Source organism: Cohnella candidum, from assembly GCF_003713065.1.
Taxonomy (GTDB): domain Bacteria; phylum Bacillota; class Bacilli; order Paenibacillales; family Paenibacillaceae; genus Cohnella; species Cohnella candidum.
Genome location: NZ_CP033433.1, coordinates 399,146 through 456,438, shown reverse-complemented (window position 1 = coordinate 456,438; position 57,293 = coordinate 399,146). Strand labels below are relative to the sequence as shown.

Genomic DNA, 57,293 nt, shown 5'->3' with positions numbered 1-57,293 from the left:
TGTATGACCGCGTTTCCGCGGTGGCGGCCGCGACGTTTTGGAATGACCGATGAATGTGGCCGATCATCTCGTCCGCCCCCCGGACCGTGCGGATCTGCCGCTCCGCCGCTTCCCGCTGCAGCATACGCGACAGATGGAGCAGGTCGCTGACGGTAAGAATTCCGGCGAATTGGCCGCGCTCGGTCATGATCGCGGCATCGTAGAACGTTTCCTCGCTTCTCGACAGCGCGCGGTCGATCAATTCCCGCGCAGGAACGTCGACCTCGGCGGTGAGCGTCCCCGTCTCCATCAGGTGGGAGATTTGTTTGCTCGCGAATAAGGACATGCCGAAAGTGGAGCCCAATGACCGGAAAAACCGGTGTTTCATCATAAGGCCGAGCGGCCGGCGCGCCGGGTCGCATACGACCGCGCATTCCAATTCCGTGTTGCGGCGAAACAGCTCTACCAGCTCCTCGCAGAGCATGTCGGGTTGAACGATGGGACAAGAGCGCAACCAATCCTTTACGGCGGCCGGCTGCACCCATTCGGCGGGTTCCGTTGCGTTAATGACAGGGCGTTCCCTAACAGCGATGCTCATGGGCTTCAACCTCGTTCGAATGAATTTTTAAGTTAGAGACAGCTATCGGCTGGAAAATACAACCTGCCTCCAAGCTACCAAGCCCATGTCAACCGGTGAAATGCGAATTGTTAACGGTCTGTAAAATTTCGGGCAATTTGTTCGCACAACAAAAAAACCGCGTCCTTGGACGCGGTCTCTCGTGCTTCGCTTATTTGGTTGTCGTGTCTTTCGCTTGAATGCCGCGCGGCGCGTTCGCTTCCACCTCGATAAAGCTGGAGGGAACCGCGTCGCCCGGATTCGGCGCGTCTTTCTCGATGAATTTCGTCATGTTCGTCTCCAGGAATGCCGGATGTTGATCCCAGGTTTTCTTCGGCAGCGTCAAAGTAAACCGGCCTTCGGCATCCGGAATGGTTACCGTGTAATCAGTGTTGCCGGTGGGAATGTCTAAACCGACGACCATTCCGGTATATAAGGCGCCCTGGGCGGTTTGGCTGACCAACGTCGGCGGCTTGTCGACGATGACCGTTCCCTCGCGGGGCAGCGTGATGTCGATGTTCAGGCTCGTGTCCTCAGGGAGATGGTAAACCTTCCCTTCCGGCAGCGTGTATTTCACCGAATTGTACCGAACGGACAAATTCGTTTCTTCGTCTTCTTCCGGTAAATAGAACATTTCGTAATGGCCGTTCTCGTCCGTGCCGACGGATTTGGCGAAGCCTTCGCCATCGTCGCGGTCGATCCATACGGTTGCTCCCTTGACCGGTTTGCCTTCCGCGTCCTTCACGGTGCCGGCGATCCGGTATTTATCGAGCTGGAAGTAAGCCACCGAAGCCGTTTTATCGGCCAGCAGCCGGCCTTTGACGACGGTGTTATCCCCTGAAGCGGTCACCGATTCGATCGTGATGGGGTGATAAATCTGCATGTTCGCGGAAGCGGTAAGACCTTGTTGCTGTTCTTCTTTGCTCAGCGGCTTTCCGTCCACCTTTGCTTGGTCCAACGACACGACCTTCACGGCCGCGGTACCGAGCAGGCTTTGGTCCAGCAGGATTTCGAATTTTCCTTTCGCGTCCGTCTCGATGTCGCGTTTCATCTCCCCTGCGTGAAGCACGGCGCTTTCCACCGGTTTTTCCCCGATCGTGACCGTGCCCCCCACGCTGGAGCGATGGGAGCCGTCCATCTTCCACTGTTTTAGGGTAAATGCCGTCTGATCGAGACGGATTTGCAAGTCTTGGGCGTCCTTCCCCCCCGAACTCCAGGTTCCCGAGCACCCTGCGGCCAAGGCTGCCAATAAAACGAGAACGAACGCTTTGGACATGAATTTCATGGGGCGTTTCCTCCTTGCGAAATGAAAAGCGGGTCCCGAAGAACCCGCTTGAGATTTGCCGATGAAAATTTTTCGGATTACTTGCCGCTCTCAGCATGCGCATTGCCGTTGTTTGCCTGGCCCGCAGCTCCTTGCGTCTTGTCTCCGCCCAGCGCGAACACGTGGATTTTCGGCTTCGTGCCGCCCGACGTGAAGGTCAGGTATTGCTTTCCGTCCACCGTGAAGAATGCAGGCGCCGCTTGGATGTTATCGCCGGAAGTCTGGAACGTCCAGAGGACTTTGCCCGTCTTCACGTCCATGGCGTTGATTTTGCCGTCCAGCTCGCCGTAGAACGCCAAGCCGGTGTCGGTGCTGGTCAAGCCGCCGCGCATCATGTCTTTCGTTTTGTTTTGGTAAACCTGTTTACCCGTGTTCACGTCGATCGCCGTAACCGTGCCGTAAGGAACGATGTCGGCAGGCGTTTCGCCCATCGCGGTACCGAACGCCCAAGCGCCCGGGAACGATTTGTCGAACGCATGGTCTTGATCTTTGGCTTTCTTGATGAGCGCCGGATATTCGATGCCCGGAATCAGGACATAGTTGGTTGCCGGATCATACGTTTCCGGAGCGTAGTTCTCGCCGCCGAGCACGCCCGGATACACCAGCACGCCTTTTTCCGTCGGTTCCGGGTGATCGATTTTCGCGAACGGAACGCCGTCCCAGATTACTTTGCCGGTCGCTGCGTCCCATGCCCACCATTGGCCGGATTTGCCGCCTTCGACGACGACTTTTTGCTGTTTGCCGTTGACCGTGGCATTCAGGATCATCGGGGATGCCGCAGCGTCATAGTCCCACTGGTCGTGGCTGATTTCCTGCTTCGCCCAGATCAGCTTGCCTGTCGCCGCTTCGACCGCGACGACCGAGTCGGTGTACGGGTTCGCGCCGGGACGGTCTTTCGCATAGAAGTCGGGAGCCGGGTTGCCGACGGAGAAGTACATGATGCCGGTCTCCTGGTCGATGGCGACCGGATTCCATACGGCGCCGCCGCCATGGTATTTGCTGTTTTTCAGCCAATCTTGGCCTTTCGGCGGAACCGTCCAGAACGGAGCGTCCCAAGCCGGGGACAGGTCGCTGGCTTTGTAAGCCATGACGAAACCGCGAACGCCGTTGTCGCCGCCGCTGCTTCCGATGTAGATGTTGCCGTTGTAGTAGATCGGCGCGGTCGTTTCGTAGTAGCCGTTTTCCAGCGTGACGCCTTCAACCGCGTCGGAGATCGCGACCGTTTTGACGAGCGCGCCCGTTTTTTGGTCGAGCGCCACGACTTGGTTATCGGTCGTCAGCATGAAGACTTTGCCTTCTCCGACCGCGACGCCGCGGTTCGCCACGATGCCGCCTTTGCTGATTTTCTCGAGCATGGCGGCGTCCGGCTTCCAATGCCACAGCTGCTTGCCTGTCGCGCCTTCGAACGCGAAGACTTGGTTGCCGCCCGTGGTGATATAGATGACGCCGTCCACGACGACCGGATAGGACTGGTTGCCGTTTTTCACGTCTTTGTCGATCGATTTGAAATCAGCGGACCACACGACGCCGAGGTCATTGACGTTATCCGCGGTGATTTCTTTAAACGGAACGTGGCGCGTGTTGCCCAGATCGAATCCGTACGTCGGGAAGTTCTCGAAAGAAGCCGCCGAGGCGGATGGGGATGCCGACGCGGATGCGGATGCGGACGCGGATGCGGACGGAGATACCGACGCGGAAGGCGACGAGGATGCATCCGAACCATTGTTGTTGCTGCTGCACGCGGACAGCGCAAGCACCGTCGCCATGATGGCGCCGGACAGAGCCAATTTCTTATTCAAGGTGTTTTCCTCCTTATGGTGTCCTATGCTCTTACAACCAACTACCAATCAATAAACGAAATCGTCCCTCACGAAAATCGGCCGCGGCATGAAGAACCGCCTCCGGTCTGTGGCCGACTGGCGGTACGCGGCTTTTTCGTATGAAAGACCCCTCTCTTTCGCAAAATGATGACGGTTTATCTTACTAATAAGATTTTATTTTCAGTTGCATCTTACGCCTGATTCGCGGAGTCGTCAATCATTATCCTCAAATGATTCAAAAAGAATCGTTTCGGTTAAGTTTTATGTTGACGAATTCATCCGGAGAAGCGTATACTTTCTCGTTGACGGAAAACTTATTAGTAAGATTTTATGGACATCAGGGCTTCAAGACATCCAGACTTCCATAAAAGAAGAATCATACACACGGGGGGATTACCATGATGAAAATGAACAAAAAAGCGTCCAAACTCTCTCTTGCGCTTGCGGCTCTTGTGGCGGTATTCGCCTTGAGCGCTTGCGGAAGCAACAATAACGATGCAGCTTCCAGCCCATCGGCATCGGCTTCTTCGCCAGCCGCTTCATCTTCCGCAGCTGCTTCTCCTTCGGCTTCCGCACCGGCAGCCGGCGGAGAAACGAAAGAGATCACCGTCACCGCGACCAACTTCCAATTCGACCAAACGGAAATCCATGCCAAAGTCGGCGACACGCTCAAAATCACGCTTAAAAACGACAGCGGCAATCACGGCTTGGAAATCAAGGATCTGAACGTCACCCTCAAAAACGGCGAAACCGCCACGGTCGTCCTGGACAAAGCCGGCACCTACGATTACAACTGCTCCATCATGTGCGGCAGCGGACACGACAACATGACCGGCGAGCTGATCGTCGAATAACGCGAATAAACTTCCCGATTGGGGAAGCCCGGAAACGAAAAAAAACCTTGGCGCTAAGCCAAGGTTTTTTTCATTTTCTCCGTATGAGCCGAATCGCGAGCTTGAACAACGGAGGCACCGCGAAAAAAATGAAAAAGGTGCGGAACAATTGGTACCCCGCCACCATGGAAAGATCCGCATTCACCTCGTGTGCCATGACGCCCATCTGGTCCATGCCGCCAGGCGCCAAGCTCAGCAAGGCGGTCGACATCGACACGGGCTCCAGTCGGGTCAAAAGCAAGCTCAATCCCAAAGCCCCAAGGACGAGCAATAGACCGCTCATGAGCGCCAGCGTCAGCAGGCGTAACTTACGGGGCAATTCTCCCGGTTTGAGCAACAGGCCTACATACGTGCCGATCATGAATTGGGCCGCATTGATCGCGATGGAAGGAAGCGGCGGACCTTGAAATCCGACGGCCTGCAGCACAGCCGTTCCGATCGCGGGCCCCAGCAAATAGGCGGTCGGAAAGCGGATCCGATTACCGACGATGGCGCAGACGACGCAGACGCCAGCGAAAAGCGCCAAGCGGGCAATGTCGCCGCTCCCTAAGGTAACGCCGGGATGGCTGATCTCCGGGGCGCTGCCACCGTGCTGCGGCAGACCCAGGAGCGGGCTGAAAACCAACACAGGCACGCAGATCACGATCATCATCAGCCGAACGACCTGCATCACGGTAACGACCGTCAGGTTCACTCCTTCGGTTTCCTCCGCGAGAGTAATCACCTGAGTCAACCCGCCCGGTATGCTTCCCATTAACATCGTTAAGTAGGGATTTCCCGAAAGTCTGGTTACGATAAACGCCATGAACGCGCAGAAGAGCAGAAGAAGCACGGTCATCAGCAACATCGTCGGTAACTGCCGTACCATTTCGTGAAGCGCAGCGGACGTCATCGATAACCCGATCGTGTAGCCGACGACGATCATTCCCGCGTTACGGATCGGTCCCGGCCAGCGAAACAGGTTTTTCCGCACGCTGGAGCCCGCTAAGACGGCCAGCATCGGGCCCAGCAGCCAAGGAACCGGGATATGGAGAAGCTTGAAAACGACGCCGCCGATCAAAGCGGTCAGGAAAGTCACCGGTAATGCGTGCCTAGGATTGGGCATCGACCAATTTCCCGAACAATTGGGCCAGCATGGCGACTTCCGCATCCGTCAACGGAGAGAAGATGGTGTCCATGACCTGCACCCAATCTTGGCGCAAATGGGGGATCTTCTCTCTCCCCCGCTCCGTGATTTCCAAATTCACGGCCCGGCGATCCCGGTCGTCCTTCGTTTTGCGGATGAATCCCAGCTCCGCCAGCTTATCCGAAATGACGGTAACGCCGCCGGACGATAAGCCGAGTACCCCCATGAAATCTTTCGCTTGGAGGGGACCCTTTTCGTTTAAGATCATGAGCATGATCGCCTGGTTGCTCGACAAGCCGTTATCCTGAGTTTTCGCCCACTCCGCTTCCCACATTTTACGATGAAGGAAAAACTTCTCCACGTATAAATCCAAATATTTCGTTCGATCCAAAATGAAACTCTCCTCACGATAAGGCGCCTTTTTCACGATTCATCCCTTACCATTATAGCGAACAAAAGCGATTTACCAAAAGAGGAGCCGGTTTCGTCAGGAAGCGAGCACGCGGTTACGGCCTGTCGTCTTCGCTTCATAGAGGGCGCCGTCGGCGCGGGCGATCAACTGCTCCGGCGTATCTTCCGCATTCGGGAGGAAGGTTGCCGCACCGATACTTAACGTGACTACGCCGCTGACCTTCGATCCGGCATGGGGAATCGCTTCCCGCTCCATCGCGGCCCGGAGCTTCTCGCCCACTTTCTGCGCGCCGGCGGAATCCGTATCGGGCAAGATCAGCGCGAACTCTTCGCCGCCGTATCGGGCGACGAGGTCCGTCGAACGGCCGACCACGGCTTGCAGCAGACTCGCCACCTTCCGCAAGCATTCGTCTCCCATCTGATGTCCGTAAGTGTCGTTGTATTTTTTGAAGTAATCGATATCGAGCAGCAGAAGGGAAAGAGGAGAATCGCAGCTGCCCCGCTGCGCCCTTCCCCATTCTTTGGAGAGGACCTCATCGAAGTGCCGCCGGTTCGAAATTCCCGTTAATCCGTCCATGAAGGAGAGCTCGTGCAGGATTTCGTTCGCTTGGCGGAGCGTTTCCTCCGCCCGCTTCCGCTCGGTGACGTCCGTCGCCGTGCTCATGTAACCGATCGTCTCTCCGTCCAAGAATACGGGGGAGATCATGAGCACGACCGTTAACCGGCTTCCGTCTTTGCGGATATAAGTCCATTCCCGATCCTGAAAGTCGTCGGATTGCGAAGAATACAACAGGACGTCGATAAGAGCGATGTCCCCGCCGAATTCGGCGGCATACTTGTTTTTGCGGCATTCCAGCTCGGAAGGATCGAAAATGGAAATCGATCTTTTGCCGATCATCTCTCTCTCCGCGTAGCCCAGCATCAACTCAGCTCCGTGGTTGAAGCGCGTGATGAAGCCGTTCAGGTCGGTGACCACGATCGAAATGCCGGATGCCGATTGAAAAATCGATTCTTGCAGCGAATTCAACTCGCGGTACTTTCTCTCGCTGACCCGGATCTGGCTCGCCAGCCGGATGGACATGGAGAAATAGGCGACCAATGCCGCGGTGAAACTGCCGCCGGCGCCTAACGTCACGAGCATGACGGGCATGACGGACAAGCTCCGGGAGCCTATTAAGATATACATTGTCGTGCTTAGAAGCAGCATGCCAATTAGGAGGGAATACCCCCACTTTCGCCAATAAGAACCGGCATACCGCATGACCCATCCGCTGCCCGTCGCCAGTACGAAAATCGAAATGCTCGCGGCGAGCGACGAGTCGTTGAACCCTCCGAAGAAGGCGATGCGGCCGAACGCCACGAAGGCGGCCGTGACGAAGGAAGAAACGAAACCTCCATAGAAAGCCGAAGAAATGACCATGATTTGGCGCATGTCGAGAATCGTCGTCGGAGAAACGGATACGCTGAAGAACATCAGCAGGATCCCGCACGCGCCGTGAAGAGAACCGATGAGGTATGGGGATTCAGCATTGCGCAAGGCGCGGGCCGCGTCTCCCTTGCACAGCTGATTATAGAAAAAGAGGAATACCGTAATGAGGGTAAAATTCGCGATTAAACTGATCCACATGAGGTCTCACCTAAGATGATTTTCGCATCACTGATTATACTCTCTTTATCGGCGGATCGGCGCGAGGGTACGATCAGAATACAAAGCCGCGAATTGTTCTTGCAATTCGCGGCTTTGTATGGTATTCCGCTATATTCGATTAAACTTCGCTGATGTTCACCCAAGTTCCGCGCTCGATCGAAAGATCGACCGCTTCGAGCACCTCTTGGCAGCGCACGCCGTCCAGGAAGGTCGGAGCGAACGGCGTACCGGCCGCGATGTGCTGCACGAATTCGTATACGATGTGCACGAAACCGTGCTCGTAGCCGATAATGTGGCCCGTCGGCCACCAATTGCCCGCGTATTTATGCGTGCTTTCGGTGACGAGAATCCGGCGGAAACCGGCTTCGTTCGGTTCGTCATCGCGGAAGTAAACTTCGAGCTCGTTCAACCGTTCCAGATCCCAGCGGATGGTGCCTTTGCTGCCGTGGATTTCGAACGTGTTGCCGTTTTTGCGTCCGGTGGCGAAACGGGTCGCGATGAACGATCCCATGGCGCCGTTTTTGAAATCCGCCAGGAAGCCCGTTGCGTCGTCTACCGTGACCTCGCCCTTCTCGGACGTGCCGGTGCCGCTGAGTCCCGAAGTGGAAGCCGGGATCGGGCGTTCCTTGACGAACGTGCGGTTATGGCCGATGACGCGGTCGAATTCGCCGATCAGGAAACGCGCCAGGTCGATGCAGTGGGCGTTCAGGTCGCCGTGTGCGCCGGAACCGGCTACTTCCTTCTTCAAACGCCAAGCCAGCGGCGCATTCGGATCGACCAGCCAATCCTGCAGGTAGGTCGCGCGGTAATGGTGGATGTCGCCCAGCTTGCCTTCGTCGATCAGCTTCTTGGCCAGCTGAACGGCGGGCAGGAACCGGTAATTGAAGCAGACCGCGTGCTTGACGCCTGCCTTCTCCGCGGCCTCCAGCATCTCGCGGCCGTCCGCCAGGTTGAGCGCGAGCGGCTTTTCGCAGAACACGTGCTTGCCGTTCGCGATGGCAGCCAGTGCGATTTCTTTGTGCGCGTCGCTCGGCGCGTTGATGTCGATGAAGTCGATATCGTCGCGCTCGACCAGCTTCCGCCAGTCCGTTTCGTAGCCTTCCCAGCCGAATTTGTCGGCCGCTTCTTTGACGCCTTGCTCATCGCGTCCGCAGATGGCCTTCATGACCACGTCCGCGTCCATGTCGAAGAACATGCCGACGTCTTTATAGGCATGGCTGTGGGCTTTGCCCATGAATTTATAGCCGACCATGCCGACGTTCATTTTGCGATTGTTTACGCCCACCACATTTCACCCGCCGATTCTTTCAGGATGAGGCCGTTCAGGAAGCCGGCCGCTTTCGTGAACCCTTCGTTCACGCTCATGATGCCGTCTTCGTGTTCGATGCTGATCGTGCCGTCATAGCCGACCAGGCGAAGCGTGCTGACGAGGTTCTTCCAGAACTCGTCGTCATGGCCGTATCCAACCGTGCGGAACACGAAGGAACGGTTCAGGATATCGCCGTAGTGTTTCGTATCGAGAACGCCGTTAAGCGCCGTGTTGCGGGCATCGATCTTCGTGTCTTTCGCATGCACGTGGTAAATCGAATCTCCGAGGGCCTTGACGCATTCGATCGGGTCCATGCCCTGCCAGAACAGGTGGGAAGGGTCGAAATTGACGCCGATGTTGTCGCCGGCCTCGCGGCGAAGGCGAAGCGCCGTCTCGGTATTGTAAACGAGGAAGCCCGGGTGGGATTCGATCGCGACTTTAACGCCGTGCTGGCGGCAGAAGGCCGACTGTTCCTTCCAATACGGAATGGCGACTTCGTTCCATTGCCATTCGAGCACGGTCAGGAAATCCGGCGGCCAAGGGCAGGTTACCCAGGACGGGTACTTGGAGTTTTCGGATTCGCCGGGCAAACCGGAGAATGTAATGACCGTATCCACGCCGAGTTTCTCCGCCAGGAGAACGGTCGCGACGAAGTCTTCATGATGTGCCTGCGCTTGCTCCTTGTTCGGATGCAGCGGGTTGCCGTGCGTGCTGAGCGCGCTGATGGTAAGCCCGCGGGAATCGACGGCCTCGCGGATGCGGCGGATGGCGGCGTCGTCATCCAGAATGGCCTTCGCATTGACGTGGGCCGTTCCCGGATAAGCGCCCGTGCCGATCTCGACCGATTGGCAGCCGGCCGCTTTCGCGGTGTCCAATGCTTGTTCGAACGATTGCTGTCCGAATAGAACGATGAATACTCCAAGCTTCACTTTGTGCCACCTGACCTTTCATTTTCGAATCTTCTTCGCGAAATGAGGATGGATTATGTACGCGTGTACATTCCCCATCCTCATATCATTCTACATGAAAACGCAGACAATTACTATACAGGTTCATTACGTGAAGCTGACGGCCTCGCCTTTGCGCGCGGATTCATAGACCGCTTCGAGAATCTGCTGCACGACCAGGCCTTGTTTCGCCGTGACGACCGGTTCGCGGTCAAACAGGATCGCGTCGATCCATGCGCGGGCTTCCTTCTCCGGGGAGTCGTTGGGAACCGAGTTGTCCCACACGGAGCCGAGCTGGATTTCCTTCGTGTACAAGCGGCCGTGCTCTTCGCCGTTGACGCGGAGTCCGCCTTTCATGTCGGCGCCGGCTTTGGTGCCGTGCAGCGTAACCTTCGCTTCGTCGACTTCCAGCGTGTTCAGCGCCCAGCTGGATTCCAGCCAGACGGTGGCGCCGTTCTTCATCGTGATCATGGCGAACGCGGAGTCTTCCACGGTGAATTTGTCCGGATCCCACGGACCCCACTCGTTTGCCAAGCTGCCGCGTTCGGCAAGCTTGCGGTAGGTCGTTCCAAGCACCGTGCGGGGCTCATAGTTGTTCATCATCCACAGCGCGAGGTCCAGCGCGTGCGTGCCGATATCGATCAGCGGGCCTCCGCCCTGCTTCTCCACGTCGAGGAAAACGCCCCAAGTCGGCACGGCGCGGCGGCGGATCGCATGGGCTTTCGCCAAATAGATTTCTCCGAACATGTCCGCGCGGGCCGCTTCGTTCATCCACAGAGAGTCGCGGCGGAAACGGTTCTGATAGGCAATGCTGAGCTTTTTGCCGGTGCGCTCGGCCGTCTCCAGCATGCGCTGGGCGTCCGCGGCCGTCTTGGCCATCGGCTTCTCGCACAGGACGTGTTTGCCGGCCTCGAGGGCGGCGATGGAGATTTCGGCGTGCGTGTCGTTCGGCGTGCAGACGTGGACGACTTGAACGTCCGGATCGTTCAGCAGCGCGTGTACGTTGTCGTAAATTCTCGCGTCCGGCGTGCCGTATTTGGCTTTCGCCTCGTTCGCACGGTCGTAGGCTACGTCAAAGAACGCGACGATGCGGGCTTCCGGGATTTTGGCAAGCGACGGGAGATGTTTCCCCATGGCGATTCCGCCGCAGCCGATCATTCCAATGTTTACGGTCGACAAAATACTTGTCCTCCTTGCGAATAAACTGCTTGATTACTACAATTAAGTGTATCACCGTTTGAATGAAATCACATCCGCTCAAATGGGAGTCTTCTATGCTTTTTTGCTATTCGGGAGGTCGGTCGGTTGCAGCCCGTCAAGGAAGAAATCGAATACGAAAATCCGTTGCTTTCGCTGAGAATATGGCAGTCCATTCGAAACGACAAGATGACGTATAACTGGCATTACCATCCGGAATGCGAGCTCCTGCTCGTGCAAAGCGGCAGGCTCGACATCGACGTGGACGGCGAGACTTACCCGATGGGCGCGGGAGACGTGGTGATCCTCGGCAGTCTGCAGCTGCACAGCGACCGGAGCCACGGGGAACCTCTCGACTATATCGTGCTCCAGTTCGATCTGCAGAGCTTCTTTGACCAAAGTACGATTCCCTACTTGCAATATTTTAATGAGACTAAAGTGCCGCTCAGTGCCATGAACTACATTTTCCGGGAAAATCCCGATGCGAGGGACGAGGCGGCCGATTGCATCCGCCAGATCCACGAGGAAGCCCAGCGCAAGGACATCGGATACGAGCTCGCCGTCAACATGCTGATCAAAAAGCTGCTGCTCATCCTCATCCGCAACGACGAGCGCGGCCTGCTCGCCGGTCAAGACCGCGTGGAGCGGATCCGGCTCAAACCCGTGCTCGATTTCGTGGAGTCGCGGATCGACGACCGCATTCCGGTGGAGGAAGCCTGCCGGCTCGCCAACATGAGCTATTATTATTTCGTGAAATTTTTCAAGAAAGTGATGGGCATGTCGTTCACGGAGTACGTCAACTTCCGCAAAATCAAACGCGCCGAGCAGCTGCTCCTCACCCGCGATCTGAGCGTTAGCGAGGTGGGCGACCAGATCGGGATGGCCAACATGGCCCATTTCTACAAAATGTTCAAACGCTTCAACGGCTTCTCGCCCAAAGAGTTCCAACGCAAAATGCTCGCCTGGGGGCGGAGTTGATAGAGGCTTGAAGGATTGTTTCAGGCAAGTTATGATGTAATCAATTATATAAATGGTCGCGAAGCACGCGCCGCCTGTTCCGGTTCCTCCGGCATAGGCGGCTTTTTGTTTGCTTCGAAGTTAAGAAAAGGATGGAGGACATCTCGATGGATTATGATGCCTGGATGGAGTATCACCGCAAATCAGCGAAAGGCGAAAGGCTTCGCAGGCTAACGGAACAGGCTTTTCACGCCGAGAGAACGTTCGCGACGAAGATTTGGCAGCCCGCGCTGGGCAGCTTTGAGTTTCTTTACCCAGAGTACGAAATCAGGGATTACCGCGACGGGATCCGGTTCTTGGACTTTGCTTATATCGGGAGAGGATTGAAAATCTGCATCGAGATCGACGGCTTCGGCCCGCACTGGCGCGACATCAGCCGAAGGGATTTTGGAGCTCAATTGATGCGCCAAAACCATCTGGTGATCGACGGGTGGATGGTACTGCGGTTCTCATACGACGATATCGCGGAAAGGCCGCGGCAATGCCAGCAAATCCTTCAACAGCTGATCGGCAAATGGGCAGACGCGGATAAGAAGGTAAAGTTATCGCCAATGGAGACCGCATTAATGCGTTTAGCTTCGGGCTCAGCCGGAATGCTGACGCCGGCGATGGCTTCTGCGGAGTTGGGTTTGCATCGCACGACGGTTGTACGGCACCTTCAATCGCTGGTGGAGAAGGGGCTCGTGGCACCGGTTGATCCTTTATCGAAGAGAGTTGCACGATACCGGGTCGTTGAAGAGAAAATTCCTTACGGCGGGTGGTAGCGAGAGGACTGGATCTCGTGAATCGTCGCAATTTGCGACTATTTTGGCTCGTAGAGGCTGCTTGGGCGGGTTATCGTAGCATTTTGCGACTAAAGCTCCCCCCGCCACCAACTTAAAACCACTTTCCGCGCTGGGCGCGGTGGCGTTCGGCTCGCGAAGGGATGGCTGCGGGCTCTCCCTTCTCCACCTTCGGCGCTTCTGCGCTCGCACCAGCATCAAAATCTTCCTTACCCGCCGCGCCCGCGCGCTCCAGTTTCTCGAGGCGCCGGCGCAGGTCCGCCACCTCGCCAAGCAGCTCTTGAACCGTCTGCTGCAAGTAGCGGATCGCCATCTCTTTATGGTCCTCTCCGCGGATCTCTTCCTGAGCGGAGCTTGTTTCGCGGCCTTCGCTTTCCTCGGAGAGAGCCGGCGAAGGCTCCTGATCGCCGCTGTACAACAACTCTTCGATCTCTTGCTGGCTGAGCAGGTGTTTGTGCATGGCTGACCACTCCGATTCCGTCGCTCGATCCTCTGCGGCGCTGCGCAATACCGGTCACTACTGTTTCGACGGGGTCCGCCCGTTTCCTTCCTTTACCCAAAAGAAAACACCGGAACGTCAGCGTCCCGGTGCGCTTGCCTTGCGATTGACGATCAGCTTGTAGCCGACGCCGCGGATCGATTCGATTTGCACCGACTGCTGGTTCAGCTCCAGCTTCTTCCGAAGCGAGCTGACGTGGACGTCTACCGTCCGCTGCCCGCCGACGTAATCGAATCCCCAGACGACGTTCATGAGGTCGTCGCGCGTAATGACGATCCCCGGCCTTTCCGCCAAATAAAGCAGAACCTCGAACTCCTTCGGACGGAGCGAGATCCACTCCCCGTTCAGGAAAACCTCATACTTTTCGGGAAAGATCTGCAGGTCGCCGAGGGCGATGACTTTCTCTCCCCCCGAAGGGACCACGGGTTTACCCTCTTCATTGCGGGATCGGCGAAGCACTGCGGACGTGCGGGCCAGCAGCTCGGCGACCCCGAACGGCTTCGTGATGTAATCGTCGGCCCCCAGCCGCAAACCTTGCACGACTTCCTCTTCGGCGTTCCGTGCCGTAAGAATGATAACGGGCGTTTTCACGCCATGCTGCCTGAGCTTCTGCAAAACCTCGAAGCCATTCATTCCGGGCAGCATCAAATCCAGGAAAATGACGGCATAGCTGTCATGGATCGCGCGGTGCAGCCCTTCCGCCCCGTTGCCGACGACTTCCGTTTCGTAACCTTCCTGGGATAGGTTATACGTCACGAGGCGGGCGAGCGTGGGTTCGTCTTCGATGATCAGCACCTTGTCCGACATACAGACCTCCGGTCCGGCAGCATACTGCCGTGTTGTGCTCACAATCCCTTTTTATCATGCCCGTGTAAAGAGAAAGACAATGATTTGTTAACGCGGTGTTAAAAGAATGTTTGCCGATTCTTGCCTCTTCATTAAGGCTGGAGAAGCGGAAGCTCGATGATGAAGCTCGTTCCGACGCCGACCGAGCTTTCCACGCGGATACTGCCGTGATGCAGCTCGACCAAGTGTTTGACGATGGACAGCCCGAGACCGGTTCCTCCCGAGCTTCTCGAACGCGCTTTATCGACCCGGTAAAACCGTTCGAAAATGCGGGGGATGTCCTTCTTGGGGATTCCGATGCCGGTGTCCGTAACGGTGATCCGCACTTGTTCCTCGCCCTCTTCGGGGAAAAACGTTTCCGCCCACACTTTGACGCGGCCGCCTTCGGGCGTATAGTTGATCCCGTTCTGCAACAGGTTCAGCATGATCTGCCCCAATCGGTCCTCATCGGCTTCGAAGAACAAGCCTTCCTCCGCTTGCAAATCCAGCGAAATCCGTTTCTTGGCCGCTTCCGGCGTCAGCATCTCGCTCAGTCTCGCCAGATACGCCCCGAAATCGACGGGCGAATACTGCAGCGGAGAGCGCCTCGATTCGATTTTGGACAACTCGAGAATGTCCCCGATCAACCGGTTCAGCCGGTCGCTTTCTTCATGGATGATCGTCAGGAACGACCTCGCGGTTTCCCGGTCGTCCATGGCTCCCGAGAGCAGCGTTTCGGCGAACCCTTTGACCGCCGCCACCGGCGTCTTCAATTCATGGGACACGTTGGCCACGAACTCGCTTCTCATGTTCTCGAGCCGCCGGATCGCCGTCACGTCCTGAAGGACGAGCAGCAGTCCGGGGAGCCCGTCGGTGCTTTGGGTCATCGGAACGAGGCTGATTTCGAGCAGTCGCTCTTCCGGATAGTAAACGTGAAGCTCGCGGCGATATTGCGGTTCCCGGCCGTCCAAGCCTTCGCGGATCAGTGAAGTCAATTCGAAATGCTGCTTGATTTCGGTATAAGGGCGCCCCACCCGATCGCGCGTCGTACTGCCAAGCAGCGTCTCCGCTTGTCGGTTGTACAGCGTGACGCGGCCGTCGCTCGAGACCATGATGACTCCGCTCGTCATGTTATCGAGCACGTCCTGCAGGCGTTCCCCGTTCTCCCGGATGAGCTTGAGCTGCTCCTGCAGGTTGTCCGCCATGAGGTTCAGCGCCTTGGCCAGGGCACCGATCTCATCCCGCCCGCCTGCTGGAACGCGGATCGCGTAATCCATGTTCGCCATGCGCTGCGCCGCGGAAGTCATTTTCTCGAGCGGACGCGTCACGCTAAGGGCCACACGGTAGCTGACGATCGCCGCAAGCGCGAACAGCAGGAACAAGCTGAAGAATAACGCCAGCCACATGTCGTGCAATCCGCTGCTGACTTCGCTCAAGCTCATCGCCAGCCGGATGAATCCCTGAAGCTGGCCGTCTTTCTTGACGGCCATCGCGACGTACATCATTTTCTCGTGAAGGGTGTCGCTTTCGCGGATGCTGCTTCCGAAGCCTTTCTGGCGCGCTTGTACGATCTCCGCCCGCTGCGAATGGTTGTCCATCGTCGCTTCGTCATGGTCGGAATCCCCGGCCACCGTTCCGTCCGGCAGCACGTAAGTGACCCGCATTTCGGCAATGTCTTTAAAATCCTTCGCTCGTTCGTGGAACAGGGCTTTCGCCGCTTCGGGATCACTCTCGTCCGGCCAAGGGGTCGTGGCGTTGATGACCTTCAATTCCCGCACCATATTGGCGCGAAGGGCGTCCTGATGGTTCTGCCGGTAAGTATGACCGGACAGCAGCCCCGCCGCCAGAACGGAAAGCCCGATCAGCAGCATGAACAGCAGGGACAGCTTCACTCTGAATTTATTCATCCGCGTCCGCCGGCGCTCCTTCCAAATCCCGCTATTTTAGGCGAAAACCGGATCCTTGAACTGCGCGAGCTTCGCCTTGGAATCCTGTTCGACGTCGGCGTGCAGGCTGTTCCCGTGAGCATCCATCGTCACGATGGCCGCAAAACCTTCGACCTGCAGGTGCCACATCGCTTCCGGAATCCCGAACTCCATGAAATCGACGCCGTTCACATTCTTGATGCATTCCGCGTAGTACTGCGCCGCGCCGCCGACCGCATTCAAGTACACGGCTCCATGCTCCTTCAAAGCCGCCAGCGTTTTCTGGCCCATGCCGCCTTTGCCGATGACGGCGCGAATGCCGAATTTGCGGATGATTTCACCTTGGTAGGGCTCCTCGCGGGCGCTCGTCGTCGGACCTGCCGCTTTGACGTGCCAGCCTTCCTCGTCCTTCAGCATGACGGGGCCGCAGTGGTAGATGACGCCGCCGTTCAGGTCGACCGGGGAATCGTGGTCCATCAAATGCTTATGCAGCGCATCGCGGCCGGTGTGCATCTCTCCGTTCAGGATGACGACGTCTCCGACGCGGAGCTGACGGACGTCCTCTTCCGACAGGGGTGCGCGCAGCACGACTTCCCGGCGTTTTTCCGGGGCCGCTTCTTCCTTCTTCGCGAAAGCGTTCATCGGGACGGCGGAACCGCCTTCGTACGCCCATTCTTTGATTTCGTGCGTCGAGCCGTCGAGGATAACGCCTTGGCGCCGGAACGCCCAGCAGTTGTAGGCGACCGAGACGAAGAAACTCGCCGGCAGCCGGTTGTTGACGCCGATTTTGCAGCCCAGCAGCGTGACGTTGCCGCCGAAGCCCATCGTACCGATGCCGAGCTGGTTGGCCTTGTCCATCACATATTCTTCCAGCTGCTGAAGCTCCGGAATCGGGTTGACGTCATCGACCGGACGGAACAGTTGGTGCTTCGCGAGCTCGTAACCCGTCGTGCGGTCGCCGCCGATGCCGACGCCGATGAATCCGGCGCTGCAGCCTTGGCCTTGTGCCTGGTAAACGGCATGGAGAATGCATTTGCGGATGCCGTCCAGGTCGCGGCCGGCTTTGCCCAACCCTTCGAGCTCGGTCGGCAGGCTGTATTGGATGTTTTTGTTCTCGCAGCCTCCCCCTTTGAGGATCAGCTTCACTTCGATTTCGTCGCGCTCCCACTGCTCAAAATGGATGACCGGCGTGCCCGGGCCCAAGTTGTCGCCCGTGTTGGAGCCCGTCAGCGAATCTACGGAGTTGGTGCGGAGCTTGCCGTCTTTCGTGGCGCGCGCGACGGCTTCGCGGATCTCGCGTTTCATGACGATTTGGTTCGCCCCTACCGGAGTATGAACGATGAAAGTAGGCATGCCCGTATCCTGGCAGATAGGGGAAACGTTGCACTCCGCCATCTCGATATTTTGAGCGATCGTGGCGAGGGACAAGCCCGCGCGGGTCGCTTGATCCTCCGCCTCTTTCGCGGCTGCGACGGCACGGCGGACGTCGGCCGGCAGGTTCGTGGACGTTTCGACGATCAATTTGTAGACGCTTTGTTCAAAAGTGGACATACTGCGGTTTTCCCCTCTCTGATCGGTATAGCTCATCACTCATATAATAGCACACCGCACGACGGAGAGGGCATGTATAACCTGCATAGATGACCGGTTCTAGAAGCATGCTACTTGGTAACCACCGCATTTTGCAGAAAGGATAACCGCAGATGGAAATCCACGAAGCCGATCCTAGTCCGGAAACGGCATCCCTTGAACCGGAAGAGCTGCCGGAATCCGAAACCAACGAAGACAGAGATCATCTCCATATCGAGTGGGCCGGTTATATTTAATCTGTCGCACTCTTTGGGGATCAGGTAGAATGGTCATGATATCTCACGAAAAGGGTTGATAGATTCGCCCGAACCAAAGGAGTCGTGACCGTTGGCGCACCATTTTCTCGCCTATCTCTATCGATTGAAAAACATCGGCCGCTGGAGCCTGATGAGAAATACGACGACCGAAAACGTCGCCGAGCATTCCTATCACGTGGCGCTGCTCACCCATCTGCTGGGGACGGTCGCGAGAGACGTTTTCCATCAAAACGTGGACCCGGACCGTGCAGCCTCATACGCTTTGTTCCATGATGCGACCGAGGTGTTCACCGGCGATATCCCCACTCCCGTCAAACATCATAATTCCCGCATCCTGGCCAATTTCCGGGAGATTGAGTCGCTCGCGGCAGACCGGCTGCTGGGCACGGTGCCCGACGCACTGCGCGAAGCTTATAGGCCGTTCGTGACCGGAACGGGCGCGGACCCGGAGCTCGTAAAATACGTGAAAGCGGCCGACGTGCTGGACGCCTACCTCAAATGCTTGAGCGAAACGTCGGGAGGTAACCGCGAATTCGAAACCGCCCGTCGCCAAAGCGAAGAGAAGCTGCGGGCGCTCGGCATGCCCGAGGTCGACTGGGTGCTGGAGAGGCTGGCCCCCGCCTTCGAGAAGACGATCGACGAGCTGTCGGAGGACGAGAAAGCGGAGAGTTGACGGGGGTCCAGTTACTGGAGCGTCGAAAATAATGGGAAAACCTCCTACTATTTCGCCTTCCACTTCTTAAATCTCCCGATTAGTGGGAAAAATGCCCACTAAATCGGACGTTTCTTTGGTTCAAATAACGAACGCGCGGATTTAATTGGAGCTTTTCCCACTATTTTCGGCCTGGAGGCCATTTTGTAAAATTTAGTAGGAACTTTTCCCGTTAATTTCGCAATCCCGTTTTCTCCGGGCAAAACCGCTCTAACGTAAAAAACGGCCCCACCATCTTCAAGACGGTTGGGGCCGTTTTCGTTTTACATGACTCTTAAACGCTCAAGCCCGACGACGATCCCGCATCGGCACCGAGACGCGTCTGTTCTACCCTTCTCATGACGCGGAACTGCGCGAATCCCGCCGCGGCGAGAAGGACGGCGAGAAGCGTGAACAGCACTTCGCCGTTCGTCCAGGCCAGCGTCAAGCCGCCCAGGATCGGTCCGAGCCCTTGACCGAGCAGCCGGCTGGCTCCGAATACCGCGAAATAGTAGCCGCGTTTCTCTTCGGCCGCCATCAGCGAGATTTCCTTCTGCATATGCGGCCCGTTGATCATCTCTCCGATGGTGAAAACGAACTCGGCGGCGAACAGCGCGACGAGCGTCGTGGAATAGCCGTATCCCAAAGCGACGACGGCGAAAAAGGCATACGAGGCGCCCACGACGGCGTACGAGCGGAACGCTTCGGTTTTGCGGGCGATCCAGATTTGCAAGGCGATCACCATCGTGCCGTTAAACGTCATCATCGCCGGAAATATATTTTTCGGATGGGCGAAATGGGTGCCCAAATGGATGGGCAGCGCCGTCTCCGCCAAGGAATACAGGAAGGCGATCGGCATCGTCAGCAGCGTCACGAGCAGCAGCGTACGCTCGCTCGTAAACAGCATCCGAAGGCCGCCGTGGCGTTTAATGCCAGCCGCAGCCGGGCTCGCCTTCGCCTCTCCCTTCCGCCGAGCCAGCAGGAGAGGAGCCGTCTCCGGCAGTTTGAACAAGACGAGGGACGCGTTGATCAGGAATGTGCAAGCCGCGATCACGAACACGACCGAGGGGTTCCAGCGGAACATCAGCAAGCCGAGCAGCGGCCCGACGGCAGCCCCGACGTTAAACCCGGTATGCATCAGGGCGAACACTTCCGCCCGGCGCTGCGCCGGCACCATGTCGGTCATCTGAGCGTTGGCCGCGGGCATGAACAACGCGGAGCCCGCACCAGTCACGATCGAGACGGCGGCATATTGCCAAACTTCTGATGATAACGCGTAACCGATCATGCACAGCATTTGCAGCAGGAGCGAGACGACCATGACGGGCTTGCGTCCCATCCGGTCGCTGATGCCGCCCCCGAACCAGCTGACGACCATGCCGCACAACGGCGACAATCCGACGACGAGCATCGGGAGCAGCACGGACCCGTCCAATTTTTCGTACAGATAGAGAACGAGAAACGGTCGGATCATGAAACCGGTGACGGTGGACAAAGCCGACCCGATCACGCGGATCCAGATCCCTCCGTCATATTGATGGATTAAGCGTTGTAGACGTTGCATACGGATAAGTCCTTTTCATTTACTTATGAGTCACAGTCATAGGCGTCAACGGGACAAAACGAGATCCCGCAAACCGTTCCAAAACAGATTGGCGGCAAATGCAAGAAACAACAGCGCGGAGATCAGGGACATCGTGCGGAGGACGCCTTTGCCGAGCCGGGCGGATTGGCTTCCGAGCCATGCCAGCAGCACCGACCAGAGCAGCCCGGCCGTAACGAAACCGACGACGAACGCCGTCAGCACCATGCCGTCGCGGATATCCAGATCCGCCACCACGGGCCCGGCGATCGCGGCGAAAGACAGGATCAGCGTCGGAGACGAGAGGGCAAGACCCGCCCCGACGAGGATGTCTCCCCATCCGCCTCGGCTTTTGACCGCATCTCCGCTCCCGTTAAGCACCTTAGGCCGAATGGTGTCGCGGATCATGTTGCGCGTCAGCCACAGCAGCACCAACGTACCCCCGATCCACAAAATCCAGCGGACGGCGGGATAATGGAACACGGCGGTCCAACCCAGCAAAGCCAGAGCCATATAGAAAGCGTCCCCGAAGCAGGAGCCGAACCCAATTCGGAACGAAGCCCCGAACCCCCGGTCGAGCCCCGTCTTCATAATGGCGATATTCACGACGCCGAGATCCAGGCACAGCGCCAGACTGAACAAAAAACCTTTCGCGAATGCGTAAAACACCGACTCCAACCCGCCAACCTCCGAAACTTGCGACAAAGTGCTCCCATTCTAACATAAAAACCGGCTTAAGCCCGGTCCTTTATCAAAATTTAAAGCGAGCGTGCCCTGCGGCCGTGTATGCCCGAAATCCTTCCAGGTTGAGGAGGTCTTCCTTCACCCGAAGCCCGCCCGCGAATCCGGTGAGAGACGCGTTTTTGCCGATGACGCGGTGGCACGGAATGACGATAGGAACGGGATTGGCGCCGTTCGCCATCCCGACGGCCCGGACGGCGGCGGGGCGGCCGACGGCTTCGGCAATGTCGGAGTAGCTGCGGGTTTCCCCGCAAGGGATCCGGGCCAGCGCTTGCCAAACGGAGACTTGAAACGGCGTTCCCCGCAAATCGACCGGCAGCTCGAAAACCTTCCGTTTCCCGTCCAAATACTGCTGCAGCTGTTCGATATAAGGCGTTACGCGTTCCTGGTCCTCCAGCAGCGCCGCGCCGGGTATCCTCTTCTCCACCCAGTCATTCAGCAGCTCACGCGTTTCGTGCGGCCAAGTGATTCGGCACAATCCTTCCGATGTGACGGCTACCAAAATGGGGCGATTTTGAAAAACGGGGTGGATCAGCTTGCCCCAATAAACTTCAGTTGAAACTGCGGTGTTCAAGCTTTGTTCTCCTCCTCTGCGGCGGAAACGGGTCGGTTATTTCCCCGGTAATCGTTCGGCGGGCAGCCGACGGCTTTGCGGAACGCATACGAGAAATGCGACGCGCTCCGGAACCCGACGGCGGCCGCAATGTCGGTCACGGACCGGCTCGGATCGGCGAGTTGGCGTTTGGCTTCCTCCAGTCTCGTCTGCAACAGCCATTGCGCCGGAGTCGATCCCGTCGTTTTTTTGTACACCCTTTGCAAATGGAACGGGCTCACGTTCAGCCTGGCGGCCAGATCGCCCAAGGTCAAATTTTCCGCGTAGTGCTTCCGGATCAGGTCGGTGACGGCGCTCGCCATCGCGGCATCCGGACCTTCCTTCCCGGGAGTCTCGGGGCGGCATCTTTTGCATGCACGGAATCCCGCCTGCCGGGCTTCCTCTATGCTTTCGTAGACCCGGACGTTTTCGGGTTTCGGCGTTCTGGACCGGCAGGAAGGTCTGCAGAAAATGCCCGTGCTGACGATCCCCACATAATAGCGCCCGTCCAGCGACGCGTCCCGGCGCAAGATCGTCTCATATACCCGATCGAAAACCTCATCTGTAACCGTTGGTTTCATCGCCTTCACTCCTTCCGGCTTTCCCTATTATAGACCGCTTGAAGGCCGTTCGATAGGGTTAGACAATAGGACAGCAAGAATTCGAAACCATAGAAAAACCCCGCGCCCTCTTCCTTAAGGAAGCCGCGCGGGGTTCGCCGCCGAACTTGGCCGGTTATGCCCAAGGATTCGTCATGATCCACAGCATGACAAGGAACAACACGAGAATAATCACGCTGAACGTCCGGACTTTGCCGATGAAAGAGCTGGCGTCCCGTCCTTCCTTGGCCGCTGCCGCGATCTTGCGGATCGGTCCCTGCACGATGCCCGTCAGCGCGCCGATCGCGACGAAAATCACGAGGATGACGATCATCCAGCTGGTCGCGTAATCCGTGTCTCCTTGGGAGATCAAGTAACCGCCGGTCAGCAGTTGGATCACCAAAGCAAACTGGCCGATCCGGCCGCCCGTGACCAAGCCGCTCGCCAAACCTTCCTGCGCGGCTCCGGACAATTTGCGGAATTGTCCCGCCATGAAAGGCAAGATGGCGTAAATGCCCATGCCGACCGCTCCGACTACGTGCAAAAACAGCATAATGTCATACAACATTTCCATAAACCTCCATCGCTCATCATACAAGGCCAAAACCAGTATACACGATCGTTACCCGTTGTTCCAAATCGGTTGACGTACGGGGCGGGTCATGCCGTCGGATCCGTCTCCGATATTCCGAAAAGAAGACCTTGATCGTCCGTGCAGTAAGCGAAATACCCCATGCCCGGCACGGTCGTCTTCGGAACGACGATGTTTCCTCCGCTCTCCACCACCTGAGCGAGAGAACGATCGATCGATCGGACCTCGATCGAATTGGTCGTCCGCGTCTCTCCGTCGGGAGAGCGCATCAATCCCCCATCGATGCCGGGTTCTTCCGATTCCCCCGTGCGGATGAACCAATAATCGTGAGCCCCCGGCATTCGCACGAACTGCCAGCCGAATATCCGAGAATAAAACTGCACCGCATGCTCGGGATCCGGAACCTGCAGTTCAAAACGAAGCACTTTCCCCATTATCGTCCCTCCTGCCACTCCGTGCCTATGCCTACCATTTTAACCGATCCCCGGAAATCTTAACACGCGAAAACGCCCCCGCCCGCGGAAGATCGGAACGGAGGCGGCAGTGCCCGTCGTTTACGCGTTTTCGACGATTCGGATGACGTTGCGGACCGATTGTGCCGATTTCTCCAGCGCCGCCTTCTCCTCCGCGGTCAGCTCGATTTCGATGATTTTCTCGATGCCGTCGCCGCCGAGTACGGCCAGAACGCCCATGAACAGATTGTCATAGCCGTATTCGCCTTCCAGCAGGGCGATGACCGGAAGAATGCGCTTCTTGTCCTTCAGGATGGCTTCCGTCATTTGAACGAGCGAAGCGGCCGGCGCGTAATAGGCGCTGCCGTTGCCGAGCAGATTGACGATTTCGCCGCCGCCCACGCGGGTGCGCTGAACGATGGCGTCGATCTGCTCCTTCGGAAGCAGTTTCTCGACCGGAATGCCGCCGATCGTCGTATAGCGGACGAGCGGCACCATGTCGTCGCCGTGGCCGCCGAGGACGACGCCGCGCACGTCTTCGACGGAAACGCCCAGCGCTTCCGCTAGGAACGTGTTGTAGCGGGCCGTGTCGAGAACGCCGGATTGGCCGATGATCCGGTTTTTCGGAAAGCCGAGCGCCTTATTCGCGGCGTAAGTCATCGCGTCAACCGGGTTGGACAGGATGATGACGTAGGCGTTCGGGCTGGTCGCTTTCACTTGCTCGCACACCGATTTCACGATGCCCGCGTTCGTGTTCACGAGATCGTCGCGGCTCATGCCCGGCTTACGGGCGATGCCAGCCGTAATGATGACGACGTCGGAATTCGCGGAGTCCGCATAATCCGACGTGCCGACGATTCGGGCGTCGACGCCCTGCACCGGCGTAGACTCGAGCATGTCGAGCGCCTTGCCTTTGGTCGGGTTCTCCATCTGCGGGATGTCGAGCAGGATGACGTCCCCGAGTTCCTTCTGCGCCAGCATTAATGCCGTCGTCGCGCCCGTGAAACCTGCACCGACAACCGTAATCTTCGCACGCTTGATCGCCATAAATTAGCCTCCTTTATGTATAGAGCCGTTTCTTATCGCCTGAAAACGAAAAAACCGCCTCACAGTAATCAATATGTGCTCATGCGGTCGATGTAAGACGGTCAACCCGTCTAAAAATCTCTTCATGTGCTCATCCGGTTACTGTAAAACGGTTCAATGCCTTGCATTTGCCCTACCCGAGCCAATCAACAGGTTTCGCGATAGCGAAACCGTTGACGTCGGCAACAGACGCACCCCCGCCACCCTCAGCGCCCCCGCAACTCCTCCACCGTCCATCGACCGTCATAGTCTTGAGTCCGGGTGTCCAGAGGGCGGAGCGCCTCGGAATCCCCCTCCCCGGGGGGAGGGGGACTTAGGGGGTGGGGCGAAATCCCCTTAAAAGGGGACTAAGAGGTTACATATTCTTGATGATTTCATCCGCGAACTGCGAGCATTTCACTTCGGTCGCGCCTTCCATCAGGCGGGCGAAGTCATAGGTCACGGTCTTGTTGTTGATGGAAGCCTCCATGCCCTTATAGATCAGGTCGGCCGCTTCCAGCCAACCGAGGTGCTCGAACATCATAACGCCGGACAGAATGACGGAGCCCGGGTTGACGACGTCTTTGTCGGCGTATTTCGGAGCCGTGCCGTGCGTCGCTTCGAAGATGGCATGTCCGGTCACGTAGTTGATGTTCGCGCCCGGCGCGATGCCGATGCCGCCGACTTGCGCGGCCAGGGCGTCGGACAGGTAGTCGCCGTTCAGGTTCAGCGTCGCGATGACGTCGAAGTCCGTCGGGCGAGTCAACACTTGCTGCAGAGCGATATCGGCGATGGCGTCCTTAATGAGGACCTTGCCGGCGTCAAGCGCAGCTTTCTGAGCGGCGTTGGCCGCTTCTTCGCCTTGCTCGGCTTTGATTTTATCGTATTGTCCCCAAGTGAAGGTTTGGTCCGCGAACTCGGTTTCGGCCACTTCGTAGCCCCAGTTTTTGAACGCGCCTTCGGTGAACTTCATGATGTTGCCTTTGTGGACCAGCGTGACGGATTTGCGGTTATGCTTGATCGCATACTCGATGGCCGCGCGCACGAGGCGTTTGGAGCCATCGGAGGAAACCGGCTTGATGCCGATGCCGGACGTTTCCGGGAAACGGATTTTCTTGACGCCCATTTCTTTCTGCAGGAATTCGATGACTTTCTTCACGTCGGCGGTTTCGGCTTGGTACTCGATGCCGGCGTAGATGTCTTCGGTGTTCTCGCGGAAAATGACCATGTCGACGAGCTCCGGACGTTTGACCGGGGACGGCACGCCTTGGAAATAACGCACGGGGCGCAGGCAGACGTACAGGTCGAGCTCTTGGCGAAGCGCGACGTTCAGGGAGCGGATGCCGCCGCCGATCGGCGTGGTCAGCGGTCCTTTAATCGCGATGATGTATTCGCGGATTGCGGTCAGCGTGTCGGCCGGAAGCCACTCGCCGTAAGTATTGAAAGCTTTTTCGCCGGCAAAAACTTCGTACCAGGCGATCTTCTTCTCGCCTTTGTAGGCTTTCTCGACGGCTGCGTCCAGAACGCGCTGGGAAGCGCGCCAGATGTCGCGGCCCGTGCCGTCGCCTTCGATGAAGGGGATGATCGGGTTGTTCGGGACGTTCAGTACGCCGTTCGTTACGGAGATTGGTTGGCCGGATGTCGGTGCTGCGAATTTTTCAAGTTGCATGCTTATATTCCTCCAATCGATTTATCGCAAGAAACCGGCGCACCGCGCCTCCGCTGCCGCAGAAGCCGGTTCGCCGGTACAAGCTTGTAAAAAATTAGGACCGCTGGGCAATCGGAACGTAGTGTTGATCCACCGGACCGACGTATTCCGCGCGGGGACGGATCAAGCGGTTGTCGCCGTACTGCTCCAGAATGTGGGCCGTCCAGCCGGAAACGCGGCTGATCGCGAAGATCGGCGTGAACAGGTCGCGCGGGATACCGAGCATCGTGTAGCACGAAGCGGAATAGAAGTCGACGTTCGGCTTCAGCCCTTTTTGCCCGGTGACGAGCTCTTCGATCTGGATCGACATTTCGTACAGGTTCATGTTGCCTTTCAGCTCGCCGAGCTGGCGGGACATGGCTTGAAGATGCTTCGCGCGAGGGTCGCCGTTGCGGTAAACCCGGTGGCCGAAGCCCATGATTTTCTCTTTGTTGCTCAGCTTCTTCTGAATGTAAGATTCCACGTTCGCCGGAGAACCGATCTCGTCCAGCATGACCATGACCGCCTCGTTGGCGCCGCCGTGCAGCGGGCCTTTCAGCGCGCCGATCGCGGAAGTGACGCCGGAGTAAATGTCCGACAGCGTCGCGACGGTAACCCGCGATGCGAACGTGGAAGCGTTCAGCTCGTGGTCCGCATGGAGTACAAGAGCCTTGTCCATCGCTTCGACGGCGACTTTCGCCGGCTCTTCGCCGGTCAGCATGTAAAGGAAGTTATGGGCGATGCCCACGCCTTTCTTCGGCGCGATCGGTTCTTTGCCTTCGCGGATGCGCGCGAAAGCGGCGACCACGGTCGGCAGCTTGGCTTGCAGCTTCACGGCCTTGCGCACGTTGGCTTCGCGGCTCATGTCTTCCGCGTCCCCGTCGAACAGCGCGAGGCTGGAAACGGCCGTGCGGAGCGCCGCCATGGAGTTGCTGCCTTTCGGATACAGACGGATGCCGTCGATGACCTCGGCGGGAACTTCCGCGTATTCGCCCAGCTGGGCGATCAAACCGTCCAGTTCGGACTTCGTCGGCAGCTTGCCGTGCCAGAGCAGATAGGCGACTTCTTCGAAGGAGGCCTGCTCCGCCAATTCGTCGATATTGATTCCGCGATACGTCAGCACGCCGTCAATAATCGAGCTGATGGACGAGGAAGCGGCGACGATGCCTTCCAAACCTTTGGTAGCTGTCATGGATTTCTCTCTCCTTTAACCGGAAAAATGCCGAGTCATGCGGAAACGCGAAGCAACCGCCAATTCGGGGGAGGATTCTCGCCTGCGCGGGAGCCGGAATGGCGCCAGGCTCAAAAAAACCGCGCTAAACGCAAATATTCCAAGGTTTTCAGTCCTTTTTCCATGATAAACGATTTCGGGGACGAAAGAAACCGAACGAGGAATCAAATTGTTTTATCGGCACCATAAAGGTTCTTTTACCGAGCGCTTCGGCAGTGGTACAATAGGCTTTATCCTGTTTTAAGCCGCGTTCGGAGGTGCCCCATGAAATCGTCGGAAGTAACCGGAATTATCGATATCGGCTCCAATACCGTCCGGCTTGCCGTCTTCCAGGTCGCCGACAATGGAGCCCGCCGCATCGTCGACCAAGGACGCTGGCCCGCCCGCCTCAGCCGCCGGCTCACGCCGGACGGCAGGCTGCCGGATGAAGCCGTGAGCGAACTTGCCGAAGTGCTGAAGCATTACGTTCGCATATGCCGGATGCACGGCACGCAGCGGATTCGCGCCGTCGCGACGGCAGCCGTCCGCGCCGCGTCCAACCGCGAGGACGTGATCCGCCGGCTGTGCGAGGCCACCGGGCTCCGCATCGAAGTGCTGTCCGGGGAGGAAGAAGCCCATTACGGTTCCCAAGCCATGCTTCGCACGCTGGACATGGCCGACGGCTTCGTCGTCGACATAGGAGGCGGAAGCACGGAAATCACGCTGCTGAGGGACCGCAAGAAAATCGACGCCGTCTCTTTTCCGGTGGGCTGCGTCAACCTGGCGAACGTTTACGGGCTGAACGACGGCCCGGTTCCTTCCGCCGCTCTGGATGACATCCGATCGGACGTCCGCCGGCTGCTGGCCTCCAAGCCCTGGATTTCCGGATCTCCGGGTTTGCCTTTGATCGGCCTTGGCGGCACCGTGCGGGCGTTCGCGAAGTTCCGGCAGCGCGAAACGGATTATCCGTTTCCCCTGCTGCACGGATACGAGCAATCCGAAAGCGAGCTTGCCGCCTCCCTGGACAAGCTCGCCGCGCTGCCCGTCGCCGGCAGGCGCAAGCTTCCCGGTCTCTCGAAGGACCGGGCGGACGTCATCGTGCCGGGTTTGGCCATTCTGCAAGCCGTCATGCGGCATACCGGCGCGTCCCGGTTGACCGTATGCGGCACCGGCATCCGCGACGGGTTGTTTTTCGAGACCTGTCCGCCCGCCGTCGGCGAGCGGGAAATTCCGGTTCTGGAAGAAAGCATTCGCAACTTGAACGCCCTGTATCCTACCGCGCCGGAAGATCATCTGGAGCAAGTCCGCAAACTGGCGGCCGCCGTTTACGACTGTCTGAACGAAGACCAGACCTTGCCGGGGAAGGCCAAGGTCTGGCTGGATACGGCCGCCAGGCTGTATAAAATCGGCGCCGCCATCGATTTGAACGATTGCGCCGACCATACCTTCTATATGCTGATGCATACGCATTGGAACGGCCTTTCGCACCGGGAAATCCTTCTTACCGCGGCGACCGCCTCTTTCCGGGGCATAAACGCGCTGAAGCGCAACTTGGCTCCCTATCGTCCCATTCTCGAAGAAAACGATACGGAAACGGCCGCCAAGCTGGGATCCCTTCTGCAGCTGGCGATCGCGCTCGACAGAAGCGAATCGCAATCCATCCGTTCCTTGAGCGCGGACGCGGTCAAGAACAAGCTCGTGTTGACCGCCGACGCGGAACACGCCTTGTCGCTCGAGCGAATGGAAGTGGAATCCTTGTCCAAGGACTTCAAGAAAATCTGGGGCCTCACTCCGGTGCTATACGTTCGTTAGCCGAGATCCGCATACCCACCGTCTTCCACAGCGGGATGTCCGCAGATTCGAACTGGCTGCGCAGCGGGATCCCTTCCAGGGTCACCCGCTCGTAGCCGGCACCCGGTTTAAGCTCCCTCGCCTTGACATTGTCGTTCAAATTCAGCCGCAGCAAACTGAGCAGCATCTCCCTCAATCCCCTATCATAGACGGGACACATGACCTCGACCCTGCGGGTCAGGTTTCGCGTCATCCAATCCGCGCTCGAAATGTACACCTCTTCCGCCCCGCCCGCCGCTACGGCGAGAATGCGGGAATGCTCGAGAAACCGGTCGACGATGCTGACGATCCGGATGTTCTCGCTCAGCCCCGGAACGCCCGGCCGCAAGCAGCACACCCCGCGTACGATGAGTTCGATTTTCACGCCCGCCTGCGAAGCCTCGTACAGCTTGTCGATCATTTCCTGGTTGGACAGCGAGTTCATCTTCGCCGTGATCCAGGCCGGCATACCCTCGCGGGCATTGGCGATCTCCCGGTCGATGAGGTCGAACAGCTTCGGTTTCAGCGCGTCGGGAGCGACCGCGAACGCCTTCCAATCGTGCGGGGTGGAGTAACCCGTCATCTCGTTAAACAGAGCCGAAGCGTCCGCGCCGATGTCCGGGTGGCATGTGAACAGCCCCGCGTCCGTATACAGCTTGGCCGTGCTTTCGTTGTAATTGCCCGTCCCGACGTGCACGTACCTCCGCAAGGTTCCCGCTTCGCGCCGGACGACCAGCGTCACTTTCGCATGCGTTTTCAGCCCCGCCAGCCCGTACACGACGTGGCAGCCGGCTTTCTCCAATTGGCGCGCCCAGGCGATGTTGCGCTCCTCGTCGAACCTCGCCTTGATTTCCACGACGACCGTGACCTGCTTCCCCGATTCCGCGGCGCGGACGAGCGCTTGCACGAGCACGGAGTGGGCGTCGACCCGGTACAGCGTCATTTTAATCGCCAATACGTCCGGATCCATCGCCGCGTCGATCAGAAAGTCGTTCACCACTTCGAAAGATTCATAGGGATGGTAGACGAGCACGTCCCTTTCGCGGATGACCGCGAGCATGTCGTCGTCCTCGAATTCGGCGGGATACGCCGGCTCCACTTTCGGATAACGCAAATGGTCGTACCCGGTAAGCAGGCCCGAGAATTTGGACAAAAACGACAAATCCAGCGGCCCGTCGATTTCGAAAATGTCGTCATCCAGCTCCAGCTCGTCCTTCAACATTTCCAAAGCGCTGGGGTGCATGCCTTTCTCGATTTCGAGGCGTACGGGAAGTCCCCTGCGCCGCCTGCGCAGCTCCTTCTCCAGTTCGAGCAGCAGATCCTCCGCTTCCTCTTCATTCAGTGTGAGATCGGAATTCCGCGTGATGCGGAAGGCATGTACCGCTTCCGTCTCGTAACCGCTGAACAGCAGGCCGATATGCTGCTTGATCAAATCTTCCAATAGTAAATAGGATTGCTTCCGGGAATTGCGGCGCCCCGGTACGAGAACGGTACGCGGAAGGATCGAAGGCACCTGCACGATGGCGCAGAAGTTCCGTTCGTCGGTTCTCGGAATGGGATTCAGCGGGCGCAGAACGACCGCCAGATAGACTTCCCGGCTGTGGACGAGAGGAAACGGCCGGCTGATGTCGACGGCCATCGGCGTCAATACCGGGTAAACGATGTCTTGAAAATACGTCTTCATCGCTTCGCCTTGCGAAGGAGTCAATTCCTCCCAGGAGACGATCGAAGCGCCTTCCTTGCTCAGCAGGCGCATCAACTCGCGGTAAGTCCGGTACTGATCGCGCACGAAACGGCCGGTGCGTTTCATCACCCGCTTGATCAGCCCCTGCGGCGTGTACCCGGTGAAGTCCGTTTTATTCAGGCCCGCTTTGCGTTGGTCCTTCAGGCCGGCGACCCGGACGCCCATGAACTCGTCGAGGTTGCTCGAAGTAATGGCTAGAAACTGGAGACGCTCCAGCAGCGGAGTCGATGCGTCTTCCGCCTCCTCCAAAACCCTCCGATTGAATTCGAGCCAGCTTAAATCCCGGTTGATGTATTTTTTCGCGTATCCGGAAGAAGACCGAACCAATGCCCTTTTCATCCTGCTCTCCCCCTGCATGCTTCCGCTTTCGGACTGACGGCGGATACCATCCTTCTATTATGTTTACCGAATGTAAATGGAGCGTATGCCGGACGTTAACGCCGTGTAAAATGGCCGCCACCCGAAAGTGACGGCCATCATGGGGAACTTGCGCTATCGGCGGAACGGGCCGCCTCGAATCGAGAGGGAACCGGTTCGGACCAGCCGCTCCAGCCCTGCGTAGAGCAACAATCGGTAAAAGGGACGGGTCAACGGGAATAAAAGCGTAACGCCCACGATGTCCGAGATAAAACCGGGCATGACCAGCAGCAAGCCCCCGGCGAGCACGCACAATCCGTCAAGAAGGGCCTTGCCCGGCATTTGACCGGATTGAAGCTGATGTTGGGCTTCCCGCCACACTTTGCGGCCTTCGTTTCGGGCGAGCCAAGCCCCGCCGAAGCCGGAGAGCAGCAGCAGGCCGAACGTCTGCCAGCCGCCGATCCAGCGGCCCATTTGGATAATGCCCCAAAGCTCCGCCGCGGGAACGATGATGATCAAAGCCGCGAGCCATCTGAACATGGCGGCGCCCTCCTTAATCGGCCGACCCGGACCGCGCGGCCAGCTCTTTCATTTTGGCGAACAGGTCCGGCGCTTCCCGGTCGAGCCTTACGGGTTTCCAAGCGGCGTTCACCCACACGTGACGGGTGCTCCCCGCCACGAGAATTTCTCCAGGAGGCTCGTCTCCTTGCCAAGCCGCCCCGTGTTCAGAAGCCAAGTCGCCCGCAACGACGCGGGACTGGAACCGTACGCGAAGCGCCGACATCTCGGCCATCTGGGTGCACACCGTGACCCAGTCGTCATAGCGGGCCGGCTGCAGGAACGACGCCTCCATATGGGTCACCGGGAGCAGCAGTCCCTGGTTCTCCAAATCCCGATAGCTGATGCCGGCATGACGGACCCATTCCGTGCGGCCGATCTCGAACCAATTCAAATAATTGGCGTGGTAGACGACCTTCATTTGGTCCGTTTCCTGATACCTTACCCGCAGCGTATGCAAATACCACGTCTTCATCGGGTGCTTCCCCTTCCTGACAAGCAAAGGCGACGGCTTAAGCCGTCGCCTCTGCGTCGTGTTCGTCGCGTATGCGGTTTACAGGACTTTGGCTTGACCGGAGTAAATCAGGCCTTTTTCAGCGTAGATGGTCACTTCCATGCCGTCCTTGAGCGATTTCGTGGCTTCGTCCACGCCGACGATAACCGGGATGCCCAGGTTCAGGCCGACGACGGCCGCATGGCAGGTAATTCCTCCGCATTCGGTGATGACGGCGGCCGCTTTCTCGAACGCCGGCATGTATTCTTTGTCGGTCGACGGCGCAACCAGGATTGCCCCGGTCGTCATCTTGCGGACGGCTTCTTCCGGCGTTGCCGCCACGACGACTTTGCCCGTCGCGCTTTGCGAGCCGATGCCTTGACCTTGCGCGATCAATTCGCCGACGTTATGGATTTTGATCAGGTTGGTCGTACCCGAACGTCCTACCGGCACGCCGGCCGTAATGACGATCGTGTCGCCCAGGCGAACGAGTCCGGATTCCATGGCTCCGCCGACGGCGATGTCGAACATTTCGTCGGTCGTCGTGGCCGGATTGCCGCTGACCGGGATGACGCCCCATACCAGCTGCAGGCGGCGTTTGACTTGCGCATCCGGCGTTACGGCGACGATCGGCGCTTTCGGTCGGTATTTGGACACCATGCGGGCCGTATAGCCGCTCTCCGTCGACGTCACGATCGCTTTGGCGTCCAGATCCAGCGCGGAGTTGGCGACCGCTTGGCTGATCGCTTCGGTGACGGACGTCTGTGCCGCGTTGGCTTGCTTCGTGAAAATTTCGCGGTAGTGCAAGGCGGACTCGGCGCGCTCGGCGATGCGGGACATCGTCAGCACGGATTCCACGGGGTATTTGCCCGCGGCCGTTTCGCCGGACAGCATGATCGCGTCGGTGCCGTCGAAGATCGCGTTCGCGACGTCGGAAGCTTCGGCGCGCGTCGGGCGCGGGTTGCGCTGCATCGAATCGAGCATTTGCGTGGCGGTGATGACCGGTTTGCCGGCGCGGTTGCACTTCTCGATCATGCTTTTTTGAACGAGCGGAACTTCCTCGGCCGGGATTTCGACTCCGAGGTCGCCGCGGGCAACCATCAGGCCGTCGGAAACTTCGAGGATTTCGTCGAGGTTATCCACGCCCTGCTGGTTTTCGATTTTGGAAATGATTTGGATATGGCGGGCATTGTGGCGCTCGAGCAGCTCGCGGATTTCGAGAACGTCGCTGGCGCGGCGCACGAAAGAAGCGGCGATGAAGTCGATGCCGATCTCGATGCCGAATTTGATGTCGTTGATGTCCTTCTCCGTCAGGCCCGGCATGGAAATGGCGACGCCGGGAACGTTAACGCCTTTCTTGCTCTTGATCGGGCCGCTGTTGACGATCTGGCACTTGATTTCCGTGCCTTGGATGTCCACGACCGTCAGGCCGATGAGGCCGTCGTCGATCAGGATCGTCGATCCGATATGTACATCGGACGGCAAATCGGCGTAAGTGACCGGAATGCGGTCCTTGTCGCCCAGGATTTCTTGGGTCGTCAGCGTGATGTAATCGCCTTGGACGAGCTCGATCGGCTCTTCCTTGAGTTTACCCAGCCGGATTTCAGGTCCTTTGGTATCCAACAGGATGGCGACGGTTTTGTTCAACTCTTGGCAAGCTTGGCGGATCGTGCGGATCCGGTTGCCGTGCTCCTCGAAATCGCCGTGCGAAAAGTTCAGGCGGGCAACGTTCATCCCGGCCGTAATCAGCTTTTTCGTGTTTTCGAGCGACTCGCTGGAAGGTCCGATGGTACAGACGATTTTCGTTTTGCGCATGGTTTCTCTTTTCCTCCGTTTTATCCATCCGTGGCATAAACCCGAAAACTACCATACATCATTCCCCGGAAAATGTACAGAAGGCAACCGGGGAAATTCGACATGGCAGTCTCGGGGTCTTGCATGAAATTATTCCGCTTGGGATAGGGCCGCTGCGGACGCAAACTTGCCGATTTTGCGGAATTTGGCATAGCGATCCTCGATGAGTTCCGCGGACGACAAGGTTTTCAGTTCTTGCATATGCCGCCAAAGGGCTTCCTTAATGGATTCGGATTGAGCGGCGAGATCGCGGTGCGCCCCTCCGTGCGGCTCGGGGATGATATCCTCGATGACGCCGAATCCGAGCAAATCTTTCGCGGTTATTTTCATCGCTTCGGCGGCTTGGTCGGCCTTGGAAGCGTCTTTCCACAAAATCGAAGCGGCTCCGTTCGGGGAAATGACGGAGTAGATCGCGTTTTCGAGCATCAGAACGCGGTTGCCGACGCCGAGCGCCAGCGCCCCGCCGCTTCCGCCTTCGCCGATGACGACGCAAATGATCGGAACGCCGAACATCGCCATTTCATGAAGGTTGCGGGCGATCGCTTCCGACTGGCCCCTCTCCTCGGCGGTGTCGCCGGGATAAGCGCCTTTCGTGTCGATGAAAGTGATGATCGGCCGTCCGAACTTGTTGGCCTGCTGCATGAACCGCAGCGCCTTGCGGAAGCCTTCCGGGTGCGGACTGCCGAAAAACCGCTGGATGTTGTCCTTCGTGTCCTTGCCGCGCTGATGGCCGACGACCGTGACCGGAACGCCGTTCAGCTTGGCCAAGCCGCCTACGATCGCCAAGTCGTCCGCGAACACGCGGTCACCGTGCAGCTCTATGAAATCGGTGAAAATGTGCGGAATGTAATCCAGCGTCGTGGGACGGGCATGGTGACGGGCCATATGCATGATCTGGGCCGCCGACATGTTGCCGTAGATTTCCTGTTCCAGCTCCTGGTAGCGCACTTCCAGACGTCCGATTTCGTCCGTGAAGTCGATCTCTCGCTCCGAGCCGAACTTCTTCAGCTCGTCGATCTTCTTGCGAAGCTCGGCGAGCGGTTTCTCGAAGGGGAGTTCATTAGACATCCGACGGTTCCCCTTTCCCATAATGCATGTCGAGCAGCTTGGCTAAAAACGCCTTCATTTCCTTGCGGTGGACGACCTTGTCCAGCTGACCGTGCTTGAGGTTGAATTCCGCGGTCTGGAAGTTATCCGGCAGCTTCTGGCGAATCGTTTGTTCTATAACGATGCGGCCGGCGAAACCGACGATGGCGCCGGGCTCGGCCAAATTGTAGTCGCCCAAGCTCGCGAAGCTGGCGGAAACCCCGCCGAGCGTCGGGTCCGTGAACACGGAAATGAACAATCCGCCCTGCTCCTGGAAACGGGCCAGCGCGGCGCTCGTCTTGGCCATCTGCATCAGGCTCAGGATGCTCTCTTGCATCCTCGCGCCGCCGGAGGTCGAGAACATGATGAGCGGCAGCTTCTTCTCCGTCGCTCTCTCGATCGCGCGGGTCACTTTCTCGCCCACGACCGAGCCCATGCTGCCGCTGAAGAAATCGAAGCTCATGACGCCGATGACGACGCCGATGCCTCCGATTTCCCCTTCGCCGGTGACGATCGCGTCGTTCAACCCGGAGCTCGCTTTCTGCTGTTCCAGCTTGGAAGCGTATCCCGGGAACGACAACGGGTCCTCCGAGACCAAATCCCCATCAATCTCAAAAAGACGCCCTTCGTCGAGCGTCATCGCGATGCGCTCCAAGGCGTTCAGTCGAAAATGGTGACCGCAGGTCGAGCAGACCTTCAGGTTCTTCTCCAGCTCTTTGCTGAACAGGATAGTCCCGCATTTGGGACACTTGTTCATGAGGCCTTCGGGAATTTCGCGCTTGGGACGTTCCGCGTTAACGCGTTCGGAAGGGATGACGGCATACTTTTTCTTTTGAAACAAATCCTTGAACACAGCGACACCTCACAAGGCGAACTAGATGGCGTTCCGTCCGGTCGGGAAGCGGGCACCGGTTCAGCCGCAGGCCGGTCATAGCGGGAACTGAAGCTGATTAGGGGTGCAGGATGCTTCCCAGCACTTCCTGAACTTCCCGCACTTCGCCGGAAGGAACCAATATTTCGTACTGCGGTTTGGTCAAGTTGATGGGGCGAACCCGCACGAGAAACCCTTGCTCGGTCAGGCGCTTCTGAATCCGTTCGGCGATCTTCGCGGTCGGCGCAATGTAAATGACCGTCCACATGAAGCGAACCCCCATTGTTTTGTGGCTTTGATTAAAATTACTTAAAGAATGCAATATCCGAATCATAGCACATCCACCTTGAGGCTAGCAACAAAACAGCATCCGATCCCTTATGCGACGCGGCTTGCGGGGCACGGGAGATCCCGGTCGGGCACCGCGGCGAAGCAATTTGGCAGCGTGCACGCGCCGTAATCGGGACGTGCTTCGCAGTTAAGTAATAGTCGTTTACTTAAACCGTCCCACCCCTCACCGTCCGCTGCACTTAAGTAAATCTCCGTTACTTAAATCGTCGCACTCCCACCATCCGCTGCACTTAATTAATTCTCCGTTACTTATATCGCCGCCCCTCCACCATCCGCCGCACTTAAGTAAATCTCCATTACTTATATCGCCGCCCCTCCACCATCCGCCGCACTTAAGTAAATCTCCGTTACTTAAATCGTCGCACTCCCACCATCCGCTGTCTTCCTTCCCACGCCAAAAAGGGTTGTCCGCCGGACAACCCTTTCACTGTAATTATGTGTTACTTTACGCGGACGGAGCCGTCTCCGAGCAGGCTTTCGATCGCCTTGAACAGTTCTTGCGACGGCTTAATGCGAAGATCGTCCGACAGCGCAACGGTGCGATGTCCGCGGTCATAGTGCAGCACGGTCTGCAGCGGGCCGGAGTGCGCGGCGAGCAGTGATTTAAGCCGCGTCAGCAGCGCGGCTTGCTCGTGGGCTTCGTCGATGCGGATGTACGCCCGCTGCGTCTTGTCGGCGGTCCTGCCCGCCGGGGCGGCAGAGCCGCCGCTCGAGGGTACTGCGGCGGTCGCCGCAGGAGCCGCCGCTTGCCTCCCGGCACCGCCCGGGCTTCCCGGCCGAACCGCCGGGCCCGAGGCGCCCGCTGCCGCAGGTTGCGCGGGCCTCGAGCCCGCGGAATCGCGCCGCGGACCGCGGTCGCCCGGCGCCGAAGCCGCCAGCCTGCGCAGGCGCCCGACCTGCGCGCGCAATTCCTGCGCGTCCAGCGGCAGGATGTCGTCCGCGAGCAGCTTGTAATCCTCGTCTCCCTGCTGCACCTTTGCCCGGACGAGCACGAGCGAGCCCTTCTTCACGTAGGCCGAAGCCGTCTTCCAGACGCTCGGGAACGCGACGAGCTCCGCCGTCATGATCCGGTCCTCGATCTCCAGGAACGCCATCGCCTGCCCCTTGCGCGTGACGAAAGGCTTCAAGGAAACGATCATGCCCGCCACCACGGCGGACGCGCCGTCCGCCGCCTCCGTCAAGTCCACCAGCCGGTCCATCCGAAGCTCTTCCGACAAGTCGTCGTACTCGTCCAGCGGGTGGCCCGACAGGTAAAGCCCCATCAGCTCCCGCTCGAACTCCAGCGTCTGGGCGGCGCCGAACGGCGCCACTTCCGGCAGGTCGACGATCCAGTTCGGCGATTCACCCAGATCGAACAGCTCGATCTGCAGCTCTTCCTTCTCTTTGCGCCACATCGCGGCCGCTTCCACCGACTCGTCGAGCGCGGCAAGCTGCTGCGCGCGGTGTCCGGGCAGCGACCCGAGCGCTCCGGCGAGAAGCAGCGACTCGATGACCCGCTTGTTGCAGACGCGGGGATCGACGCGGCGGCACAAGTCGATCAGCGATTCGAACTTCTTCTCCTTGCGTTCCGCCAGGATCGATTCGATCGCCTGCGTGCCGACATTCTTCACCGCGGCAAGGCCGAAACGGATCGCTCCGCCCGAGGAAGCCTCCGAGCCCTCACCTAACACGGGCGTAAACAAAACGCCGCTCTCATTCACGTCGGGCGGCAGCACCGGAATGCCCATATGGCGGCATTCGTCGACGTACTCCGCGGTTTTCCGCTGGTTTCCGATCACGGACGTCAACATGGAAGCCATGAACGGAACGGGATAATGCGCCTTCAAATAGGCCGTCTGGAAAGACAGCACCGCATATGCTGCGGCGTGCGCGCGGCAGAAGCCGTAGTCGGCGAAACGAACGATCAGATCGTATACCCCGTTCGCTTCCTCTTCCGTATAGCCTTGCTTCAAGCTGCCCGCGACGAAATGGGTCCTCTCTTCGTCGAGGATCTCCCGCTTTTTCTTGCCCACCGCCCGTCGCAGCAAGTCGGCTTCTCCCAGCGAGAAACCCGCCATCGACGAGGCGATCTGCATGATCTGTTCCTGATAGACGATGATGCCGTACGTATCCGACAAAATCGGCTCCAGAGACGGATGCGGATATTCCACCGCGATCTGTCCGTGTTTGCCCTTGATGAATTGGGGAATGAATTCCATCGGTCCCGGACGGTACAGCGCTAGTACGGAGATGATGTCCTCGAACGAAGACGGCTTCAGCTCCTTCAGAACCCGCCGCACGCCCGAGCCCTCCAATTGGAAGATACCCGTCGTGTCCCCTCTGCCGAGCAGCGCGAACGTGGCCTCATCGGTGTAGGGGATGTCTTCCCAGCGAATTTCCTTGCCGGTCTGCTCTCGGATCCAGTCCACCGTCCGTTCGATGATGGACAGGTTGCGGAGCCCGAGAAAGTCCATTTTCAAAAGGCCGACCGATTCGAGATGCTCCATCGAATACTGCGTCAGCGGAACGCCCTCGGTTCCTTCCTGAAGCGGCACGTAATCGGTCAGCGGCGTCGGGGCGATGACGACTCCCGCCGCGTGCGTGGACGCGTGGCGGGGCATCCCCTCCACCCTGCGCGCCATCGCGATCAGCTCCGCGGCGGTGCCTTCGCCTTCGGCGAGCGCCCGGAATTCCGGGCTTTCCTTCATCGCCCGGTCAATGGACATGCCGGGCATACCGGGGATCAGCTTGGCGGTCTTGTCCACTTCGCCGTAAGGCAAGTTCATGACCCGGCCGACGTCCCGGACTGCCGCGCGGGCGGCGAGCGTTCCGAAGGTGATGATTTGCGCCACGCGGTCGTCCCCGTATTGTTCAGATACGTAACGGATGACCTCGTCCCGGCGGATGTCGCTGAAATCGATGTCGATATCGGGCATCGTCACCCGTTCGGGGTTCAAGAACCTCTCGAACAGCAGCTTGTGCTTGATCGGATCGACGTCGGTTATCCGCAGCACGTAAGACACCAGGCTGCCCGCCGCGGAGCCCCGGCCGGGTCCCGTGGCGATGCCGTTCTCGCGGGCGAACCGAATGAAATCCCAGACGATCAGGAAATAATCCTCGAAGCCCATCCGCCCGATGACGTCGAGCTCGTACAGCAGCCGGTCCTCGGAAGCCTTGCGGAAACCGGCGTCTCCCCACTCGGGCGTCCCAGAGTATCGCGCCTCCAAGCCTTCCCGGCACAACGCCGCCAAATAAGCCCCGGCGACCATCCCTTCCGGCAAAGGCGCGAACTGCGGCAGCACGTGCCGGCCGAATTCCAGCTCCAAGCTGCAGCGTTCGGCGATCGCGGCCGAGTTGGCCACCGCCTCCGGCACGTGCCGGAACAACGCCGCCATGTCCTCGCCGCTTTTCAAATACAGCTGCGTCGTGTCGATTTTGAACCGGTCCTGATCTTCAAGCGTCTTGCCCGTCCCGATGCAAAGCAGAACCTCCTGAAGAGAGTGATCCTCCTCGTTCAGGTAATGGGAATCGTTCGTGGCCACGAGCGGAATGCCCGTTTCCTCCGCCAGCTTCAGGATGCCGGCCGACACCTTTTTCTGCTCCAGCATCCCGTGATCCTGGATTTCGAGGAAGTAATCCTCCCCGAACAACTCCCGGTAACGCATCGCGACCGACTTGGCCGCGTCATAACGGTCGGACAGCAGGTGCTGCGACAGCTCCCCCGCAAGGCAGCCGCTTAAGCAAATCAAGCCTTCCGCATGCGCGGTCAGCGCTTCGAAATCGATTCTCGGCCGGTAATAGAAGCCTTCCAAATGCCCGATCGAAGACAGCCGCATCAGGTTGCGGTAGCCCGCTTCGTTCTTGGCCAGCAGCGTCAAATGATAGATCGGCTGCTCCTTCCGCGACGCCTTCTCGTGCCGGGACCCGGCAGCCACGTAGGCCTCCATCCCGATGATCGGCTTGATGCCGCGCTCCTTGCAGGCTTTATAGAACGGCACGGCCCCGTACATGACGCCGTGGTCCGTCAACGCAAGCGCCGGCATGCCGAGCTCCGCCGCGCGGGAAACCATGTCCCGGATGCGGGCCGCGCCGTCCAGCAGGCTGTATTCGCTATGAACGTGAAGATGAACGAAGCCGCACATCCGATTAACCCTCTTTCATTTTCGCCCAGTCATGCTTTGATCCCCATTATAGCACATATGTTCGGTATTTGAAGCGGAACCTGTCCCATACATATGGTAGTGGAGGGATGGACATGAGCGAAATCTATGCGAAAGCGGTCTTCTGCTTCTTCATCGCGTTCGGCGTCGTCATGGGGGGCGCGCTTCTGGCCGGCATGGGAGCGGTTTTCGCCTGGCTGCCGCCGAAGGACGAAATGCTGAAGGTGGCCACCAACCTGAAAATATGGGCCCTCGTCGCCGCCGTCGGGGGCACGATCGATCCGATTCGCGTCATCGAATCCAACGTGATGGAAGGTCATATTTCGATTGCCGTTCGGCAGATCGCCTTCATTTTGTTCGCTTTCCTCGGCGCCCACATGGGCACCGAACTGATCCAGTGGATGTGCAGAAGCGGGAGGTGACGCGGCATGCGGGTTCCTTCGTTCGAGCGGTTCCGGCGGATTTCGGCCGCGGGGGCTTTTTTCGTTTGCGGCATGGTCGTGGGAGCCGCGGTCTGGAGCGGGCTCGCCAATGAGGAAATGAACCAGATGCTCCTGCGCAAAATCGAGCTCGAGGAACAGATCGCCGGTTACAAAGAGGACCTCAAACGGCTCCAAAACGATACCGAAAAAGGCAGCGTCATCCAGAGCATCACGGTGTTCATCGAGGAACCCGAGGGGAAAAACAGCATCGACCTCGTGACCGAGAAGGAGTTGAAAAAACGCGTCAAAGACGATCTTGCCGGCTTCCGAGGACGGAGAATCTATGACATCGGCAAAGATGCGCGATTCGCGAGGAGCCTGCTCGAAAAGAAAGTTTATTCCGGCATCGGCGAAAACGACTACGAGGTCCGGATCAGGACCATGCTCGTGGCCGACGGCGTGCTGCAGGTGTGGGTGGAAGCGAAGATTCATTTGCGGCCATAGAGGATTCGTGACAAACTGATACCGTAAGGTTGCAACAAGACCGGACGGGGAGGAAACGGCTTTGTACCGGATTCTGATCGTGGAAGACGACGACAAAATCGGCGCGATCCTGAGATCGTGCATGGAAAAATACGGTTTTGAGGCGCAGGTGGCGAGTCGGTTCCGGGATATCACGGGTGAATTTGCGGAATACGGCCCCCACCTGGTGCTGATGGATATCCACCTGCCTTATTTCGACGGCTTTTATTGGTGCCGGCAAATCCGGCTGCGCTCGAACGCGCCGATCCTTTTTCTGTCGGCCCGCTCGGGAGAGATGGACCAGGTGATGGCGATCGAAAACGGCGGGGACGATTACGTCACGAAACCGATCCACATGGACCTGCTGATGGCCAAAATCCGCGCGGCGCTTAGGCGGGCTTACGGCGAATATGCCGCTTCCCCGGCGGGGGCGGACGCACAAGATGCGTTGACCGCAAACGGCCTGACCCTGTACGGCCAGCGCAGCGAATTGGAGTGGAGCGGCCGACGGGTGCCGCTCACGCAGAACGAGCGCTTACTCGCGGCCGCGCTGATCCGCGCATCGGAGCGGGTTGTGTCGCGTGAGGAGCTGCTTGAAGCCCTCTGGGACGATGCCGAGTTCGTAGACGACAATACGCTGACCGTGAACGTGACGCGCCTGCGCAAAAAGCTGGACGAGCTCGGCCTGCCGGGCGCCGTGGACACGGTGCGGGGACAAGGCTACCGCCTGAAGGCTGCGGAACTCGGGCGGAACGGAGGACGCCAATCATGAATCGGGAACTCTCTCGGCGCCAGCCCGCTTACGGCTGGCGCGATTTTGCGTTGGACAGGCTGCCTTTTGTCGCGGCGTTCCTCGTCGGCATCACGTTCGTAGCCGCCGTCATCCTATTAGACGTTCACCAATCGGGCACCGACGTCAGTTCGGGCAGCCTCCTCTACCTAGCCATTCTTGCGGTGTTCACGCTCGGAGCGTGGCTGGCTTACGACGGCTTCCGCAAACGGGCCTTTTACCGGGAGCTGAATGCCGCGGCCGTACGGTCCCATGAGCTGGACGCGCCGCTGGTTCTGCATTCCGCGTCCACCCGCGAACACCAAGCGGTTGCCCGGCTGCTCGGCGGCCTGCATGAAGCTTACGCGGGCGAACTGGCACGTTCCCGGCGGGAGCAAGAGATCCGCCGCCATTTTACGATGCAGTGGGTCCACCAGATGAAAACGCCGCTTGCGGTCATCGACCTGCTGCTGCAGGAGTCGGCGCTGGAAGGGCGCCCCGAAGGCGCGCCGCCGGACGGCCGGGACCGCAGCATCGCGGAGGAAACCGAACGGATGCGCCGCGGTTTGGACATGATGCTCCATACGGCGAGGCTGGACCGGTTCGAGGTCGACCTGAACGTCCGGCAGGTTTCCCTTCGCGAACTCGCGACCGCCGTCCTCCACGACTACAAGAAGCTTTGCATCCACCACTCCGTGTTCCCGAAGGTAGTAGGCGACTCGACGGCGGAAACCGACCCGAAATGGATGAGCTTCGTGCTCCACCAGCTCGTCGCCAACGCCATCAAATACTCCAAGACGAAGCCCGGCAGCAAAAAACTGCTCGTGGCGATCGAAGCGGCTTCCGGCGGAGGCTGCACGCTCACGGTCCGGGACGAAGGCATCGGCATTCCGCCGCAGGATCTTCCGCGGATCTTCGATCCCTTCTTCACGGGGGAAAACGGCCGTTCAACGGAAGAATCGACCGGCATGGGCCTGTATTTGGCCAAACGGGTATGCGCGAACCTTGGCCACGGCTTGTACGCTGAGTCGACTTTGGGTCTAGGGACGGAGATGAAGGTGACGTTCCGCCCCGGGGGCATCCACCGAATGTGACGAAAATGTAAGGCGGCCGGCCCCTTTTTGTAAGGAAAATCGATGGGAACACCTCCCTGCGGACCGATATACTTGGACTATCAAGAACAACCGACAGGCTTGGGAGGTAAAGGAATATGGCTATCCTTCGCACGGAAGGATTGTGCAAAACTTACGGTTCCAAAGGAAACGTCACGTACAGAGCGCTGGAAAACATCGACCTTGCGGTCGAGCCGGGAGAATTCGTCGGCATCATGGGTCCGTCGGGGAGCGGCAAAACGACGCTGCTCAACCTGCTGGCGACGATCGACAAGCCGACGTCCGGCACGATCGAGATCGGCGGCACGAACCCGGCGGCTTTGGGCGATCGGGAGATCGCGCTGTTCCGCAGAAAACGGCTCGGCTTCGTCTTCCAGGACTTCAACCTGCTGGATACGTTGTCCATACAGGAAAACATCATTTTGCCGCTCGTACTCGACGGGACGCCGCCCAAGGAAATCGAAAGCAAGCTGCGTCCGATCGCAGAATGGCTCGGCATTGCCGGCATCTTAGGGAAACGGGTGTACGAAGTGTCCGGGGGACAGAAACAGCGGGCGGCCATCGCGAGGGCGGTCATCCATGAACCCGCTCTGCTGCTCGCGGACGAACTGACGGGCAATCTCGATTCCAAATCGGCGAAGGACGTTATGGAAGCTTTGCAGGATTTGAATGAACGACTCGGCGCGACGGTGCTGATGGTGACCCACGACCCGTTTTCGGCCAGCTACTGCAAACGGGTGATTTTCATCAAAGACGGCCGGATGTTCTCGGAGATGCGTCGGGGCTCGAACCGCCAAGCGTTCTTCCAACTCATACTGGATGCGCTGAGCGTGCTGGGAGGGAATTTCGATGACGTTCCGTTCGCTCGCGCTTAGCAACGTCCGGGGCAACCTTCGCGCTTACGCCGCCTTCCTGCTCAGCAGCATCTTCTCGGTCATGATCTTCTATTTGTACGCAGCATTCCTGTACCACCCCGGCGTCGTGAGCGGGGAAATCGCAGCGGCGGGGCAAGTCCGGCAAGGCATGCTCATTTGCGAAATCCTGATCGTGATTTTCTCTTTTTTCTTCGTGCTCTACTCCAGCTCCGCGTTCATGAAGACGCGCAAAAAAGAGTTCGGCCTGTTCTCCCTGTTCGGCATGACGAAGGGACAGATCCGCAAAATGGTGCTGTACGAGGGAGTATTCCTCGCGCTGATCTCGATCGTCTTCGGCATCGGGCTCGGCATGCTGTTCAGCAAGCTTTTCTTCATGGCGTTGACCGCCCTGCTGAACTCCGGCACGGTGATCGGATTCGCCGTTCCTTGGAAAGCGGTCATCTTGACCGGCGGCGGATTCTTCGTGCTTTTCGTCGCCATCACGCTGCTCACGCTAAGGAAAACGGGCCGTTCCGAAATCGTGGACCTTCTCAAGGAAGCGAGCAAGCCGAAAATCGAGCCGAAGTATTCCAAATGGCTGACCGCGGTTTGCGTCGTTTGCCTCGGCGCCGGCTACGGGCTGGCGGTATCGATGTCGTCGCTTACGTTTCTGATTCTCATGCTGCCGGTCGTCGGTTTGACCGTGATCGGGACCTATTTTCTGTTCACCCAGGGCAGCATCGCGGCCATCCGTTTCCTGCAGCGGCGCAAGCCGGTATATTATCGCCGGACGAATTTGCTCACGGTTTCGCAAATGGCTTTCAGAATCAAGGACAATGCGCGGGTCCTCTTTACCGTATCGATCCTGAGCGCGGTGATGCTGACGGCTTCGGGGACGGTTTACGTTTTCCAGAAGGTGCAGCGGGATCAATTGCTCGAGCATATGCCGAACACCATCGGTTACTACGAGAGAGGCAACGTCGGCCATGAGGTCGCCGATCCGGAGGACATAAGAAGGATTTTGCGCGAAGACGGCCGGGAGCTTGCGTGGGAGCAGCGATTAGCCGGCCTGGCGGCCGACAAAGTCACGCTGATCCAAGGGGAAACGTCCGATCCGAGCCCGCTGGGCGGCGATGACGGCGTGATGCTCGTGCCGGAGACCGGTTACAACGCCGAGGCGGCGAAGCAAGGGAAATCGTCGTTAGCAGTGGCTGCCGGAAAAGCCGTCGTCGTGCTGCCTTATCGGGAGATGCAGGGCCGTGCCCGTTATGAAGGATGGAATTTGGACGCGCTGCTGAACGGCAGAACGGAACGGTTCGAAGTCAGCGAAACGACGGCCGGCGCAATCGTCAGCCCCGTCGGCACCGCGACTTACATGATCGTCCTCGACGATGCGGATTATGCGAGTCTATCGGCGGCTTCGCCTCCATCGCGGATGCTTACGGCTTACGGCTTCGAGTGGAAGAACTGGGAAAACGAAAGCAGTCTCGCCACGGCGGACAAAATCCGCAAGGCCATGTCGCCCGCCGCCGATCGGCAGGCGCAGACGAAGCGTGTCTCCTACTATCTCGATACCAAGAGAAGCATGGCCTTGACGTTCTTCATCGGGATGTTCATCACCCTTCTTTTCTTCGTGGCATCGGGGAGCATGTTGTATTTCAAAATGTTCACGGAGCTGCAGGAGGATTCCGCGCAATTCCGCTCCTTGGTGAGGATCGGCATGACCGCCTCGGAAATCCGACGGATCGTCGTGACGCAAGTCGGCATCGTGTTCTTCGTGCCCTGCGTCGTCGGAATCGTCCACGCGCTGTTCGCGATGTACGCGTTAAGCAACATCCTCGGCGATTCCGTCTTCGCCTACTCTTCCATCGTCTTTATCGTGTACGTCGCGATGCAGGCCGCGTATTTCGCGATCAGCTGTTTGACTTACATGAAAAGCATCATGGCCGGCACGAAACCCGCCGCTTCGGCCGCGTAAACGGCCTCGGATACAAACAAGCGCTTCCCAGGCGGGAGAGCGCTTGTTTTCCGTTTATGGTACAATCAGGGTCAGCATTTCGTGACGGAATTGCAAAAGGAGTGTTCATCGTTGATCAACGCCATTCAATGGGTGCTCGGCGCACTCATTATCCTGACTTCCTTGTCGTCCGTTTTCTTCAGCGTCCGTTCCCGGCGTTCCGCCAACGGGCGCCTGCGCGGACTGTACGCCGCCCGGATGAACGTCAGCATGGGGCTCATGCTCCTGTTCATCGCGCTCATCCAAATGACGCTGTTCAGCGGATCGACCGTCCGCGTCATCGTCGGGGCTTTGTTTTTCCTGGTCGGCTTGTTCAATCTTTTCGCGGGGCTGCGCAACCACTCGCACTTCAGCCGGCAAGGGTAAGCCTCAACCCGGATCGATCGTCTGTGCGGTCATCATCGCCTTGGCGATGAGCTCCCCGTCGTGAGAGACCTGGATCTCCATCTTGACGAACCGCCGGCTCGCCTCGATGACGAGCGGCTGGATCGTGATGACCGCCTCGATCGGCACCGTCCGGAGAAAGTAAGTCGTCATGTTCTCCAGTACGTGCTCGCTTCTCCGCAAGTCCTCCACGGCCCGCGCCCCGGCCTGCTGCATGAGCGCCGCCAGCACGCCTTCGGACACCGTTCCGAGCGGCCCCGACATCTGGGGCGTGGCGGTGCCGGTAAAGTAAAGCCTTCCCTCTTCGTCCCGGCTTTCCGCCAGACCGCTCCACATCAGCGCATCGAACGTTTCCCCGAGCTGCGCCGGACGTCCCTCGAACTGCATCGCCCTCAGCACTTCCGCGCGTCCGATCGTGCCGATCAGCTTGCGATAGCGGTCCGTCACGGGCAGCAGCTCCAAGCCTTCCGATACGAACCGGTGAGCGGCGGAGGCGACCGGCGTCGCCATGGTCACCGTCGTGGGCCGGCGGGTCATCAGCTTGTCCAGCGTCTGCGATGACGCGGAGCCCGCGACGTCCTTGGACGTGATCATCCCCACCACCCGGTTCCATTCGTCCGTGATCGGAAACCGCGAGCCGCCCGTTTCCGCGCTCAGCTTGAGGAAATCCGCCACGGTCGCGGATTGCTTCAGCGATCCGATTTTGGTGGAAGGCTCGACGAGATCGGCGATCATCATGATTTTGCGTTTGATTAGCCGGTCGTACATGGCCCGGTTGATCATCGAAGCGACGGTGAACGTATCGTGGCGGCACGTCAGGATCGGCAGCCGCCGGTCGTCCGCGAGCGCCTTCACGTCCTCGCTCGTACCGAATCCCCCGGTAACCAGCACGCCCGCTCCGTGCTCCAGCGCGATGCGGTGCGCATTCTCCCGGTTACCGACGATGAGCAGGCTTCCCGCGTCGATATAGCCCCGCATTTCGTCCAACTCCATCGCGCCGATGACGAACTTATGGAGCGATTTCTCCAGCCCTTCTTCGCCGCCGAGCAGACTGCCCTGTACGATCTCGAGCACTTCGGCGAACGTCAGCTGCCCGGGGTTGCCTCGGCGCTTCTTGTCCACCCGGACGGTGCCGATCCGCTCCTTGGTGCTGATGAAGCCGAGCTGCTCGGCTTCTTTCAGCGCCCGGTACGCGGTACCTTCGGAAACGCCGCGGTCCTTGGCCATCTGGCGCACCGAGATTTTCGTGCCGACGGGCAGCTCGCGAATATAGTGAAGCAGCCGCTCGTGCTTCGTCGCTTCTCCCGCTTTCGGATCGTTACCCGACACTGCCGCTCCCCCGTTCCCTAGAACATCGTGTACAACACGCCGATCGCGATCACGTAGACGCCGATCACGATGCCGAAAAAGACAAATCTTCTGCCGGACGTTACTTCATGCAGCTCCACCGCGGCGAACAACAGCGTGCAGAGGTTCAGGAGCAGCAAGCCGATCATCAATACCAGCGAGAACTTCCACAAAACGAAGGCGATCAGCCCATTCACCAGGTAGGCGGCGCCGAACCAAGCCTGCGTTCCGCCCAGGTAAGCCGACGCTTCCATCCAGCCGCGTTTGCTCTCCCCGAGCCGATTCCCCGCCGCCGTCAAGACGACGACGATGACGATGATCGAGACGATTCCCGCCCACAGCGACTTCCCGACGGACGCTCCGCCTATGGCCGCGCTATAGACCAAATCCGCGAAAAAAGACAAAGAACGGACGAAGCCGTTCTGCAGCGCCCAGAACCAGATCGCGAACCCGAGGATTCCGATGGCGGAGGCGATGAACCCGTAGAGCCAATCGTCCTTCGGTTCCAACTTCATGCTATTGTTCGGATGCTTGATCAACCCGAGCACCTTCTTGGGTTCGAAGCCGGGAGCAGACATGTGGACGACCCCTCTCCTGTCAGTTCGACGATGAAGGTCGTGCGTCCTTGCGTCAGCCTCTTCATCGCCTGCTGCACATCGTACTCCGATTCATTGTCCAACGCGGAGGCCGCTTCGTCAAGCAGGATGACCTGACCGAAGAAATCACCAAGGCAAAGGTTGGCCGAGCAAATCGACGAACACCGTTTGATCTCCCTGGGCGATATCGGTACGATAGACGGTTTCCAGAATATGAGCGGCCGCTTCATCCGGCGTATAAGTCGCTTCGGAATCGAGCTTGCCCTGCATGTGCGTCTGCACCCAGCCGGGATGGACGGACAGCACCCTCGCTCCCGTTCCCTTGAACTGGTTGTGGAGCAGCGCCGTCTGCATGTTCAGCGCGGCTTTCGACATGCTGTAGGCGAACCAGTTGTTCCGCCAGCAGTCGCCGATGCTTCCCGCTTCCGAGGAAATATTGACGATCAGCTTGTCCTCCGAACGGAGGATCGTTTCGAGCAGCGCGTTCGTCATGCGGAGAGGTCCAAGCGCGTTCACGTTATAGACGCCGAGCATTTCGTCGTAGTCCAGGTCGTCATAGACGGTTTTCCGGATATCGCCCAAAATGGCGCCGTTGTTGATCAGCAGATCGATAGAGGCAGCGGTACCTTTTACCCGTTCAGCCGCTTCTTTCACGCCGATGCCGTCCGAAACGTCGAGCCTGATCGGATAGAGGGCATGCGGATGTTCCTCTGCAAGCGAACCGAGCTCCCCCGGATCCGCTTGATAGTGTCCGGCGAACACCCGGAATCCTTGCCTCAACAGCAGGCGGACAAACGCGAGACCGAGTCCCCTGTCCGCTCCCGACACGAAAGCCGATTTCATTTCGGATTCCTCCTAGGTTACGCTCACTCTTCCTTTCCCTCCATTCTACCGCCTTGGGCAATCATTCGAAACCGGGTCCGCGAATAAGATCAGAGTGAGCGATGAACGGGGAGGAACTCGGATGCTCCCGAATTACGGCTATTTCACGAAATGCGCGAATGTTCCGGTCGAGTTCCCGCCCCAATACCAGCCCGGACAGCCCGGCATCGAATCCATCATGGTCCCGAGACCCGTTTCGGAAAATCCCTCAGCGCCCGGGAGCGGTAAGCTGCACGGAAAAGTCGCCTTGATCACCGGCGGGGACAGCGGGATCGGACGGGCGGTCGCCTATCTGTTCGCCAAGGAAGGCGCGGACCTCGCGATCGTCTATTTGAACGAGCACGGAGATGCGCTGGAGACGCAGAACCGGGTCGTACAGTGGGGCCGAAGATGTATGACGATCGCGGGAGACATCGGATACGAGCCGTTCTGCCGGCATGCGGTGCAGCAAACGGCTGCCGCTTATGGCCGCATCGATATCCTGGTGAATACCGCGGGGGAGCTGCATTATCGGAATGGTATCGGCGACATCACTTCCGAACAGCTGGAACGCACGTTTCGGACGAACGTTTTCGCCTCCTTTTATTTCGCTAAGGCCGTATCCCCTTTCATGCAACCCGGAAGCGCCATCATCAATACGAGCTCGGTGGCGTCGGATACGGGATTCGACGGCGCCATCGACTACACGGCCAGCAAAGGCGCGGTCGACGCCTTTACGCGCGCGCTGGCAACCTCGCTGATCCGCCGGGGAATCCGGGTAAACGCCGTCGCGCCGGGCAGAACCTGGACCCCGCTCATCCCCTCGGCGATTCCGCCGGAGCTTTATATGTCGTACGGCTACGATACGCCGATCAAGCGAACGGCGCAGCCCGTGGAGATCGCTCCCGCGTATTTGTATTTGGCGTCCGCGGATTCCAGCTATACGGTAGGACAAACCCTGCACGTGAACGGCGGGGAATTTTACGGTCTCTGAGGCACGTTCGGCGGTAAATGCCGGAGGATAAAACGGTAAATCCATAGAAGGACGAAATCGCAAAACACGTATACCAACGCCGAATAAGCCAGCTTCCAGCCCGTGTAGTGAAAGACGCCGAACCGATCGAACAGCCACTCTATCGCAAGGGATAACACGATCCATGCCAAGATATAAAGCAGAAGCTTCCCGCCCCGCAGTTTCCATTTGTCGTAAATATAGAGGAACAGGTAAGCATACGCCGGATACACGAATATGGCGAGCACTGCTCCGGAAATCTCGTAAGACTGGTTATCGCCGCAATAATACATCCGGAACGGAGTGGCAGCCAGCGCGTAATCGAAGGTTTCGACGAGGGCCGTGACGAACAGCCATAAGAGGAGGATCACGGCGGGGTGGAAATGTTTCCTGACGCATAGGAACAAGCATACGGAAAGCACGGCACCGCCCAGGATGAACCACTCGTTTCCGCTCATCGTGAAATTCATGCCCGTCTTATCCCTCCAAGGAGCTTTCTGCGGAAATAAGCCATGAAACCCAGGGCAACGAGCAGGATCAGCAGCCATATGGCGGGCGACCACCAGAATGCCCAGCTCCTATGCACGTGGATGCCCGTCCGATCGTCGATCCATTCCAATCCCGTCAACACGCATACCCCGGCGAGCACGGTCCCCGCCTTTCCCGTCATCGTGCGGCATGCCGTGCAGAGGTCCAGAATCAATACGATCGCAAGCGGATACAGCACGAGCCGGTTGACGAGATCCGCACCCTCGAAGCTCAAAATATCGGGAATGTCCGTGAAGCGGGTATTCATGTAGAAAATCGCGGAGTAATTTTGGACAAGTATGATAGACAGAAGCCAATAAGCCAATACTTCCAGTGATTGGATGCGCCTCTTCCGGATCGCGAGAACATACAGGGCGGCGGCAGCATTGGCGATGAGGTAAACGGCGAACGTCATTTACGCATACTCCCGATTCCATCGTTTTCCTCATTATCGGCCGATTGCGGCGTCCCTATCCAACTCAAAAAACCTTCCTTTCGTTCCCCCGGGAAGGTAACGAAAAAGAAGGCCTGAGTCGATTCTCATCGACAAACATGGGCTTAGATCTTCAACTCGCCAAGCTTGATCAACTCGACAACCGCTTGAGAACGACCTTTGACGTTCAGCTTCTGCATGACGTTCGAAATGTGATTTCGGACCGTTTTCTCGCTGATGAACAATTGCTGGGCAATGTCGCGAGTCGTTTTGTCCTGCACAAGCAGTTCGAACACTTCGCGTTCCCGATTCGTGAGAAGGAATTTGCTCTTGTGGTCGCTGCCTTTCAACGTGTGTCACCCCTCCTTGCCCGGGCTGGAATCAATACAAGGGATAGGGATACAGTCAACTTTATCTTATGAAAGGGGTTTTGGAGTGGTGCGGTAGGGGGGCAGAAATGGGCGAACAAGAAAAGGAAAAAATACGAAAAAAAGCCCCGAATCGGGGCCGCGCGGAGTTCGTCCATTGGGTTGAGCCCGACGATGCCGCGGTCAGCGGGTACCGGACGTTCCGAAAGTTCCGGAGGTTGCGGACCTTCCGTTCGTTCCGGAAGTGGAATGAGCCGGGAAAATCCTCGACACGAGCGCGTTAAACTCGGCCAAATAGTCCTGCACCGGATGGCCGGCCGCGGCGGCTTCGCTGTAATGCGTTAAGCGGTCGACGAATTCGGGGTTCGACGTCACGTACACGTTCTGAATGAGCGGAGACATCGCTTTGACCCGGTCCGCGATTTTATCTTTCAGCTTCCCCTCGACGTCCGCCGCTGCCGCGTTCATCTGCCCCGAGCGATTCGGGGTGATGCCCACGTAGGCGTTATGGTCCGTCAGCATGACGCGTGCCGCCCCCACTCCCGGCATGGCGGAGAGCTCATTTTCGATCCGGTCGTTCGTCCGAAGGTGGTAGTTGTCGTGCGCTCCAACCACGAAGTTGTTCAGGCCGTTGCGGCCCATCCAGCGATTCTGCTCATTGGCTTGGTCGTTGGCAAATCGCGTGCGGTACGTCGGCGCGCCGAAGGAGTGCGTGCCGTTAATCGGAAGCCCGTTTTTCACGTAATCGTTGGCATAATAGGGACGAATGTTTTTCTGGCCCACATCTCCCGTATTACAACCCGATACGGCAATCGCAGCGGATAATAAAACGGAAGAAGCCAAGATGCCCTTACGCATCGAATACCCCCTTGCGCTGAGATCGGCGGTCTCCGCCAATGCTTAGGGTCTGCCGCGGACTCGGCGGCTATTCGGCTTGCGGTTTGGGTATTGTTGTAGTATCATGAGGGTGAATATAACACCTGGTACTAATACCAAGTTACAAATAACGGTTTTGCCTTATTCATTAAGCGAAAGCGAGGAATTCCGATGAACGCGTCTGCCGCTTCTTCTTCCGGTTTGCTGTCCCGTGCCGCCATCACCGCGATCGGTAGCCATGTCCCCGAAGGGTTGATCACGAACGCCGATCTGGAACGCATGGTCGAGACCGACCATGAATGGATCGTGAGGCGGACCGGCATCGTGACGAGACACAAGGCCGCCGAAGACGAATTTACGAGTCACCTGGCCGTGAAAGCGGTCCGGAACCTGATCGAACGCTACTCCGTCGATGCCGGCGACGTGGACGGCGTCATTGTGGCTACAACGACGCCGGATATGCCCTTCCCTTCCGTCGCTTCACAAGTCCAGAAGGCGTTCGGCATGACCGGCGCGTTGGCGGTGGACATCAATGCCGCCTGCGCAGGATTCGTGACGGGTTTGCAGATGGCCAACGGCCTCATTCTCTCCGGCGCTTACCGCAAAATCCTCGTTATCGGAGCCGAGACGCTTACGAAAATCACCGACTATACGGACCGCACGACGTGCATTCTATTCGGTGACGGGGCAGGCGCCGTCCTGGTGGAGGCCGTTCCGGAAGGAACGTTCCTCTCCAGCTACGCCGCTACCGAAGGCGCGGGAGGCAACCAGGTGTACATCACCGGCCTGTCGAAGCTCTGGGAAGGCCAGGTCCTCCCCGGCGAAGGCAAGCTGGTGCAGAACGGACGGGAAGTTTACAAATGGGCGCTCTCCACGATCCCGGACGCCGTCGTCCGCATGACGGAGGGAGCCGGTTACCAAGTGGGCGATCTGGACTGGTTCGTCCCTCACAGCGCAAACCTGAGGATGATCGAAGCGATCTGCGAACGCCTGCAGCTGCCGACCGAGAAAGCCCTCCAAAGCGTCATCGACAACGGGAACACCTCGGCCGCCTCGATTCCCCTCGCGCTCGATGCCGGCGTACGGGACGGAAAGCTGCTTCCCGGTCAACTCGTCGCCCTGTTCGGATTCGGCTCCGGCTTGACGCAGTCGGGCGTCGTCCTGCGCTGGACTGCCGGAAACGGTAAATAAACACCATGGCATATAAAAATCGGGCCCCCGCACTGGGAAGGCCCGATTCGTTTTTATCAGAGCTTTTGGACGATTTGGTCGATGATCCCGTATTCCAGCGCTTCCTCGGCCGACATGAAGTAATCCCTGTCCATGTCGCGTTCTATCTTCTCCAGGGGCTGGCCGGTCCGGTCCGCGTAAATCCGGTTGATCTTCTCGCGCAGCTGCAGGATCCGCCTTGCGCTGATCTCGATGTCGCTCGCTTGTCCCTGGGCTCCTCCGCTCGGCTGATGGATCATGATTTCGCTGTTCGGGAGCGCGAAGCGTTTGCCCTTCTCGCCGGACACAAGAAGCAAGGACGCGAACGAAGCCGCCATCCCCGTACAGATCGTATGCACCGGCGGTTTGATGAACTGCATCGTGTCGAAAATCGCGAACCCGGACGTCGTCACGCCGCCCGGACTGTTGATGTACATATGGATTTCCTTGTCCGGGTCTTCCGCGGCCAGGAAGAGCAATTGCGCCACGACGGAGTTTGCCAATTGGTCGTCGATCGCCGCCCCGACGAAGATGATCCGGTCTTTGAGCAGCCGGGAGTAAATGTCGTAGGACCGTTCCCCCCGGCTCGTCTGCTCCACCACATAGGGAATTACGCTCATGTTGAACCCTCCGTTTTCCGTGATTTGTTCGCTTTCCCTTCGTAAACGAACGCTGAAGGTCGAAAGATACCGGAGCTTCACGGTATAATGGAACAAAACGGAATCTGCGTTTTTTTTCCGGCATGCGTATCGAATGAGCGTCTTCATTCGTTTACGGATATAGCGAAGGCGGCTTCGCCGTCAAAACCTGCGGGAAAGGAACGTGCTCCCATGAAAGAAATTGTTGCGACTGACGCGTCCCCCTCTCCGGGGCATGACATCGTCTCCGAACTTCAGGCGACGCTGACCCGATATTGCCTGTCGCTGACGGGCTCTCGCCCGGAAGCCGAAGATTTGGCGCAGGACGCCTGGTTGAAGGCGCTGGGTTCGCTCCGGATTCCCGGCCACCCCAATCCGGAAGCTCTACTGCTTCGGATCGCGAAAAACGCATGGATCGACCGGTCCCGGAGAATCCGCACCGGGAATCGCTTGCAGCTGCTGGAGCGACCGCAAGAGGCTCCCCAGGATGCCGGTTTGTTCGAGCTGGAAGCGATCTTCGGCGCGCTGGTCAAACACCTTTCGCCTCTTCAGCGATCCGTGTTCCTGCTGCGCGACGTATTCGGTTATTCCAACGCGGAAGCGGCCGCCCGTCTCCATACGACCGAAGGCGCGGTCAAAACGGCGCTGCACCGGGCAAGGCAATCGCTTCATGCCGTGAGAGAAGAAATGAGAGAACCGTCGGAGGCAAGCCGGCCGGACCGTGAGGGACTTACCCTCTTTCTTCGCGCACTGGCTGCCGCTTACAGAAGCGAGGACATCGCGCGGCTCACCCAACTCGCGCAGATGGATGTCCTGCCGCCGGTCACCGCCATCGGCATCGCGCAGGCACGTTTGCTCCGCGAGCGCCGGCCGGGAACGCGCCAAGCGCCAGGCATGATGGCGGCTTAACGCAAACACAAGCTTACAAAACGAAAAGGGCAATCCCGATCAGCCGAAGGCAGGCGGGGATTGCCCTGTTCGTTTTGACGGCCCTTCTTCCGTCGTACATGACGGAGTAGTCCTTTCGTTTATGCCAAACGGAAAGCTTGATTCATAAACTGGTATATATTTTGACGAATGGAAGTGTGGAGATGGAAAGACCGGATCCCCCAAGCGGCTGGTACGAGAGCGCTTGGGATTGGGCGTCGGCGAATGTTTCTAGGTATGCCGACTTCAGGCAGTTCTACCGGAGCGTCACCGATCTGGACCCTTCCATCGTGCGTCACGGCCCGAAAGGAATGGACGAGCGGTATTATAAGCCTTTGTTCGACTATCATCTCCGCAACATGAATCCCCGTAAATACGTCGCCATGCTTCCCGGCGGAAGGGTGTGCGGAAGAAGCGGAGTCATCTCGCCGGACAACAAGCTCATCTGGGACGTCTCGATGGACTTCTTCGGCTCCCCGGAGCAGCACCCCGTCTTCTCGGGCCGACCCTTGCCGCCCGTGACGCGGATCCCCGGAACGGCGGCGGTGATGACGGCTCCCGGCAGCGACAACTATTATCACTGGCTTGTCGACGTGGTTCCGAGATTCGAATTGCTTCGGCGCGCCCCAATCCGCATCGATAAGTACATCATGAACGTAAACGGAACGATTCCCTTCCAGAACGAGACATTGGCTGCGTTGGGGATTTCGCGGGAGCAGCTCATCGAGAGCCATGACGGCACGAACTATCAAGCGGATACGCTGGTCGTGCCCGCCGTGCTCAACACCCGAACGCTCATGCCGGGCTGGGCGCTGCCGGTGATCCGGCGCGGGCTGTTAACTAACCGGGGAATTACGCCGATCGCCGGCTACGAACGGATATACGTCAGCCGGTTGAATGCCGGCCACCGGAGAACCGAAAACGAGCAAGCTCTCATCCGGATCTTGGAAGGCTTCGGATTTCGGACGGTTTACATGGAGCAGCATTCCGTCGCGGATGCCGCTCGGATCTTCTCTTCCTGCGACATCGTCGTCGCTCCGCACGGGGCGGGATTGGCCAATTTGGTCTTCTGCCGCCCGGGCATCAAGGTCGTCGAGTTGTTCGCTCCGCGTTACGTCAATTTGTGTTATTGGGCGATCTCCCAGCATGCCGGGCTCGACTATCACTATTTAATCGGCGACGGACCGGAACCGGGACCGGTCGATCCCGACACGGGTTCGGGCCTGGGCGGCCATGACCCCATCTCCGTAAACCCGGTCGACCTATGGATGCTCCTGGAAAAAATGCAGCGCCCCGAGCGAACTTGGTTTTTCAACAAAAGGAGGAGGACCGACGGAATGACGATGAAAATCGCCATGAAAGCGTACAACGGCCAATATGTGTGCGCCGAAGGCGGCGGAGGCAGGGAAATGGTCGCCAACCGGACCCAACTGGGACCTTGGGAGACGTTCCAGGCCACCTTCGTCGACCCTTGGAACAACCTGGTGACTCTGAAAACATGGGATGGAAACTGCTATGTCGGCGCCGCCGCCGATGGAAGGGTCTATTCGGCGCACGCGCAATCGCCGGGTCCGGAGATGACGTTCAAACTGGAACCCCGCGGCGGCCGCCACATGTCGCTGCGGTCTTCCTCGGGCAAATTCGTTTGCGCCGAAGGCGGAGGCGGCAGGGAAATGATCGCGAACCGCGACTACTGCGACATTTGGGAAACGTTCGAGATCGAAGTACTGTAACCTCTGCAACCAAACACGAAGGACCT

Annotated in this window: 55 protein-coding genes (1 of these 55 cut by a window edge); 17 read left to right on the top strand and 38 right to left on the bottom strand. The window is 58.5% G+C overall.

Features of this window, described 5'->3' with window-relative positions; all coding sequences use genetic code 11:
* The 3 genes from EAV92_RS02170 to EAV92_RS02160 all read right to left on the bottom strand — a co-directional run.
* Positions 1-577: the 5' portion of a methyl-accepting chemotaxis protein gene (locus EAV92_RS02170; protein ID WP_123039554.1), read on the bottom strand. The gene continues 569 nt to the left of window position 1, outside the view; the window shows 577 of its 1,146 coding nt (coding positions 1-577); its start codon is at positions 575-577; the stop codon falls past the left edge of the window.
* A gap of 190 nt (positions 578-767) precedes the next feature.
* On the bottom strand, positions 768-1,880 hold the full coding sequence (locus EAV92_RS02165) for a carboxypeptidase-like regulatory domain-containing protein (RefSeq protein WP_123039553.1): 1,113 nt from the start codon (positions 1,878-1,880) through the stop codon (positions 768-770).
* Between the two features lie 77 nt (positions 1,881-1,957).
* Positions 1,958-3,718: a pyrroloquinoline quinone-dependent dehydrogenase gene (locus EAV92_RS02160; RefSeq protein WP_164472605.1), complete on the bottom strand. Its 1,761-nt coding sequence runs from the start codon at positions 3,716-3,718 to the stop codon at positions 1,958-1,960.
* Positions 3,719-4,140: 422 nt separating this feature from the next.
* Here EAV92_RS02160 and EAV92_RS02155 point away from each other — a divergent pair, with 422 nt between their 5' ends.
* Positions 4,141-4,593 (top strand): cupredoxin domain-containing protein, encoded by a 453-nt coding sequence (locus EAV92_RS02155; protein ID WP_241158409.1) that lies wholly within the window; start codon positions 4,141-4,143, stop codon positions 4,591-4,593.
* Between the two features lie 70 nt (positions 4,594-4,663).
* Here EAV92_RS02155 and EAV92_RS02150 read toward each other — a convergent pair whose 3' ends face one another.
* The 6 genes from EAV92_RS02150 to EAV92_RS02125 form a co-directional block, all read right to left on the bottom strand.
* The gene (locus tag EAV92_RS02150; protein ID WP_123039551.1) at positions 4,664-5,737 is read right to left on the bottom strand and encodes an AbrB family transcriptional regulator; all 1,074 of its coding nucleotides are present in this window, start codon (positions 5,735-5,737) and stop codon (positions 4,664-4,666) included.
* The gene (locus EAV92_RS02145; protein ID WP_123039550.1) at positions 5,724-6,149 is read right to left on the bottom strand and encodes a MarR family winged helix-turn-helix transcriptional regulator; all 426 of its coding nucleotides are present in this window, start codon (positions 6,147-6,149) and stop codon (positions 5,724-5,726) included. Before EAV92_RS02145 ends, EAV92_RS02150 begins: the two co-directional genes overlap by 14 nt.
* A gap of 96 nt (positions 6,150-6,245) precedes the next feature.
* Entirely contained in the window at positions 6,246-7,796 is a 1,551-nt protein-coding gene (locus EAV92_RS02140) for a diguanylate cyclase domain-containing protein (RefSeq protein ID WP_123039549.1), read from the bottom strand.
* A gap of 139 nt (positions 7,797-7,935) precedes the next feature.
* Positions 7,936-9,081 (bottom strand): Gfo/Idh/MocA family protein, encoded by a 1,146-nt coding sequence (locus EAV92_RS02135; protein WP_123043521.1) that lies wholly within the window; start codon positions 9,079-9,081, stop codon positions 7,936-7,938.
* Positions 9,082-9,092: 11 nt separating this feature from the next.
* Positions 9,093-10,055 (bottom strand): sugar phosphate isomerase/epimerase family protein, encoded by a 963-nt coding sequence (locus EAV92_RS02130; protein ID WP_123039548.1) that lies wholly within the window; start codon positions 10,053-10,055, stop codon positions 9,093-9,095.
* Between the two features lie 126 nt (positions 10,056-10,181).
* Entirely contained in the window at positions 10,182-11,255 is a 1,074-nt protein-coding gene (locus EAV92_RS02125; RefSeq protein WP_420888818.1) for a Gfo/Idh/MocA family protein, read from the bottom strand.
* A 123-nt stretch (positions 11,256-11,378) separates the two neighbouring features.
* Between EAV92_RS02125 and EAV92_RS02120 the strand changes: the two genes are divergently transcribed.
* Entirely contained in the window at positions 11,379-12,248 is an 870-nt protein-coding gene (locus EAV92_RS02120) for a helix-turn-helix domain-containing protein (protein WP_123039547.1), read from the top strand.
* Between the two features lie 146 nt (positions 12,249-12,394).
* The gene (locus tag EAV92_RS02115; RefSeq protein WP_123039546.1) at positions 12,395-13,051 is read left to right on the top strand and encodes a helix-turn-helix domain-containing protein; all 657 of its coding nucleotides are present in this window, start codon (positions 12,395-12,397) and stop codon (positions 13,049-13,051) included.
* A 112-nt stretch (positions 13,052-13,163) separates the two neighbouring features.
* On the opposite strand, the gene EAV92_RS02110 is transcribed toward EAV92_RS02115, so the two are convergent.
* From EAV92_RS02110 to EAV92_RS02095, 4 genes are all read right to left on the bottom strand, one after another.
* Positions 13,164-13,529, bottom strand: coding sequence for a hypothetical protein (locus EAV92_RS02110; protein ID WP_123039545.1), 366 nt, complete (start codon positions 13,527-13,529; stop codon positions 13,164-13,166).
* Between the two features lie 117 nt (positions 13,530-13,646).
* Positions 13,647-14,375, bottom strand: a complete 729-nt coding sequence (locus tag EAV92_RS02105) for a response regulator transcription factor (protein ID WP_123039544.1) — start codon at positions 14,373-14,375, stop codon at positions 13,647-13,649.
* 131 nt (positions 14,376-14,506) lie between these two features.
* Complete coding sequence (gene pnpS / locus EAV92_RS02100) at positions 14,507-16,300, bottom strand: two-component system histidine kinase PnpS (protein WP_123039543.1); 1,794 nt, start codon at positions 16,298-16,300, stop codon at positions 14,507-14,509.
* Positions 16,301-16,336: 36 nt separating this feature from the next.
* Complete coding sequence (locus tag EAV92_RS02095) at positions 16,337-17,869, bottom strand: fumarate hydratase (protein ID WP_123039542.1); 1,533 nt, start codon at positions 17,867-17,869, stop codon at positions 16,337-16,339.
* A gap of 152 nt (positions 17,870-18,021) precedes the next feature.
* Here EAV92_RS02095 and EAV92_RS25000 point away from each other — a divergent pair, with 152 nt between their 5' ends.
* Both EAV92_RS25000 and yfbR read left to right on the top strand, forming a co-directional pair.
* Entirely contained in the window at positions 18,022-18,144 is a 123-nt protein-coding gene (locus EAV92_RS25000) for a hypothetical protein (RefSeq protein WP_277424216.1), read from the top strand.
* 91 nt (positions 18,145-18,235) lie between these two features.
* Complete coding sequence (gene yfbR / locus EAV92_RS02090) at positions 18,236-18,838, top strand: 5'-deoxynucleotidase (RefSeq protein ID WP_123039541.1); 603 nt, start codon at positions 18,236-18,238, stop codon at positions 18,836-18,838.
* Positions 18,839-19,151: 313 nt separating this feature from the next.
* On the opposite strand, the gene EAV92_RS02085 is transcribed toward yfbR, so the two are convergent.
* The 9 genes from EAV92_RS02085 to citZ all read right to left on the bottom strand — a co-directional run bounded on the left by EAV92_RS02085 (position 19,152) and on the right by citZ (position 27,358).
* The gene (locus EAV92_RS02085) at positions 19,152-20,420 is read right to left on the bottom strand and encodes an MDR family MFS transporter (protein ID WP_123039540.1); all 1,269 of its coding nucleotides are present in this window, start codon (positions 20,418-20,420) and stop codon (positions 19,152-19,154) included.
* Between the two features lie 45 nt (positions 20,421-20,465).
* Complete coding sequence (locus tag EAV92_RS02080) at positions 20,466-21,107, bottom strand: LysE family translocator (protein WP_123043519.1); 642 nt, start codon at positions 21,105-21,107, stop codon at positions 20,466-20,468.
* Positions 21,108-21,189: 82 nt separating this feature from the next.
* Positions 21,190-21,753, bottom strand: a complete 564-nt coding sequence (locus tag EAV92_RS02075) for a methylated-DNA--[protein]-cysteine S-methyltransferase (RefSeq protein WP_123039539.1) — start codon at positions 21,751-21,753, stop codon at positions 21,190-21,192.
* Positions 21,750-22,352: a bifunctional transcriptional activator/DNA repair enzyme AdaA gene (locus tag EAV92_RS02070; protein ID WP_123039538.1), complete on the bottom strand. Its 603-nt coding sequence runs from the start codon at positions 22,350-22,352 to the stop codon at positions 21,750-21,752. Before EAV92_RS02070 ends, EAV92_RS02075 begins: the two co-directional genes overlap by 4 nt.
* A 154-nt stretch (positions 22,353-22,506) precedes the next feature.
* Positions 22,507-22,938 (bottom strand): DUF2269 family protein, encoded by a 432-nt coding sequence (locus EAV92_RS02065; protein ID WP_241158408.1) that lies wholly within the window; start codon positions 22,936-22,938, stop codon positions 22,507-22,509.
* A gap of 92 nt (positions 22,939-23,030) precedes the next feature.
* Positions 23,031-23,396 (bottom strand): VOC family protein, encoded by a 366-nt coding sequence (locus tag EAV92_RS02060; RefSeq protein WP_123039537.1) that lies wholly within the window; start codon positions 23,394-23,396, stop codon positions 23,031-23,033.
* A gap of 120 nt (positions 23,397-23,516) precedes the next feature.
* On the bottom strand, positions 23,517-24,461 hold the full coding sequence (mdh, locus tag EAV92_RS02055) for a malate dehydrogenase (RefSeq protein ID WP_123039536.1): 945 nt from the start codon (positions 24,459-24,461) through the stop codon (positions 23,517-23,519).
* 394 nt (positions 24,462-24,855) lie between these two features.
* Positions 24,856-26,148, bottom strand: coding sequence for an NADP-dependent isocitrate dehydrogenase (gene icd, locus EAV92_RS02050; protein ID WP_123039535.1), 1,293 nt, complete (start codon positions 26,146-26,148; stop codon positions 24,856-24,858).
* 94 nt (positions 26,149-26,242) lie between these two features.
* On the bottom strand, positions 26,243-27,358 hold the full coding sequence (gene citZ / locus EAV92_RS02045; protein ID WP_123039534.1) for a citrate synthase: 1,116 nt from the start codon (positions 27,356-27,358) through the stop codon (positions 26,243-26,245).
* A gap of 303 nt (positions 27,359-27,661) precedes the next feature.
* Here citZ and EAV92_RS02040 point away from each other — a divergent pair, with 303 nt between their 5' ends.
* On the top strand, positions 27,662-29,188 hold the full coding sequence (locus tag EAV92_RS02040; RefSeq protein ID WP_123039533.1) for a Ppx/GppA phosphatase family protein: 1,527 nt from the start codon (positions 27,662-27,664) through the stop codon (positions 29,186-29,188).
* Here EAV92_RS02040 and ppk1 read toward each other — a convergent pair.
* From ppk1 to EAV92_RS02000, 8 genes are all read right to left on the bottom strand, one after another.
* Positions 29,163-31,289, bottom strand: coding sequence for a polyphosphate kinase 1 (ppk1, locus tag EAV92_RS02035; protein WP_241158407.1), 2,127 nt, complete (start codon positions 31,287-31,289; stop codon positions 29,163-29,165). The two genes, EAV92_RS02040 and ppk1, sit on opposite strands and share 26 nt — an antisense overlap.
* A gap of 153 nt (positions 31,290-31,442) precedes the next feature.
* Positions 31,443-31,847, bottom strand: a complete 405-nt coding sequence (locus tag EAV92_RS02030) for an FxsA family protein (RefSeq protein ID WP_123039531.1) — start codon at positions 31,845-31,847, stop codon at positions 31,443-31,445.
* A gap of 13 nt (positions 31,848-31,860) precedes the next feature.
* Complete coding sequence (locus EAV92_RS02025) at positions 31,861-32,340, bottom strand: acyl-CoA thioesterase (protein ID WP_123039530.1); 480 nt, start codon at positions 32,338-32,340, stop codon at positions 31,861-31,863.
* A gap of 78 nt (positions 32,341-32,418) precedes the next feature.
* Entirely contained in the window at positions 32,419-34,173 is a 1,755-nt protein-coding gene (gene pyk, locus EAV92_RS02020; protein WP_123039529.1) for a pyruvate kinase, read from the bottom strand.
* Positions 34,174-34,302: 129 nt separating this feature from the next.
* Positions 34,303-35,280 carry an acetyl-CoA carboxylase carboxyltransferase subunit alpha gene (locus EAV92_RS02015; RefSeq protein WP_123039528.1) on the bottom strand — a complete coding sequence of 326 codons (978 nt, stop codon included), beginning with the start codon at positions 35,278-35,280 and terminating at the stop codon, positions 34,303-34,305.
* Entirely contained in the window at positions 35,273-36,151 is an 879-nt protein-coding gene (accD, locus tag EAV92_RS02010; protein ID WP_123039527.1) for an acetyl-CoA carboxylase, carboxyltransferase subunit beta, read from the bottom strand. Before accD ends, EAV92_RS02015 begins: the two co-directional genes overlap by 8 nt.
* A 97-nt stretch (positions 36,152-36,248) precedes the next feature.
* A complete protein-coding gene (locus EAV92_RS02005; RefSeq protein ID WP_123039526.1) occupies positions 36,249-36,437 on the bottom strand; it encodes a glutamate decarboxylase in 189 nt (62 codons plus the stop codon).
* A gap of 523 nt (positions 36,438-36,960) precedes the next feature.
* Positions 36,961-40,641, bottom strand: coding sequence for a DNA polymerase III subunit alpha (locus EAV92_RS02000; RefSeq protein WP_123039525.1), 3,681 nt, complete (start codon positions 40,639-40,641; stop codon positions 36,961-36,963).
* A 113-nt stretch (positions 40,642-40,754) separates the two neighbouring features.
* Here EAV92_RS02000 and EAV92_RS01995 point away from each other — a divergent pair, with 113 nt between their 5' ends.
* From EAV92_RS01995 to EAV92_RS01965, 7 genes are all read left to right on the top strand, one after another.
* Positions 40,755-41,081 carry a YtrH family sporulation protein gene (locus EAV92_RS01995; protein WP_123039524.1) on the top strand — a complete coding sequence of 109 codons (327 nt, stop codon included), beginning with the start codon at positions 40,755-40,757 and terminating at the stop codon, positions 41,079-41,081.
* 6 nt (positions 41,082-41,087) lie between these two features.
* Positions 41,088-41,585, top strand: coding sequence for a sporulation membrane protein YtrI (locus EAV92_RS01990; RefSeq protein ID WP_123039523.1), 498 nt, complete (start codon positions 41,088-41,090; stop codon positions 41,583-41,585).
* A 61-nt stretch (positions 41,586-41,646) separates the two neighbouring features.
* Positions 41,647-42,375, top strand: coding sequence for a response regulator transcription factor (locus tag EAV92_RS01985; RefSeq protein ID WP_123039522.1), 729 nt, complete (start codon positions 41,647-41,649; stop codon positions 42,373-42,375).
* On the top strand, positions 42,372-43,466 hold the full coding sequence (locus tag EAV92_RS01980; RefSeq protein WP_123039521.1) for a sensor histidine kinase: 1,095 nt from the start codon (positions 42,372-42,374) through the stop codon (positions 43,464-43,466). The genes EAV92_RS01985 and EAV92_RS01980 overlap by 4 nt, the downstream gene beginning before the upstream one ends.
* 116 nt (positions 43,467-43,582) lie before the next feature.
* Positions 43,583-44,359 carry an ABC transporter ATP-binding protein gene (locus EAV92_RS01975; protein ID WP_123039520.1) on the top strand — a complete coding sequence of 259 codons (777 nt, stop codon included), beginning with the start codon at positions 43,583-43,585 and terminating at the stop codon, positions 44,357-44,359.
* Entirely contained in the window at positions 44,334-46,316 is a 1,983-nt protein-coding gene (locus EAV92_RS01970) for an ABC transporter permease (RefSeq protein WP_123039519.1), read from the top strand. The genes EAV92_RS01975 and EAV92_RS01970 overlap by 26 nt, the downstream gene beginning before the upstream one ends.
* A 111-nt stretch (positions 46,317-46,427) precedes the next feature.
* Entirely contained in the window at positions 46,428-46,721 is a 294-nt protein-coding gene (locus tag EAV92_RS01965; RefSeq protein WP_420888798.1) for a YtpI family protein, read from the top strand.
* Positions 46,722-46,724: 3 nt separating this feature from the next.
* On the opposite strand, the gene EAV92_RS01960 is transcribed toward EAV92_RS01965, so the two are convergent.
* The 3 genes from EAV92_RS01960 to EAV92_RS01945 form a co-directional block, all read right to left on the bottom strand.
* The gene (locus EAV92_RS01960; RefSeq protein WP_241158406.1) at positions 46,725-48,068 is read right to left on the bottom strand and encodes a DRTGG domain-containing protein; all 1,344 of its coding nucleotides are present in this window, start codon (positions 48,066-48,068) and stop codon (positions 46,725-46,727) included.
* 17 nt (positions 48,069-48,085) lie between these two features.
* Positions 48,086-48,664, bottom strand: a complete 579-nt coding sequence (locus EAV92_RS01955; protein WP_164472604.1) for a hypothetical protein — start codon at positions 48,662-48,664, stop codon at positions 48,086-48,088.
* Positions 48,665-48,808: 144 nt separating this feature from the next.
* Positions 48,809-49,525 (bottom strand): SDR family oxidoreductase, encoded by a 717-nt coding sequence (locus tag EAV92_RS01945; protein ID WP_123039517.1) that lies wholly within the window; start codon positions 49,523-49,525, stop codon positions 48,809-48,811.
* A 121-nt stretch (positions 49,526-49,646) separates the two neighbouring features.
* Between EAV92_RS01945 and EAV92_RS01940 the strand changes: the two genes are divergently transcribed.
* Positions 49,647-50,537 carry an SDR family oxidoreductase gene (locus tag EAV92_RS01940; RefSeq protein ID WP_123039516.1) on the top strand — a complete coding sequence of 297 codons (891 nt, stop codon included), beginning with the start codon at positions 49,647-49,649 and terminating at the stop codon, positions 50,535-50,537.
* On the opposite strand, the gene EAV92_RS01935 is transcribed toward EAV92_RS01940, so the two are convergent.
* From EAV92_RS01935 to EAV92_RS01920, 4 genes are all read right to left on the bottom strand, one after another.
* Positions 50,525-51,025, bottom strand: a complete 501-nt coding sequence (locus EAV92_RS01935) for a hypothetical protein (protein ID WP_123039515.1) — start codon at positions 51,023-51,025, stop codon at positions 50,525-50,527. The genes EAV92_RS01940 and EAV92_RS01935 overlap by 13 nt on opposite strands.
* Positions 51,022-51,498 (bottom strand): hypothetical protein, encoded by a 477-nt coding sequence (locus EAV92_RS01930; protein WP_123039514.1) that lies wholly within the window; start codon positions 51,496-51,498, stop codon positions 51,022-51,024. The genes EAV92_RS01935 and EAV92_RS01930 overlap by 4 nt, the downstream gene beginning before the upstream one ends.
* A gap of 143 nt (positions 51,499-51,641) precedes the next feature.
* Complete coding sequence (locus EAV92_RS01925) at positions 51,642-51,866, bottom strand: helix-turn-helix domain-containing protein (protein ID WP_019422432.1); 225 nt, start codon at positions 51,864-51,866, stop codon at positions 51,642-51,644.
* 201 nt (positions 51,867-52,067) lie between these two features.
* Positions 52,068-52,742, bottom strand: coding sequence for a YhcN/YlaJ family sporulation lipoprotein (locus tag EAV92_RS01920; RefSeq protein WP_123039513.1), 675 nt, complete (start codon positions 52,740-52,742; stop codon positions 52,068-52,070).
* 189 nt (positions 52,743-52,931) lie between these two features.
* On the opposite strand from EAV92_RS01920, the gene EAV92_RS01915 reads away from it, so the two are divergent.
* A complete protein-coding gene (locus tag EAV92_RS01915; RefSeq protein ID WP_123039512.1) occupies positions 52,932-53,951 on the top strand; it encodes a ketoacyl-ACP synthase III in 1,020 nt (339 codons plus the stop codon).
* 56 nt (positions 53,952-54,007) lie between these two features.
* Here EAV92_RS01915 and clpP read toward each other — a convergent pair whose 3' ends face one another.
* Positions 54,008-54,589, bottom strand: a complete 582-nt coding sequence (clpP, locus tag EAV92_RS01910; RefSeq protein WP_123043515.1) for an ATP-dependent Clp endopeptidase proteolytic subunit ClpP — start codon at positions 54,587-54,589, stop codon at positions 54,008-54,010.
* 210 nt (positions 54,590-54,799) lie between these two features.
* On the opposite strand from clpP, the gene EAV92_RS01905 reads away from it, so the two are divergent.
* On the top strand, positions 54,800-55,516 hold the full coding sequence (locus tag EAV92_RS01905) for an RNA polymerase sigma factor (protein WP_164472603.1): 717 nt from the start codon (positions 54,800-54,802) through the stop codon (positions 55,514-55,516).
* A 182-nt stretch (positions 55,517-55,698) separates the two neighbouring features.
* The gene (locus EAV92_RS01900) at positions 55,699-57,267 is read left to right on the top strand and encodes a glycosyltransferase 61 family protein (protein ID WP_123039510.1); all 1,569 of its coding nucleotides are present in this window, start codon (positions 55,699-55,701) and stop codon (positions 57,265-57,267) included.
* Positions 57,268-57,293 lie beyond the last annotated feature (26 nt).

What these genes read in the sequence shown, in the direction of transcription:
- EAV92_RS01920 (WP_123039513.1), bottom strand. Translation starts at nt 52,742, where the DNA reads ATGCGTAAGGGCATCTTGGCTTCTTCCGTTTTATTATCCGCTGCGATT.
- EAV92_RS02030 (WP_123039531.1), bottom strand. Translation starts at nt 31,847, where the DNA reads ATGTTCAGATGGCTCGCGGCTTTGATCATCATCGTTCCCGCGGCGGAG.
- EAV92_RS01995 (WP_123039524.1), top strand. Translation starts at nt 40,755, where the DNA reads ATGAGCGAAATCTATGCGAAAGCGGTCTTCTGCTTCTTCATCGCGTTC.
- citZ (WP_123039534.1), bottom strand. Translation starts at nt 27,358, where the DNA reads ATGACAGCTACCAAAGGTTTGGAAGGCATCGTCGCCGCTTCCTCGTCC.
- EAV92_RS02065 (WP_241158408.1), bottom strand. Translation starts at nt 22,938, where the DNA reads ATGTTGTATGACATTATGCTGTTTTTGCACGTAGTCGGAGCGGTCGGC.
- EAV92_RS02025 (WP_123039530.1), bottom strand. Translation starts at nt 32,340, where the DNA reads ATGAAGACGTGGTATTTGCATACGCTGCGGGTAAGGTATCAGGAAACG.
- EAV92_RS02015 (WP_123039528.1), bottom strand. Translation starts at nt 35,280, where the DNA reads ATGTCTAATGAACTCCCCTTCGAGAAACCGCTCGCCGAGCTTCGCAAG.
- EAV92_RS02040 (WP_123039533.1), top strand. Translation starts at nt 27,662, where the DNA reads ATGAAATCGTCGGAAGTAACCGGAATTATCGATATCGGCTCCAATACC.
- EAV92_RS01990 (WP_123039523.1), top strand. Translation starts at nt 41,088, where the DNA reads ATGCGGGTTCCTTCGTTCGAGCGGTTCCGGCGGATTTCGGCCGCGGGG.
- EAV92_RS02085 (WP_123039540.1), bottom strand. Translation starts at nt 20,420, where the DNA reads ATGCAACGTCTACAACGCTTAATCCATCAATATGACGGAGGGATCTGG.
- EAV92_RS02000 (WP_123039525.1), bottom strand. Translation starts at nt 40,641, where the DNA reads ATGTGCGGCTTCGTTCATCTTCACGTTCATAGCGAATACAGCCTGCTG.
- ppk1 (WP_241158407.1), bottom strand. Translation starts at nt 31,289, where the DNA reads ATGAAAAGGGCATTGGTTCGGTCTTCTTCCGGATACGCGAAAAAATAC.
- EAV92_RS01980 (WP_123039521.1), top strand. Translation starts at nt 42,372, where the DNA reads ATGAATCGGGAACTCTCTCGGCGCCAGCCCGCTTACGGCTGGCGCGAT.
- EAV92_RS02095 (WP_123039542.1), bottom strand. Translation starts at nt 17,869, where the DNA reads ATGTCCACTTTTGAACAAAGCGTCTACAAATTGATCGTCGAAACGTCC.
- EAV92_RS02060 (WP_123039537.1), bottom strand. Translation starts at nt 23,396, where the DNA reads ATGGGGAAAGTGCTTCGTTTTGAACTGCAGGTTCCGGATCCCGAGCAT.
- EAV92_RS01905 (WP_164472603.1), top strand. Translation starts at nt 54,800, where the DNA reads ATGAAAGAAATTGTTGCGACTGACGCGTCCCCCTCTCCGGGGCATGAC.
- EAV92_RS01970 (WP_123039519.1), top strand. Translation starts at nt 44,334, where the DNA reads ATGACGTTCCGTTCGCTCGCGCTTAGCAACGTCCGGGGCAACCTTCGC.
- EAV92_RS02110 (WP_123039545.1), bottom strand. Translation starts at nt 13,529, where the DNA reads ATGCACAAACACCTGCTCAGCCAGCAAGAGATCGAAGAGTTGTTGTAC.
- EAV92_RS01900 (WP_123039510.1), top strand. Translation starts at nt 55,699, where the DNA reads ATGGAAAGACCGGATCCCCCAAGCGGCTGGTACGAGAGCGCTTGGGAT.
- pnpS (WP_123039543.1), bottom strand. Translation starts at nt 16,300, where the DNA reads ATGAATAAATTCAGAGTGAAGCTGTCCCTGCTGTTCATGCTGCTGATC.
- EAV92_RS01930 (WP_123039514.1), bottom strand. Translation starts at nt 51,498, where the DNA reads ATGACGTTCGCCGTTTACCTCATCGCCAATGCTGCCGCCGCCCTGTAT.
- mdh (WP_123039536.1), bottom strand. Translation starts at nt 24,461, where the DNA reads ATGGCGATCAAGCGTGCGAAGATTACGGTTGTCGGTGCAGGTTTCACG.
- EAV92_RS01935 (WP_123039515.1), bottom strand. Translation starts at nt 51,025, where the DNA reads ATGAATTTCACGATGAGCGGAAACGAGTGGTTCATCCTGGGCGGTGCC.
- EAV92_RS02115 (WP_123039546.1), top strand. Translation starts at nt 12,395, where the DNA reads ATGGATTATGATGCCTGGATGGAGTATCACCGCAAATCAGCGAAAGGC.
- pyk (WP_123039529.1), bottom strand. Translation starts at nt 34,173, where the DNA reads ATGCGCAAAACGAAAATCGTCTGTACCATCGGACCTTCCAGCGAGTCG.
- EAV92_RS02070 (WP_123039538.1), bottom strand. Translation starts at nt 22,352, where the DNA reads ATGAAACCAACGGTTACAGATGAGGTTTTCGATCGGGTATATGAGACG.
- clpP (WP_123043515.1), bottom strand. Translation starts at nt 54,589, where the DNA reads ATGAGCGTAATTCCCTATGTGGTGGAGCAGACGAGCCGGGGGGAACGG.
- EAV92_RS02140 (WP_123039549.1), bottom strand. Translation starts at nt 7,796, where the DNA reads ATGTGGATCAGTTTAATCGCGAATTTTACCCTCATTACGGTATTCCTC.
- EAV92_RS02155 (WP_241158409.1), top strand. Translation starts at nt 4,141, where the DNA reads ATGAAAATGAACAAAAAAGCGTCCAAACTCTCTCTTGCGCTTGCGGCT.
- icd (WP_123039535.1), bottom strand. Translation starts at nt 26,148, where the DNA reads ATGCAACTTGAAAAATTCGCAGCACCGACATCCGGCCAACCAATCTCC.
- EAV92_RS01975 (WP_123039520.1), top strand. Translation starts at nt 43,583, where the DNA reads ATGGCTATCCTTCGCACGGAAGGATTGTGCAAAACTTACGGTTCCAAA.
- EAV92_RS25000 (WP_277424216.1), top strand. Translation starts at nt 18,022, where the DNA reads ATGGAAATCCACGAAGCCGATCCTAGTCCGGAAACGGCATCCCTTGAA.
- EAV92_RS02165 (WP_123039553.1), bottom strand. Translation starts at nt 1,880, where the DNA reads ATGAAATTCATGTCCAAAGCGTTCGTTCTCGTTTTATTGGCAGCCTTG.
- EAV92_RS02005 (WP_123039526.1), bottom strand. Translation starts at nt 36,437, where the DNA reads ATGTGGACGGTCATTTACATTGCGCCGACCGCGAAGATCGCCGAACGG.
- EAV92_RS01945 (WP_123039517.1), bottom strand. Translation starts at nt 49,525, where the DNA reads ATGAAATCGGCTTTCGTGTCGGGAGCGGACAGGGGACTCGGTCTCGCG.
- EAV92_RS02150 (WP_123039551.1), bottom strand. Translation starts at nt 5,737, where the DNA reads ATGCCCAATCCTAGGCACGCATTACCGGTGACTTTCCTGACCGCTTTG.
- EAV92_RS01955 (WP_164472604.1), bottom strand. Translation starts at nt 48,664, where the DNA reads ATGTCTGCTCCCGGCTTCGAACCCAAGAAGGTGCTCGGGTTGATCAAG.
- EAV92_RS02105 (WP_123039544.1), bottom strand. Translation starts at nt 14,375, where the DNA reads ATGTCGGACAAGGTGCTGATCATCGAAGACGAACCCACGCTCGCCCGC.
- EAV92_RS01915 (WP_123039512.1), top strand. Translation starts at nt 52,932, where the DNA reads ATGAACGCGTCTGCCGCTTCTTCTTCCGGTTTGCTGTCCCGTGCCGCC.
- EAV92_RS02135 (WP_123043521.1), bottom strand. Translation starts at nt 9,081, where the DNA reads ATGAACGTCGGCATGGTCGGCTATAAATTCATGGGCAAAGCCCACAGC.
- EAV92_RS01940 (WP_123039516.1), top strand. Translation starts at nt 49,647, where the DNA reads ATGCTCCCGAATTACGGCTATTTCACGAAATGCGCGAATGTTCCGGTC.